This window comes from Gallibacterium melopsittaci (assembly GCF_042433085.1).
Lineage (GTDB): Bacteria > Pseudomonadota > Gammaproteobacteria > Enterobacterales > Pasteurellaceae > Gallibacterium > Gallibacterium melopsittaci.
Genome location: NZ_JBHLWA010000030.1, coordinates 1 through 57,671 on the forward strand (window position 1 = coordinate 1; position 57,671 = coordinate 57,671).

General features: G+C 35.8%; 57 protein-coding genes and 3 pseudogenes (1 of these 60 running past the window's edge). 28 read left to right on the plus strand and 32 right to left on the minus strand.

Features of this window, described 5'->3' with window-relative positions:
- Positions 1 to 313 precede the first annotated feature (313 nt).
- Complete coding sequence (locus ACFFHT_RS06380) at positions 314 to 736, plus strand: DNA polymerase III subunit psi (RefSeq protein ID WP_382374555.1); 423 nt, start codon at positions 314 to 316, stop codon at positions 734 to 736.
- Positions 723 to 1,178 (plus strand): ribosomal protein S18-alanine N-acetyltransferase, encoded by a 456-nt coding sequence (rimI, locus tag ACFFHT_RS06385; RefSeq protein WP_382374557.1) that lies wholly within the window; start codon positions 723 to 725, stop codon positions 1,176 to 1,178. Before ACFFHT_RS06380 ends, rimI begins: the two co-directional genes overlap by 14 nt.
- On the opposite strand, the gene ribD is transcribed toward rimI, so the two are convergent.
- From ribD to hrpA, 5 genes are all read right to left on the minus strand, one after another.
- A complete protein-coding gene (gene ribD / locus ACFFHT_RS06390) occupies positions 1,173 to 2,306 on the minus strand; it encodes a bifunctional diaminohydroxyphosphoribosylaminopyrimidine deaminase/5-amino-6-(5-phosphoribosylamino)uracil reductase RibD (protein ID WP_382374559.1) in 1,134 nt (377 codons plus the stop codon). The two genes, rimI and ribD, sit on opposite strands and share 6 nt — an antisense overlap.
- Before the next feature lie 108 nt (positions 2,307 to 2,414).
- Positions 2,415 to 2,717: a helix-turn-helix domain-containing protein gene (locus ACFFHT_RS06395; RefSeq protein ID WP_382374561.1), complete on the minus strand. Its 303-nt coding sequence runs from the start codon at positions 2,715 to 2,717 to the stop codon at positions 2,415 to 2,417.
- Positions 2,718 to 2,801: 84 nt separating this feature from the next.
- Positions 2,802 to 2,984 carry a type II toxin-antitoxin system RelE/ParE family toxin gene (locus ACFFHT_RS06400; protein WP_382374563.1) on the minus strand — a complete coding sequence of 61 codons (183 nt, stop codon included), beginning with the start codon at positions 2,982 to 2,984 and terminating at the stop codon, positions 2,802 to 2,804.
- A 169-nt stretch (positions 2,985 to 3,153) separates the two neighbouring features.
- A complete protein-coding gene (nrdR, locus tag ACFFHT_RS06405; RefSeq protein WP_382374565.1) occupies positions 3,154 to 3,606 on the minus strand; it encodes a transcriptional regulator NrdR in 453 nt (150 codons plus the stop codon).
- Positions 3,607 to 3,692: 86 nt separating this feature from the next.
- Positions 3,693 to 7,649, minus strand: a complete 3,957-nt coding sequence (gene hrpA / locus ACFFHT_RS06410) for an ATP-dependent RNA helicase HrpA (protein WP_382374567.1) — start codon at positions 7,647 to 7,649, stop codon at positions 3,693 to 3,695.
- A gap of 189 nt (positions 7,650 to 7,838) precedes the next feature.
- Here hrpA and ACFFHT_RS06415 point away from each other — a divergent pair, with 189 nt between their 5' ends.
- Complete coding sequence (locus tag ACFFHT_RS06415; protein WP_382374569.1) at positions 7,839 to 8,840, plus strand: AI-2E family transporter; 1,002 nt, start codon at positions 7,839 to 7,841, stop codon at positions 8,838 to 8,840.
- 85 nt (positions 8,841 to 8,925) lie between these two features.
- Entirely contained in the window at positions 8,926 to 9,231 is a 306-nt protein-coding gene (locus tag ACFFHT_RS06420) for a c-type cytochrome (RefSeq protein WP_382374668.1), read from the plus strand.
- A gap of 72 nt (positions 9,232 to 9,303) precedes the next feature.
- Here ACFFHT_RS06420 and ACFFHT_RS06425 read toward each other — a convergent pair whose 3' ends face one another.
- Positions 9,304 to 10,635 carry a porin gene (locus tag ACFFHT_RS06425; RefSeq protein WP_382374571.1) on the minus strand — a complete coding sequence of 444 codons (1,332 nt, stop codon included), beginning with the start codon at positions 10,633 to 10,635 and terminating at the stop codon, positions 9,304 to 9,306.
- A gap of 229 nt (positions 10,636 to 10,864) precedes the next feature.
- Between ACFFHT_RS06425 and ACFFHT_RS06430 the strand changes: the two genes are divergently transcribed.
- On the plus strand, positions 10,865 to 11,155 hold the full coding sequence (locus ACFFHT_RS06430; protein ID WP_382374573.1) for a YfcZ/YiiS family protein: 291 nt from the start codon (positions 10,865 to 10,867) through the stop codon (positions 11,153 to 11,155).
- A gap of 73 nt (positions 11,156 to 11,228) precedes the next feature.
- Here the strand turns inward: ACFFHT_RS06430 and ACFFHT_RS06435 are convergent, their stop codons facing one another.
- The 7 genes from ACFFHT_RS06435 to ACFFHT_RS06465 form a co-directional block, all read right to left on the minus strand.
- Complete coding sequence (locus tag ACFFHT_RS06435; RefSeq protein ID WP_382374575.1) at positions 11,229 to 11,990, minus strand: ATP-binding cassette domain-containing protein; 762 nt, start codon at positions 11,988 to 11,990, stop codon at positions 11,229 to 11,231.
- Between the two features lie 7 nt (positions 11,991 to 11,997).
- Positions 11,998 to 13,053: a peptide ABC transporter ATP-binding protein gene (locus ACFFHT_RS06440; RefSeq protein ID WP_382374577.1), complete on the minus strand. Its 1,056-nt coding sequence runs from the start codon at positions 13,051 to 13,053 to the stop codon at positions 11,998 to 12,000.
- A 12-nt stretch (positions 13,054 to 13,065) separates the two neighbouring features.
- Entirely contained in the window at positions 13,066 to 13,953 is an 888-nt protein-coding gene (locus ACFFHT_RS06445) for an ABC transporter permease subunit (protein ID WP_382374579.1), read from the minus strand.
- A complete protein-coding gene (locus tag ACFFHT_RS06450; RefSeq protein WP_382374581.1) occupies positions 13,946 to 14,905 on the minus strand; it encodes an ABC transporter permease in 960 nt (319 codons plus the stop codon). Before ACFFHT_RS06450 ends, ACFFHT_RS06445 begins: the two co-directional genes overlap by 8 nt.
- Positions 14,902 to 16,599, minus strand: a complete 1,698-nt coding sequence (locus ACFFHT_RS06455) for an ABC transporter substrate-binding protein (RefSeq protein WP_382374583.1) — start codon at positions 16,597 to 16,599, stop codon at positions 14,902 to 14,904. The genes ACFFHT_RS06450 and ACFFHT_RS06455 overlap by 4 nt, the downstream gene beginning before the upstream one ends.
- A gap of 129 nt (positions 16,600 to 16,728) precedes the next feature.
- Complete coding sequence (gene mpl / locus ACFFHT_RS06460) at positions 16,729 to 18,120, minus strand: UDP-N-acetylmuramate:L-alanyl-gamma-D-glutamyl-meso-diaminopimelate ligase (RefSeq protein ID WP_382374585.1); 1,392 nt, start codon at positions 18,118 to 18,120, stop codon at positions 16,729 to 16,731.
- A 284-nt stretch (positions 18,121 to 18,404) separates the two neighbouring features.
- Positions 18,405 to 19,541, minus strand: coding sequence for an RNA-guided endonuclease InsQ/TnpB family protein (locus ACFFHT_RS06465; RefSeq protein WP_382374587.1), 1,137 nt, complete (start codon positions 19,539 to 19,541; stop codon positions 18,405 to 18,407).
- Positions 19,542 to 19,634: 93 nt separating this feature from the next.
- Here ACFFHT_RS06465 and ACFFHT_RS06470 point away from each other — a divergent pair, with 93 nt between their 5' ends.
- On the plus strand, positions 19,635 to 19,820 hold the full coding sequence (locus ACFFHT_RS06470; protein WP_382374670.1) for a transposase: 186 nt from the start codon (positions 19,635 to 19,637) through the stop codon (positions 19,818 to 19,820).
- A gap of 194 nt (positions 19,821 to 20,014) precedes the next feature.
- On the opposite strand, the gene ACFFHT_RS06475 is transcribed toward ACFFHT_RS06470, so the two are convergent.
- Positions 20,015 to 20,818: an HI_1241 family integral membrane domain gene (locus tag ACFFHT_RS06475; protein ID WP_382374589.1), complete on the minus strand. Its 804-nt coding sequence runs from the start codon at positions 20,816 to 20,818 to the stop codon at positions 20,015 to 20,017.
- 94 nt (positions 20,819 to 20,912) lie between these two features.
- Between ACFFHT_RS06475 and gloA the strand changes: the two genes are divergently transcribed.
- The 8 genes from gloA (at position 20,913) to ACFFHT_RS06515 (ending at position 30,229) form a co-directional block, all read left to right on the plus strand.
- The gene (gene gloA / locus ACFFHT_RS06480) at positions 20,913 to 21,320 is read left to right on the plus strand and encodes a lactoylglutathione lyase (RefSeq protein ID WP_382374591.1); all 408 of its coding nucleotides are present in this window, start codon (positions 20,913 to 20,915) and stop codon (positions 21,318 to 21,320) included.
- 90 nt (positions 21,321 to 21,410) lie between these two features.
- The gene (rnt, locus tag ACFFHT_RS06485) at positions 21,411 to 22,097 is read left to right on the plus strand and encodes a ribonuclease T (protein WP_382374593.1); all 687 of its coding nucleotides are present in this window, start codon (positions 21,411 to 21,413) and stop codon (positions 22,095 to 22,097) included.
- A gap of 56 nt (positions 22,098 to 22,153) precedes the next feature.
- Positions 22,154 to 23,512, plus strand: coding sequence for a Na+/H+ antiporter family protein (locus ACFFHT_RS06490; RefSeq protein WP_382374595.1), 1,359 nt, complete (start codon positions 22,154 to 22,156; stop codon positions 23,510 to 23,512).
- A 709-nt stretch (positions 23,513 to 24,221) separates the two neighbouring features.
- On the plus strand, positions 24,222 to 25,235 hold the full coding sequence (locus ACFFHT_RS06495; RefSeq protein ID WP_382374597.1) for a porin: 1,014 nt from the start codon (positions 24,222 to 24,224) through the stop codon (positions 25,233 to 25,235).
- Between the two features lie 237 nt (positions 25,236 to 25,472).
- On the plus strand, positions 25,473 to 26,561 hold the full coding sequence (locus tag ACFFHT_RS06500) for a porin (protein ID WP_382374599.1): 1,089 nt from the start codon (positions 25,473 to 25,475) through the stop codon (positions 26,559 to 26,561).
- 380 nt (positions 26,562 to 26,941) lie between these two features.
- On the plus strand, positions 26,942 to 27,544 hold the full coding sequence (locus ACFFHT_RS06505; RefSeq protein ID WP_382374601.1) for a YagU family protein: 603 nt from the start codon (positions 26,942 to 26,944) through the stop codon (positions 27,542 to 27,544).
- 208 nt (positions 27,545 to 27,752) lie between these two features.
- Entirely contained in the window at positions 27,753 to 29,162 is a 1,410-nt protein-coding gene (locus ACFFHT_RS06510; protein ID WP_382374603.1) for a YcjX family GTP-binding protein, read from the plus strand.
- Complete coding sequence (locus ACFFHT_RS06515; protein ID WP_382374605.1) at positions 29,162 to 30,229, plus strand: YcjF family protein; 1,068 nt, start codon at positions 29,162 to 29,164, stop codon at positions 30,227 to 30,229. Before ACFFHT_RS06510 ends, ACFFHT_RS06515 begins: the two co-directional genes overlap by 1 nt.
- A gap of 233 nt (positions 30,230 to 30,462) precedes the next feature.
- Here the strand turns inward: ACFFHT_RS06515 and ACFFHT_RS06520 are convergent, their stop codons facing one another.
- A complete protein-coding gene (locus ACFFHT_RS06520) occupies positions 30,463 to 31,644 on the minus strand; it encodes an FAD-dependent monooxygenase (RefSeq protein ID WP_382374607.1) in 1,182 nt (393 codons plus the stop codon).
- 209 nt (positions 31,645 to 31,853) lie between these two features.
- On the opposite strand from ACFFHT_RS06520, the gene miaB reads away from it, so the two are divergent.
- From miaB to ACFFHT_RS06550, 6 genes are all read left to right on the plus strand, one after another.
- Entirely contained in the window at positions 31,854 to 33,281 is a 1,428-nt protein-coding gene (gene miaB / locus ACFFHT_RS06525) for a tRNA (N6-isopentenyl adenosine(37)-C2)-methylthiotransferase MiaB (RefSeq protein ID WP_382371559.1), read from the plus strand.
- A 197-nt stretch (positions 33,282 to 33,478) separates the two neighbouring features.
- Positions 33,479 to 33,817: a preprotein translocase subunit YajC gene (gene yajC / locus ACFFHT_RS06530; protein WP_382371557.1), complete on the plus strand. Its 339-nt coding sequence runs from the start codon at positions 33,479 to 33,481 to the stop codon at positions 33,815 to 33,817.
- 28 nt (positions 33,818 to 33,845) lie between these two features.
- Entirely contained in the window at positions 33,846 to 35,690 is a 1,845-nt protein-coding gene (gene secD, locus ACFFHT_RS06535; RefSeq protein WP_382371555.1) for a protein translocase subunit SecD, read from the plus strand.
- Between the two features lie 17 nt (positions 35,691 to 35,707).
- The gene (gene secF / locus ACFFHT_RS06540; protein WP_382371553.1) at positions 35,708 to 36,688 is read left to right on the plus strand and encodes a protein translocase subunit SecF; all 981 of its coding nucleotides are present in this window, start codon (positions 35,708 to 35,710) and stop codon (positions 36,686 to 36,688) included.
- 92 nt (positions 36,689 to 36,780) lie between these two features.
- Positions 36,781 to 37,263, plus strand: a complete 483-nt coding sequence (gene lrp / locus ACFFHT_RS06545; RefSeq protein ID WP_382374609.1) for a leucine-responsive transcriptional regulator Lrp — start codon at positions 36,781 to 36,783, stop codon at positions 37,261 to 37,263.
- Positions 37,264 to 37,545: 282 nt separating this feature from the next.
- On the plus strand, positions 37,546 to 37,953 hold the full coding sequence (locus tag ACFFHT_RS06550; RefSeq protein ID WP_382374611.1) for a hypothetical protein: 408 nt from the start codon (positions 37,546 to 37,548) through the stop codon (positions 37,951 to 37,953).
- A 40-nt stretch (positions 37,954 to 37,993) separates the two neighbouring features.
- Here ACFFHT_RS06550 and ACFFHT_RS06555 read toward each other — a convergent pair whose 3' ends face one another.
- Complete coding sequence (locus ACFFHT_RS06555) at positions 37,994 to 39,055, minus strand: NADH:flavin oxidoreductase/NADH oxidase (protein ID WP_382374613.1); 1,062 nt, start codon at positions 39,053 to 39,055, stop codon at positions 37,994 to 37,996.
- A gap of 297 nt (positions 39,056 to 39,352) precedes the next feature.
- On the opposite strand from ACFFHT_RS06555, the gene ACFFHT_RS06560 reads away from it, so the two are divergent.
- Positions 39,353 to 40,387: an ABC transporter substrate-binding protein gene (locus tag ACFFHT_RS06560; RefSeq protein ID WP_382374615.1), complete on the plus strand. Its 1,035-nt coding sequence runs from the start codon at positions 39,353 to 39,355 to the stop codon at positions 40,385 to 40,387.
- A gap of 112 nt (positions 40,388 to 40,499) precedes the next feature.
- Positions 40,500 to 40,937: pseudogene (locus ACFFHT_RS06565) on the plus strand (iron ABC transporter permease); the annotation flags it as partial.
- Positions 40,938 to 41,127: 190 nt separating this feature from the next.
- Here ACFFHT_RS06565 and ACFFHT_RS06570 read toward each other — a convergent pair.
- The gene (locus tag ACFFHT_RS06570; protein WP_382374617.1) at positions 41,128 to 41,529 is read right to left on the minus strand and encodes a MerR family transcriptional regulator; all 402 of its coding nucleotides are present in this window, start codon (positions 41,527 to 41,529) and stop codon (positions 41,128 to 41,130) included.
- Between the two features lie 73 nt (positions 41,530 to 41,602).
- Between ACFFHT_RS06570 and ACFFHT_RS06575 the strand changes: the two genes are divergently transcribed.
- Positions 41,603 to 42,214, plus strand: coding sequence for a cation efflux transmembrane domain-containing protein (locus ACFFHT_RS06575; RefSeq protein WP_382374619.1), 612 nt, complete (start codon positions 41,603 to 41,605; stop codon positions 42,212 to 42,214).
- 157 nt (positions 42,215 to 42,371) lie between these two features.
- Here the strand turns inward: ACFFHT_RS06575 and ACFFHT_RS06580 are convergent, their stop codons facing one another.
- The 7 genes from ACFFHT_RS06580 to ACFFHT_RS06610 form a co-directional block, all read right to left on the minus strand.
- Positions 42,372 to 42,557, minus strand: a complete 186-nt coding sequence (locus tag ACFFHT_RS06580) for a hypothetical protein (protein ID WP_382374621.1) — start codon at positions 42,555 to 42,557, stop codon at positions 42,372 to 42,374.
- A 24-nt stretch (positions 42,558 to 42,581) separates the two neighbouring features.
- A complete protein-coding gene (locus tag ACFFHT_RS06585) occupies positions 42,582 to 43,640 on the minus strand; it encodes an IS1595 family transposase (protein WP_382374623.1) in 1,059 nt (352 codons plus the stop codon).
- Positions 43,641 to 44,008: 368 nt separating this feature from the next.
- Positions 44,009 to 44,425 carry a hypothetical protein gene (locus ACFFHT_RS06590; protein ID WP_382374625.1) on the minus strand — a complete coding sequence of 139 codons (417 nt, stop codon included), beginning with the start codon at positions 44,423 to 44,425 and terminating at the stop codon, positions 44,009 to 44,011.
- A gap of 308 nt (positions 44,426 to 44,733) precedes the next feature.
- Positions 44,734 to 45,273 (minus strand): hypothetical protein, encoded by a 540-nt coding sequence (locus tag ACFFHT_RS06595; RefSeq protein WP_382374627.1) that lies wholly within the window; start codon positions 45,271 to 45,273, stop codon positions 44,734 to 44,736.
- 184 nt (positions 45,274 to 45,457) lie between these two features.
- On the minus strand, positions 45,458 to 45,649 hold the full coding sequence (locus ACFFHT_RS06600; RefSeq protein WP_382374629.1) for a hypothetical protein: 192 nt from the start codon (positions 45,647 to 45,649) through the stop codon (positions 45,458 to 45,460).
- A 2-nt stretch (positions 45,650 to 45,651) separates the two neighbouring features.
- Complete coding sequence (locus ACFFHT_RS06605) at positions 45,652 to 46,497, minus strand: DNA methyltransferase (RefSeq protein WP_382374631.1); 846 nt, start codon at positions 46,495 to 46,497, stop codon at positions 45,652 to 45,654.
- On the minus strand, positions 46,487 to 46,840 hold the full coding sequence (locus ACFFHT_RS06610) for a helix-turn-helix domain-containing protein (protein ID WP_382374633.1): 354 nt from the start codon (positions 46,838 to 46,840) through the stop codon (positions 46,487 to 46,489). Before ACFFHT_RS06610 ends, ACFFHT_RS06605 begins: the two co-directional genes overlap by 11 nt.
- A gap of 79 nt (positions 46,841 to 46,919) precedes the next feature.
- Here ACFFHT_RS06610 and ACFFHT_RS06615 point away from each other — a divergent pair, with 79 nt between their 5' ends.
- A complete protein-coding gene (locus ACFFHT_RS06615) occupies positions 46,920 to 47,957 on the plus strand; it encodes an IS1595 family transposase (RefSeq protein ID WP_382374635.1) in 1,038 nt (345 codons plus the stop codon).
- Positions 47,957 to 48,397: a DNA repair protein gene (locus tag ACFFHT_RS06620; protein ID WP_382374636.1), complete on the plus strand. Its 441-nt coding sequence runs from the start codon at positions 47,957 to 47,959 to the stop codon at positions 48,395 to 48,397. Before ACFFHT_RS06615 ends, ACFFHT_RS06620 begins: the two co-directional genes overlap by 1 nt.
- 12 nt (positions 48,398 to 48,409) lie before the next feature.
- Here ACFFHT_RS06620 and ACFFHT_RS06625 read toward each other — a convergent pair whose 3' ends face one another.
- Positions 48,410 to 48,850 carry a transcriptional regulator gene (locus tag ACFFHT_RS06625; RefSeq protein ID WP_382374638.1) on the minus strand — a complete coding sequence of 147 codons (441 nt, stop codon included), beginning with the start codon at positions 48,848 to 48,850 and terminating at the stop codon, positions 48,410 to 48,412.
- Between the two features lie 94 nt (positions 48,851 to 48,944).
- On the opposite strand from ACFFHT_RS06625, the pseudogene ACFFHT_RS06630 reads away from it, so the two are divergent.
- The 3 genes and pseudogenes from ACFFHT_RS06630 to aphA all read left to right on the plus strand — a co-directional run.
- Positions 48,945 to 50,567: pseudogene (locus tag ACFFHT_RS06630) on the plus strand (ABC transporter permease); the annotation flags it as partial.
- A 14-nt stretch (positions 50,568 to 50,581) separates the two neighbouring features.
- Positions 50,582 to 51,638: pseudogene (fbpC, locus tag ACFFHT_RS06635) on the plus strand (ferric ABC transporter ATP-binding protein).
- Positions 51,639 to 51,657: 19 nt separating this feature from the next.
- On the plus strand, positions 51,658 to 52,368 hold the full coding sequence (aphA, locus tag ACFFHT_RS06640; protein ID WP_382374640.1) for an acid phosphatase AphA: 711 nt from the start codon (positions 51,658 to 51,660) through the stop codon (positions 52,366 to 52,368).
- On the opposite strand, the gene ACFFHT_RS06645 is transcribed toward aphA, so the two are convergent.
- From ACFFHT_RS06645 to ACFFHT_RS06675, 7 genes are all read right to left on the minus strand, one after another.
- Positions 52,365 to 52,913, minus strand: a complete 549-nt coding sequence (locus ACFFHT_RS06645; RefSeq protein WP_382374642.1) for a uracil-DNA glycosylase — start codon at positions 52,911 to 52,913, stop codon at positions 52,365 to 52,367. The genes aphA and ACFFHT_RS06645 overlap by 4 nt on opposite strands.
- A gap of 4 nt (positions 52,914 to 52,917) precedes the next feature.
- A complete protein-coding gene (gene hemB, locus ACFFHT_RS06650; RefSeq protein ID WP_382374644.1) occupies positions 52,918 to 53,931 on the minus strand; it encodes a porphobilinogen synthase in 1,014 nt (337 codons plus the stop codon).
- A gap of 98 nt (positions 53,932 to 54,029) precedes the next feature.
- Entirely contained in the window at positions 54,030 to 54,761 is a 732-nt protein-coding gene (gene tatC / locus ACFFHT_RS06655) for a twin-arginine translocase subunit TatC (protein ID WP_382374646.1), read from the minus strand.
- Positions 54,762 to 54,788: 27 nt separating this feature from the next.
- Entirely contained in the window at positions 54,789 to 55,328 is a 540-nt protein-coding gene (gene tatB / locus ACFFHT_RS06660) for a Sec-independent protein translocase protein TatB (protein ID WP_382374648.1), read from the minus strand.
- A gap of 2 nt (positions 55,329 to 55,330) precedes the next feature.
- Positions 55,331 to 55,561, minus strand: coding sequence for a Sec-independent protein translocase subunit TatA (tatA, locus tag ACFFHT_RS06665; RefSeq protein WP_382374650.1), 231 nt, complete (start codon positions 55,559 to 55,561; stop codon positions 55,331 to 55,333).
- A 78-nt stretch (positions 55,562 to 55,639) separates the two neighbouring features.
- Positions 55,640 to 57,280: a ubiquinone biosynthesis regulatory protein kinase UbiB gene (gene ubiB, locus ACFFHT_RS06670; RefSeq protein WP_382374652.1), complete on the minus strand. Its 1,641-nt coding sequence runs from the start codon at positions 57,278 to 57,280 to the stop codon at positions 55,640 to 55,642.
- A protein-coding gene (locus tag ACFFHT_RS06675; protein WP_382374654.1) for a ubiquinone biosynthesis accessory factor UbiJ crosses the window boundary here: on the minus strand, positions 57,277 to 57,671 show its 3' portion. 238 nt of this gene lie beyond the right edge of the window; only the last 395 of its 633 coding nucleotides appear in the window; its start codon lies off the right edge, out of view — the gene reads right to left on this strand; its stop codon occupies positions 57,277 to 57,279. The genes ubiB and ACFFHT_RS06675 overlap by 4 nt, the downstream gene beginning before the upstream one ends.

Below are 57,671 nucleotides of genomic sequence, written 5' to 3' on the forward strand. Positions count from 1 at the left end.
CAAAAAGTAGGCTTAAAGCCTTGTACTATAAGGCTTTAAGCCTACTTTTAGCAACAAATTTGTCTATTACACCAGTAATATAAATATTTGATTAAATTTGAAATGGAAAAATGAGCAGTAAGAAAATGGTCTATAAACTGCTCATACAATATTATTTTAAAATTCAAGTATATTATTCTTTTACTACTCTTGTTCCAGCTTGTCCTAATAATGCCTCTGAAGCTAACCAGTGAATATGCTTCTTATCCAACTAATGCTCCGTTTTTCTAATAAGAAATGCTATGATTAGCAGCGGCAAAAAGGAGCAAAACAGATGAATAGACGTGAATTGTTACTACAAGAAATGAGTATTCCTCTTTGGGAACTAAAACATCCAAAAGCGTTACAAGGTGTAGGTAATATCCAAATACCTCAGCATACTTATACTGTTGTTTTAACCAACGATCCTCAACTAACTCAACATATATTATTACAAGATTTAATCCGAGCTATCACTGGTTCAACAAACAAATTTATCCAACTTACTACTGATAAGTTAGTTCGCTTAGAAAGCCAACATCCATTATTTATTTTCTATACTGAAGATTGTCAAACCGCTTTTATGCATTCACCTTTTGCTCAATTACCACATCAAGCTATTTTATTGCCACAAAACTTACAATTAACCCTTGAACAAAAACGCCATATTTGGCAAAAAATTCAACAATATCTAATAAAACAACATGGCACACTTTAATATTAATATTCAACCTATTAATGAAACAGATTTTGCTCAACTCTTTGTCATTGAAACCGCTGCTCATAGCGTACCTTGGAGCCTAGGAACACTTAAAAACAATCAGGGCGAAAATTACCTAAACCTAAAAGTGATACAACAAGATCAGATTGTTGGCTTTTGTATTTGTCAAATTGTGCTAGATGAAGCGACTTTGTTTAATATTGCAATTCATCCACAATATCAAGGACAAGGGTTGGGTAAAACCTTATTACAATCATTAATGGATCAATTAAGAGAAAAATGGGTCACTACGCTGTGGTTAGAAGTTCGGGAATCTAATCAGAAAGCCCTATCTCTTTATCAAAGATTAGGCTTTAATGAAGTTAGTGTGCGTAAAAACTATTATCCGTTGTCAGAAGGGGGACGTGAACATGCAATCATTATGGCGTGCTATTTATAAACTTGGTCGGCGATAAACTAATTTAATATCTTCACCAATTTGTGTCATTTCAACCAACTGCCATAATGGAGCATCAGCGAGATGATATAAATTCGGCAAATGACATAATCCTCGAGCTTGGTCTCCCAATAATTTTGGTGCCATATAAATAATGAGTTCATCCACTAATTGGGCTTCAATCAATTTTCCTGCTAGTGTCGCTCCCGCTTCTACCCAAACAGAATTAAGCTGTTGTTTGCCTAAAAAAGTAAATAAATCCGTTAAAAAATAAGAGCTTTCTGGTAGAACTTGCTGTTCACAAAACGCAGGATAACCTTGCATATCTCTTGCTTGAGAACTTACTAACCAAATGGGGGATTCGGTTGCAAATAAGCGACCTATTGGTAAAACCTTATGTTGTGAATCTAAGATAATGCGTAACGGTTGACGTAATTTTTCTTCTGGATAGATCGCTTGAATTTGTGGATCTAATTGCGACCAACGCACAGTTAATGCTGCATTATCGATCATCACCGTTTTACTGGTTGATAAAATTGCAGATGCCATAGCACGATATTGCTGTACATCTTGTCTAGCCAATTCCCCAGTAATCCATTGGCTTTCTCCATTTGCCATCGCCGTTCTGCCATCAATGCTCATCGCCATTTTGAGTTGTACATAAGGCAAACCAGTTCGCATTCGCTTTAAAAAACCACGATTTAACTGCTCTGCCTCGTGTTCTAGTAAGCCTATTGAAGTAGCAATTCCTGCATCTGCCAACATTTTTAAACCACGTCCAGCAACCTGTGGATTAGGATCTTGCATCGCCGCCACTACACGCACTACCCCAGCTTCAATCAATCCTTTCGCACAAGCTGGTGTTCGCCCATAGTGTGAACAAGGCTCTAAAGTTACATAGGCAGTTGCTCCTTTTGCATTTTCTCCCGCCTCACGCATTGCCATCACTTCAGCATGCCCCTCACCCGCTTTTGTATGATAACCTTGTCCAACAATTTTCCCATCTTTGGCCAACACACACCCTACCGCAGGATTAGGTGTACAGGTAAAACGTCCTCGTTTAGCCAGTTTAATTGCCAACGCCATAAATTGTCGATCTTCCTGTGAAAAGTCGGTTGAGTCTATTGTCATATTAATCGTTGTCCTTCTCTTTTAAATTCTCTGTTTTATTTTTAAAAATAGAATCTATGTTATAGAAAGATAAATGGGAGAATAAAACTCCTCCTAAATTTGAATATTTTATAAATGGAAAGTGACCGTTTTTCCTGTAGGAAGCTCTATTGATAAATTTAATACTCCACCCATAGCTTCTACATAACGTTTTACTGACGAAAGACGAATATCATTCCCTCTTTTTTCTAAAGCTGCCACAGATGGTTGTTTAATATTTAGCGCTTCTGCCATTTGTTGTTGTGATATTTCTAACTCCTCACGAATACGATGTAACTGTAATTCCATACGCATTTCTTCGGCCATTTGTTTGACTTTAACTTGTTGCTCTTTAGGTAAGTCAGACATTAAATCTTTAAAACTCACACTCATTTTTTGTATTCCTTTTCAAATTGAGAAAGGTATAGATCATAGGTTCGTTCTGCTAGTTCAATCATCTCTTTATAAAAACGTTTTTCATTTTTTCTTTTTTATCGCCACCACATAAAACAATTGCTTGTCGTATAGGATCAAAAATAAACGAAAAACTGATTGTTTAGACTGTACTCTTAACTCCTTTAAATTGACATACTTAGATCCTTGCAATGTATCAACATAAGGTCTTCCTAATTGAGGTCTTTCCAAAGATAGTAATCCCAAAGCGGCATAAATTTTTAGTAAATCATCTTGTGATAATATTTTTATCCAGTCTAATACTGGCGTTTCTAATAAAACATCCCACTCTTACTTCACCTAACACCCCTCTAATTATAGACTATAATCTATAATAACGTACAAATTTCTTTAGCACCATCAGTTTTTATATGGTTTATTCTGTGCTTAATTTATCGATCTCATCACTAAACTGTTTAATATCATCAAAACTAAGATAAACAGAGGCAAAGCGGATATAAGCAACCTTATCCATTTTCTTTAGTTCACTCATCACTAAATTTCCCACCAATTTACTTGGTACTTCTCGTTCACCCGTTGCTTGTAATGCATGTTCAATCCGCATTATTGCTTCTTCAATTTGTACATCACTAACAGGACGTTTTTCTAACGCATGATAAATACCTGCTCGCAATTTTTCTTCATTAAATGGCTCACGATTGCCATTATTCTTAATAATACGCGGAATAATTAATTCTGCAGATTCGAACGTAGTAAAACGTTCCTTACATTGTAAACATTCACGGCGGCGTCTAACCTGATAGCCATCGGCTACCAATCGACTATCAATCACCTTAGTATCTGGTGCAGCACAAAACGGACAATGCATTTTGCCTCCTATTTTTTTAGTTAGGTTATAAGTAAGTAATTAATTTATTACTCACCTTGCTTAGTTAATCTAGCCCAATATTCCCATTATTGACCTGTAAATGAAGCGGCATTCTGAATAACATTCAAAATACGTTTATCCGAAATCGGATAGGCTGTCCCTAATTGTTGAGCGAATAAACTGACTCGTAGCTCCTCAATCATATACCGAATTTCCAGAATATCATCTGGGATTGGTTTAGATTTTGGTAATTTATTTAATAATTGCTGATATTCTTGTTGAACTTTCTCAATTCGTAACATTGCAGCCCTGTCACGATTAACATCTTGTGCGACTTTATCTAATCGTTTATCAATGGCTTGTAAGTAACGATATAAATCTGTTAGACGCTGATAACCTGTCTTTTCCACAAAGCCAGGATAAATCAATTCACTAATTTGAACTTTAATATCTGAAAGTGCAAAGGCTAGGTTAAAATCTAAGCGTCCTTTCATACGCTTGTTAATTTCAAATGCTAACGTTAAAATTTGTTCTACCTTTTGGGCAATCTCTACAGTGATTTCATTTAAATTTTCTCGCACAAAATCTCGTAATTGATCAAACTTTTCTTCTTCCCAAACAAATCCACCAAAATCAACAATTAATTTATCGACTGCACACGCAATACAATCATCAATTAATTGTAAAACCGTACCAAATGGCGTGAAATATAAACCTAACTTCGCTTTATTTGGTAATTTTTCGTGCAAATACTTAATCGGTGAAGGCACATTTAATAATAATAAACGGCGTAATCCTTGCTGCATTGCACGTTGTTGCTCAAATTCAGTTTCAAACAGTTTGATACCCACAGACTCTTTTTCATCCACTATCGCTGGATAAGCTCTAATACAAAAACCTTGTTTTCTTTGCTCATAAAATTGCGGTAATTTATCAAAATTCCAAATATGAATTCCTGTTTGTTCAATCCCATCATCTGCCACTTCCGCAATACTCTGTTGAATCCGCTCTTTTAATACTATTTTTAAACTATCAAGATCACTGCTTTCTGCAATTTTACGTCCTTTTCCATCAACAACTCTAAATGTCATCTTTAAATGTGTTGGAACTTGCTCCCAATTCCACTCATCTGGCTCAACCCAAACACCAGTCATTTTACGGAATTGTTCACTCAACGTTTCAACTAATGATTTTTCAAAAGGTTTTGCTCTCCCTAAAAAAGCCTCGGCATAATTTGGTGCAGGCACAAAATTTCGTCGTTGTGCTTTTGGTAAAGATTTAATCAAGGCAATCACTAATTCTTTGCGCAATCCAGGAATTTGCCAATCAAAACCATGTAAATCGACTTGATTCAATAATGGTAACGGAATATGTACCGTCACCCCATCTGCATCACTGCCAGGTTCAAATTGATAGGTTAATTTCAATTTTAAATTCCCTTGATGCCAGAAGTTCGGGAAATCTAACGCACTAATATTCGTTTCTTCATTCACTAAGAAGGCTTTCTCAAAATTAAGTAACTCAGGATCTCTGTTTTGTGCCTGTTTCCACCATTTATCAAAGTGACGTTGAGAAATCACTTCTGTCGGGATACGTTGATCATAAAATTCAAATAATGTCTGTTCACTGACCAAAATATCACGGCGACGAGTTTTATGCTCCAACTCCTCAACTTCTTTAATTAATTTCTGATTTTCAAAGAAGAATTTATGTTTTGTGTACCAATCTCCTTCCACCAATGCCGAACGAATAAAAATTTCTCGACAAGTCAAAGGATCAATCGAACCATAATGCACTGTTCGAGCTTGTACAATCGGCACGCCATATAAAGTTACTTTTTCACTCGCTAATACTGCCCCTTGTTTTTTCGACCAGCGAGGCTCATGGTAGCTTCGTTTAACTAAATGTTGTGCTAACGGCTCAATCCATTCCGCCTCAATACTTGCAACCATTCTTCCCCATAATTTACTGGTTTCTACCAGTTCTGCTGCCATACACCATTTCGGTTGTTTTTTAAACAATGCAGAAGCAGGAAAGATAGAAAAATGCGCATTCCTAGCCCCTAAATATTGCTGTTTTTCAACCTCTTTCGTTCCAATATGAGAAAGTAACCCTGTTAATAATGCGGTATGAACGGCCACATATTCCGCTGGTTCGGTATTAATTGCCAACCCCATTTCGCGTACGGTTAAACGTAACTGATGATAAATATCTTGCCACTCACGAATACGCAAATAGTTGAGATAATCTTTTTGGCATAAACGGCGAAATTGGTTACGAGAAAGTGCTTTCTGTTGCGTTTGTACATACTGCCATAAATTCACAAAGGCTAAAAAGTCAGAATTTTTATCTGCAAAACGGCGATGTTTCTCATCAGAGGCCTGCTGTTTTTCTTGCGGCCGCTCACGCGGATCTTGAATTGATAATGCAGCCACAATCACCATCACTTCACGCAAGCTCCCCATTTGTGCCGCACTCAACACCATTTTTCCTAAACGAGGGTCAATCGGTAAATTAGCTAACTGCCGACCACTTTCGGTTAATACTCGTTTTTTTCCTGTCCGAGTATCAATCCATTTTAATGCTTGTAACTCTTCTAACAGGCGTAACCCGTCTTGGATTTGGCGGCGATCAGGGGAATCTACAAAAGGAAAGGCCTCAATATCGTCCAAACCCAATGCAGTCATCTGTAAAATCACCGAAGCCAAATTGGTACGCAGAATTTCTGGATCAGTAAATTCAGGACGATTATTAAAATCGTCTTCTGAATACAACCGAATACAGATCCCTTCACTTACCCGCCCACAGCGTCCTTTCCGTTGATTAGCGGAGGCTTGCGAAATAGGTTCAATCGGCAAACGTTGTACTTTAGTCCGATAACTATAGCGTGAAATTCTTGCTGTCCCAGGATCAATCACATATTTAATCCCGGGTACAGTTAGCGAGGTTTCGGCAACATTGGTTGCTAAAATAATGCGGTTTAACCCACTTGGGTGAAAAATACGATTTTGTTCTTGAGCGGATAAGCGTGCATATAGTGGTAAAATTTCGGTATGACGTAATTCTCGTTTTTCTAGGGCTTCCGCAGTATCCCGAATTTCTCGCTCACCATTCATAAAAATAAGAATATCGCCTCGTCCTTCTGCTTGTAATTCATCTACTGCATCAAAAATTGCTTGCAACTGATCTTGATCTTCACTTTCAGCGACTGGTCGATAGCGTACTTCTACTGGATAAGTACGTCCTGATACTTCAATAATCGGTGCATGATCAAAATGGTTAGCAAAACGTTCTACATCAATCGTTGCTGAGGTAATAATCACTTTCAGATCTGGACGGCGTGGTAATAACTGTTTTAGATACCCTAAAATAAAGTCATTATTTAAACTACGCTCATGTGCCTCATCAATAATTAATACATCATATTGATTTAAGTAACGATCTGATTGGATCTCGGCTAACAAAATCCCATCTGTCATTAATTTTACTTGGGTAGCCTCACTGACTTGATCGTTAAACCGCACCTTGTAACCAACCAAATCACCTAATTCTGTTTGCAACTCTTCGGCAATTCGTGTCGCAACAGAACGGGCTGCAATACGGCGAGGTTGCGTATGCCCAATAAAACCTTTTTTACCTAGCCCCAACTCCAAACACATTTTCGGTAACTGTGTCGTTTTACCTGACCCAGTTTCCCCTGCTATCACCACCACTTGATGATTGGCAATCGCCGTTAAAATTTCTTCTCGCCGTTGGCTAACAGGTAACTCTTCGGGATAAGTAATAGTAATCGGTCGTTGTTGACGCTGTTGATATTTCTGTTTAGCCAACGCTACCGCTTCAATTAGTGTTTGCTGTAATGTCTCTTTCGCTTGATATGGCGCACGACTAATCCGTGCTTTTAGCGCATACTTATCAACTAGCATAACGTGATCTAATTGAGATAAGAGTTCACGTTGCCAAACATTTAATACATTAGATTTATTACTTTTTGCTGAATGGATAGTTTTCTTTTTAGTTTGAAATTTTTGTTGTTGAGTCATAATTTTTTATTAAAACGAATCACTGCCGTCTATTATACTGGTGTGATTAGTACCGACAAGTAAGTTCTACGCTGCTTCATTGGAAATTCCCCATAAATCATTTCCAATATTTTTTATTGCTACTACAATAAACTTTTCTTTGTGCTATCAGTCTAATCGAGCGCATTTTGTTTTGCAGTATTCATTATCATGGAACAATTACCACTAACTTTCAGAAATTTTCTGCTTGCTATCAGTAGTGTATTAATTTTATGGCTACCTGTATTTGAATTACACCTTGTCTTGATATTATTCACTGCATTAACGGCATATGCAGCCACTGAAGCTTTCTCACGTTACTTACAGAAATATTCTAAACATGCCATTGGTTTAGCTGTTTTTATTGTGATCACCTTATTTCTATTATTAATTTTGTTATTTGCCAGCTGGATTGAGAATCGTGCCGATGCCTTTAGTGCAAGTAAATTAATGAGCAGCGTTGCTGATATTTTGGATGAATTGCACGCAAAACTCCCTGATTCTATTGCAACTCATATTCCTGACGGTGTAAGTACTTTACAAGCACATCTATCTCAATGGTTAAAATCGAATGCTCAAGAACTACAAACTGCAGGCTTATATACTTTACGAGGTTTAGGTCATTTTATTGTCGGTACAGTATTAGGTGTCATTGCAGCTTTGCAAACCCTACCACTAACCACAAAACAGAAAGCACTACCAGCATTACTCCAACAGCATTTCCAACATCTATTACGAGGTTTCACCAATGTCTTTTTTGCTCAAGTACGTATTTCTTTAATTAATACTTTTTTAGCAGCACTCTATCTGTTAGTCATCCTACCTGCTATTGGAGAACCACTACCTTTAGCAAAAACAATGGTTCTTATTACTTTCTTTGCTGGACTCATTCCGGTCGTCGGTAACCTTATTTCAAATACGTTTATTGTCATAATGAGTTTAGGAAATAGTATTGGCATTGCGATTACTTCACTAACATTTCTGGTTGTCATTCACAAATTAGAATACTTCCTCAATGCCGAGATTATTGGACATCGCATTAATGCTAAAACATGGGAATTATTAATTGCGATGGTTTTAATGGAAGCCGCTTTTGGTATCCCTGGATTAGTTAGTGCGCCTGTTATTTATGCACAACTTAAACAATCATTAGTTTATCGACAATGGATCTAACCCATTGTTGATATTGATCTTATTACAAAATTTCTTTATAACTTCTGCACATTTACCCATTAATAATTTAATGTTAGGAGCAATGATGAAACACATTTATTTTCTGCTTTCTACAGCCTTTTTTACAATCACAGCACAAGCAAATGCCAATACTGAAAAAGGAGAACAGCTTTTTCAACAAAACTGTACCTTATGCCATGGTGAACAAGGCGAAAAATCTGCCTTAAACCAATCTGCTATTATTAATACCTTGAGCAAAGAAGAAATTATTACCGCTTTAACTAAACGTAAAAATGGGGAAATTGTTGGTGCTGGAAATCCTGTAAAATCACGTTTAAGCAGTGAAGATATGCAAGCCATTGCGGAATATTTGCAAATATTGAAGAAATAATGATTTCTTACTTAACAAAAAACAAAGGCTGAATTTTTTCGTTCAGCCTTATTGTTTAACTATTTTCTAAAATTAGAAACGATAATTTAATCCTAAACCATATAAGGTCGCAGTTGATTTAGAGTCGAATTTACTACTAATCGCACCTTGTTTTTCCTCAAATGCCAATCTTTTCCCTTTAATAAAGGCAAAACCTGCATCCATAGAAAGATTTGGTGTAAAACGATAAGTCGCCCCTAAAGTGTACCAAGTACGATCTGTATCTGGGATTGAGATTGAGTTATAACCTTTAGATACTGCACTTTCATCATGTGCAACCCCAGCACGTAAAGTTAATTTATCATCTACATCATAGATAAAACCAAGCGCAATACGAGTGGTATCACTAAAGTTTTCATCTTTTTGGAATAACTCTGATCCATTACGATGTGCATATAATTCTTTAAAACGGCTCCACTCAGTGCGTTTTACACTATAAGTGACAGCAAATTTTGGTAATAAGCGGTGATAACCTGCCACTTCCCAATACGCTGGTAGAGGTAATTTTAATGAACCTGAACCATTACCATCTTTAACGTTTAGGACACGCCATAAAGTTTGAGGAATTTCAGTTGTATAATTGCCATCAAAATCTAAGCTAACATGTGAATGATATGAGATACCGATACGGTTATTTTCGTTGAATTCATAAGTCGCACCAACATTCCAACCAAAGCCCCAAACATCACCCTCTAATTTATGGAATAAAGTAGATTTATCTAATGATGCTGCTTGACTAGCTAAAGCTCCATATACTCCAGCCATAGCAGGATTTAAAGCCACCGCTCCACTAAGCTGATAAGCTGCACCAGCACCAGCCATGCCTAAACGACGTTCAACTGTTGCATCTGCATAAACTGCATTTAAGCCAGCCCCCACACTTAATTTATCAGTTACACGATAAGCACCACTTAAATTGAAATTTAAGGTTGTTAAATCGGTTTTACCTGCGAATGGACCTGCACTGTAATCATCATTAAATTCAGTTGCTAGCCCATAATTTACGTTTACTCCACCACCTACAGCAAAACGATCATTGATTGGATAAACTGTATAGAGATAAGGAATTGTTTCTTTAGTTGCAATATCATCATGTGCTGCATCTGCACCTAGAAAATTTCCTGTTAAATCAATATTTGGACGGACATAAATTCCACCAACAGAAATTTCTGGACGTTTAAATTGTGTCATTAACGCTGGGTTTGATGAAATCACAGAAGCATCTTCTGCAATCGCTGCATCCCCTGCATAAGCACGACCTAAACCTGAAGTTGAAGTCTCATGTAATTGGAATGCAGAAGCAAACGCACCTGATGAAGCAGCTGCAACTAAAGTAGCAAGTAGAGTTTTGGAAAGTAAACGCATTTGTTATTCCTTGTAGTTATTAAAAATATTTACAATTTGAAGGCTCGCATATTAGGCAAATTTATAACTGAACTCAATATCATTTATGGTGTTTTATACAGTGATTAGACCAGTTACGTAAATTTACTTTTGATATAGATCAAATGCTTTTCACTCTACGAGGTTTTCTCTTTCTCTCGTGTTAAAATAAATTTGTTTTTTTATATCTTTTTTTGAAATGGAGTTATTTATGAGCCAAATGAAATGCAAGGCTGAAGAAGCAAAAGTATGCTGCTGTGTTGATGTTGGAACAGTAATTGATAATGAAGATTGCAGTGTTAACTTTAGTCAAGTTTATGCTAGCGAAGAATTAGCGAAAGAAGCCCTAGCTTATTTAACTGAAAAAGCACGCGCTGCAGAAAGCGACCCTTGTGAAATTACCAGTGAAATTACTGCGGTGAATGATGGTTATCAACTAGATGCGAGCTTTACCTTCTGTTGCCAAGCAGAAACTATGATTTTCCAACTTTCCACTCGTTAATCATCTTAAAATATGGTTTCGCCTTAAAGGGCGAAACCAGACTTCTAACCAATCTTAAAGGAAAACTCAATATTTATTGTTGCAATAAACGCTTAGTTTGCTCAGTTTGCGGATCAGCAATCACATCTAAAGTATCGCCATACTCTAAAATTTGACCTTCATGTAATACTAATAATTGATCAGAAATATGTTTAATAATGCCTATGTTCTGTCCGATATAAATATAAGCAATTCCAAGTTGTTCTTGTAATTTTAGTAATAGATTAATTAATTGAGCACGCACTAAAGAATCTAATGAATTCAAGGCATCATCTACAATGATAACTTCTGGCTCAAGAATTAATGTTCGAGCTAATGCAATACGTTGTTTTTGACTAATCGTTAAATCACTAAAACGAATATTGGCATGAATAGGCGACAATCCAACTAAACGTAGCGTTTGAAAAATTTTCTGATTACGTTCTTCTTCTGATAAAGGGGTGGCTAAACGTAAGGGTAAATCTAATGTTTGCCCTACATTTAAATGCGTATTAAACGTTGCATTTGGATCTTGAAATAACATCCGAATATGTTTAGAGCGAAAGGAATAATCACCAAATTTTAACGCACGATCTTTAAAAAAGATTTCTCCTCGACTAGGTTCTGTAATTCCAACAATCATTTTCGCTAATGTCGATTTACCTGAACTATTTTCACCAATAATCGCTAGCGTTTTACGTTGTTCAATCTGAAAAGAGATATCTTTTACTGCATCAAACGCACGATTAAATAAACCATTTCCACTCGCTGGAAAAGTTTTTGTTAAATTCTCAACACGCAAAACAACTTCACTCATTGGTTTTTTACTCTTCTTTCTCTGTTTCATTAGCTTGAATGGTAATAGGTTCTATCTTTTCAGCGGTCATTGAATGAACTCGCATATTTAATGGATAGTAACAAGCATATTCATGCTGTTTCACTCGTCGAGTTGGTGGCTTAGTAACACACTTACGTTGTGAAAATGGACAGCGTGGGCCTAAACGGCAACCAATCGGTAAATTCGTCAATAAGGGCACCATACCAGGTAAGGCATTCAGCTGCGTTTTCGGACCTAATGGCACGTTATAGTCAGGGTTTGAATTCATTAACGCTTTGGTATAAGGATGATAAGGAGATTCCATAATCATCTCTTTAGGGCCAGATTCTACGGATTGCCCACAATAAAGGATGTTTAAAGTATTACACCATTCACTAACAGAAACCAAATCACTACTTAAAAATAAAATTGTTGTACCGTGATTTTGATTCATTGCCGACAACAAGCGATAAATTTGCCTTTGTGTATTAGCACCTAATGTATTAATTGCCTCATCTGCGATTAATAAACGTGGTTGATTGGCAATAGCCATTGCAATCATCACTTTTTGCCCTTCACCTTCAGTAATTTCATCTGGATAACTCCGCATAATATCAAGGTGATCTCGAATCCCAACTCGGTGTAATAACTCAATAACTCGCCGTTTTTTCCAACCAAACCAACGCCACCACTTACCTTTAAATGTCCAACTTGGAACACTTTGTCTTAATTGCGAACCAATTGTCTTACTCGGATCAAGATAAGTTAACGGATCTTGATAAATCATTGAAATTTGCCGTCCCACCAGTTTTCGCCGCTTAGATGTTGATAATTTTAAGAGTTCAACATCATTAAAACGAAAGCGATCTGCACTGATAATCCAATCTTCTTTAACAGCATTACAAATCACTTTTGCAATTAAACTTTTCCCTGATCCTGACTCGCCAACCAACCCATACATATCTTCTTCATTCAAGGTTAAGTTAACATTATCAACAATACGCACCTTGCCTGTTACCGTTTTAATATCAATACATAAATTACGAATATCTAATAAAGCCATAAGATCTCCTGATTATGAATGATATTTGTTAAATGCTTGCAATAAGCTATTGCTTAAAACGATAATGACTAACACCGATACCATAATAGCAGTTCCTGGCAATACCACTGCCCAAGGTGCAATATAAAGCAAGTCAAGTGCATCACGAATCATTGCCCCCCATTCGGGTACTGTAGAGGCTGCTCCTAATGAAATAAAACTCAATGCACTAATATCCATAATCGCTAAAATAAAAATACGAGAAATTTCACGTACAAATACAGGAAAAATGTTTGGTACAATGGTTTCTTTCAACAAAAGATATTTAGAAATTCCCTCAAGACGAAGCAACACCACATAATCTTTCTGTAATTCTTGTTGTACAGCACTATCAATTTGATGAATAAAGTGTGGCAATAAAGCGAGAAAAATTGCTAACATCGCATTTTGCAGACCGCTATCCATCAATGCTGCAATAATAATCGCAACTAATAAAATAGGAATAGAAAGGAAAACATCACCAAGATATTTTAATGTTCTTGATTTCACACCTTGATTAATACCAACGAATAATCCTAATCCACCACCAATCAATAAAATTGCCAAAACAATGATGAATGCAGAACCGAACGTATAATGCACTCCCCATAAAATACGACTGAACAGATCTCTACCGATATCATCTGTCCCCAAGAAAAAATTTAAATCCCCAGCTTTATCCCAAAATGGGGGCATTAACTCTTTACCAATAAACTGTTGTTCAGGTGAATAAGGCGATAAAAACGGGACTAAAATTCCCGTTGCTACCAATACCGAAAAACAGAATAAACTAAACAAAGCAATTTTATTCTGTCTAAAGATAGACCAAATATCTCTGATAGTATTGGTAATACGAAAGTCTTCTGCTCGTTGCTCAATCATACCAAGCCTTTTTCTTATATGGATCTAATAAAAACTCACTGAGATCGGCGACTAAATTAATCAATAATACAATCAAACCAATTACCATCACTCCAATAGCCACTGCATTATAATCTTGTTCAGATAAAGCTGCGATCAACCATTGTCCAATCCCTGACCAATTAAAGATATTTTCAATCAACATACAAGCTGCTAGAGTTAAGGTAAAAGTTCGGATAAGTTGTGGCAAAATTGGACCTAAAGTATTGCGTAATAAATAAATGCGTAATACCCGCATTTTAGACCAACCACGAATTAAAGCACTTTTCGTGTAATTGGCAGAAACAACTTGTTCAGCACGATATTGTGTTAAGCGAATGACTTCCATCATTGGCGTGATCATTAAAACTAATGTAGGTAAGGCAAGATGCTGTAATACACTTTGTATAATTTTAATACGATAAGTCTCTCCCACAAACCAGACATCAATTATCGCAAATCCTGTAATCGGCTTAATTTCATAAAGTACATTGTATTGACCAACGGAAGAGATTTCCCAATGATAAATTGCAGCTAAATACAATAAAATTAAACCGATCCAATACACTGGTATCGACAAACCTACTGATGAAATGCTACGAATTACACTACCTACCGTACCACGGTTTAACGCGCCAATAAATCCTAATGGAATCCCGAAAAGTAATGCTAAAAAGAGTGCTACAATACATAATTCCAACGTAGACGGCAGTACAGCCAAAATTTGATCACGCAATAATTCTCCACCCACATAAGTAATCCCAAAATCACCAATTAATAATTGATTAATATAGATGAAATATCCTTTAATGAAAGAACTTTCAAATAAAACTTGGTTTAATGGATCTTTTAACATAATCCAATAGGACATCACGCTTAAAACCACTAATGAAATAAAAATTAATAATAAGCGACGTATCAAGGCAATAATCATTTTTGTACCTCATTTAGTGACAATCCACGAAAATGGATATTGCCAAATGGTGTCATCGTAATTCCTGCCACACGATTATTGGCTACCAATACATTATTTACCGTTGCAATTGGAATAATCGGAACTTGGCGAATAATCAGTTGTTGTGCCATATCATAATCAAGCGAACGTAGTAACTGCACATCTGTTTGTAAGGCTTTAATTAATAAAGCATCTAATGGTGGATGACACCAACTGCTCAAATTAGAAATAGTGCTTTGTGATGGACAACTTAAAATTGGACGTAAAAAACTATCAGGATCAAGGTTATTCGTTACCCAACCAGTCAAAATCATATCGTAGTTATCTGTACCCTCTTGTACACGCTTTTTCAAGAAATTATAAGATACCACTTTAATATTCACTTTTACGCCCACTTTTTCTAAATCATATTTGATCATTTCTGCCATCTTAATAGGATTAGGGTCGTAAACTTGTTCCTCGTCAATCACCCAAAATGACAAAACCAAATTTTTATTTGCCAATAACGAACGAGCTTTTTCAGGATCATAGTCATAATCAAATGATGTCGCATTAAAACGAGAAGCCCACGATATTTGCGGAATAATCGTTTGTGCTACTTTCGCTGTTCCATAATAAATATGTTGAATAATACGATGGCGATTAATGGCTAATGCTAACGCACGTCTAGTATCTACATTCTGCATAACTTGACGTTTCATATTCAACGCAACAAATGCCAAATTCATACTATCAGAAACGCTAATTCGCACACTTGGCAAACGTTCATTTAACAATTTCAATTGACTAGCATCTGGGAATGCCACAATATCACATTCCCCATTTAAAAATTTAGCCAACCTACCTGTTTTTGTAGTGGAAACATCAATCACAACATTTTTAATCTTAGCTTTCTCTCCCCAGTATTCATCATTACGAACTAAACGAACATTCCGATCACGAAAATAACTTTTTAGTTGATAAGGACCTGTACCGACTGGCAATGTATCTAACTGTGCCAAATTGTCATCTGCATTTAACTGTAAGGCATATTCATATGACAAAATTACCGCATTTGAGCCAGAAAGATGCGATAATACGGATGCATCTGGTGAAACTAAATGAATTTGAACTTGATAGGGATTAATCGCAGTAACAGATTCAATCTTATTCCGTAAACGAATGCTTTCAAAATAAGGGAAATGTCTATTTTTTGCCTTTTCATTAAAAAGTGTATTTTGTGAAATTTTAGTACTACTATTTTCAATCTCATCTTCAAGAGGAAAAATCCCATCATTTTTACCGATAATACGATTAAGCGAAAAAACAACATCTTCAGCATTAAATTCACGCGTTGGCGTAAACCACCCCGTTTTATGAAACTTAACCCCTCTACGTAAATTGATTGTAATGGTTTTGCCATCCGTTGAAATATAGTAAGAGGTCGCTAATGAGGGCACAAGGTGGTTATCATTGCCACTTAATTCAAACAATTTATTATAAATTTGATCCGCTACGATATTAGTATTACTACCAATATCGGCAGTTTGTGGATTTAAAGACACAGGCAAAGAGTGCGTACAATAAACTAACCCATTATCAAATACTTGTTTAGGGACGCTTGGTGCTGCCATCGAGATATTTGCTACACACGAACCAAACAACATCACCACAATATATTTTGAAAAATTCATAATAAAACCAGTATATTTATTAATTTTCTATTTCAGCGTTAATCACTCAATATTACCCCAATACATACGCCCAATCTTCTGTAAAAAGATCTACTATGCAAGATGCATTCATTATGAAAAATTGAACTGTTATCTTAAAGGATCTGCAGATTTTGCTTTTAGTTTGGTTAAAATCTTCTGATGAATACCACCAAAGCTGCCATTACTCATCACTAAAATATGATCTGTTGGTTTAGCTTCTTCGACAATTTTATCTACTAATAAATCAATATCGGCTGACCAAGTTGCTGGCTGGATACATTGCTTTGCAATTTCTACAACCTCCCATGGTAAATTGTCTGGTTGTAATAAAAAAACATAATCTGATCGGACTAATGCAGGTGCTAATTCTTTAGTATGCACCCCCATTTTCATAGTATTGGAACGTGGTTCAAGCACTGCTAAAATACGAACGCCACCACCAACTTTGTCACGCAATGCCGCTAAAGTCACTGCAATCTCTACTGGATGATGTGCAAAGTCATCATAGAGCGTAATACCATTCACCTCACCTTTCACTTCCAATCGACGGCTAGCATTAACAAATGTTGCCAAAGCCTGACACGAAGTTTCAATACTTACACCCGCATGATGAGCTGCTGCAATTGCCATTAATGCATTGAACATATTATGTTGTCCAACGATATTCCACTTCACTTCACCGACTTTCTTCTGGTGATGAAACACCTCAAATTCGGTACAGTCATTACGTAAACGTTGTGCATACCACTCTTTATCTTTACCAATAAACTGTTGTTCACTCCAACATCCCATTGCCAATGTTTCTTTTACACTGGTTTCATCTGCAAAAGAAAGAATCCTTCCTTTTGATGGGATAGTTCTAATCATATGATGGAATTGGCGTTGAATAGCGGTGAGATCATCGAAAATATCCGCATGATCAAATCCAATATTATTGATAATTAACGTTTTTGGAGTGTAATGGATAAATTTTGAACGTTTATCAAAAAATGCTGTGTCATACTCATCAGCTTCAATAACAAAAAACGGAGAACGACCAAGTCGAGCAGAAATACCAAAATTGCCTGAAATACCACCGATAAGAAAACCAGGTTCCAATCCAGCTTGATCGAGAATCCACGTTAACATCCCAGTCGTTGTTGTCTTACCATGTGTTCCTGATACAGCTAACACCCAACGATCACGTAATAGATGATCGTGTAACCATTGTGGTCCAGACATATAAGGTAAATTGTTATCTAATACATATTCTACACAAGGGTTTCCTCGTTTCATTGCATTGCCAATAATGACAAGATCTGGCACAGGTTGTAACTGTTCAACATCATAATTAGAAATAATATCAATTCCACTTTTTTGTAGAAATACACTCATTGGTGGATAAACATTAACATCAGAACCAGTGACTTTATAACCTAATTCTCGTGCAAGAATAGCTAATCCCCCCATAAAAGTACCACAGATACCTAAAATATGAATATGTTTTTGAGTTGTTTCCATTATGTTCTCACTTTACTTACACTTATTAATATTAAATTAATCTTTTCAATAATTTATATAATGATGCCATATCATATAACTTTTATTACTATAATACCGCCCTGCTTGCTTAAATCATAAGCATCATTCACCTCAATATCTTGACATCCTCCCCACCCTAAAGAACGGAGATTCCTACTAGTGCCAATTGCAAGCAATGGACTACTCTCGGTGGGTTCTTGTTGCTGACTTCTAATGAAGTTCACTTCACAAGCTCTACGGACATGTCCTGCCCTGACATTTTATTACGCGTGGACGATAGCTCGCCCACGCCCCAATACGTTTAACGCTCCAACCACATCAGCATTTTCTGTGTAGCCACATTCTACACACTCAAAATTAGCCTGTGTTTGGCGATTTTCTTTTGCTACATGACCACAACAAGGGCAAGTTCGACTGGTATTTTGCGCTGGCACTGCCACTAAAAATCCGCCTTGCCATTGCGTTTTGTAGTCCAACTGACGGCGAAACTCAAACCAAGATTGATCTAATATCGCTTGGTTCAACCCTGATTTTGCAGCAACATTTTTGCCTGGTGCTTCCAACGTGCCTTTAGCTGATTTTGACATATTTGACACCTGCAAATCTTCAATATAGATCATGGCGTGGTTTTTGCTGATTTTGCTTGAAGTCTGATGCAAGAAGTCTTTGCGACAATTGGCAATTTTATGGTGCAGTTTGGCAATTTTCGCCTTTAATTTCTGCCAGTTTTGACTAAATTTAACCTTATTTTTGAGTTGGCGTTGGCGTTTTGCCAATTTGCCTTTGTAGGTTTTAAAGGCGTTTAATGGCTCAAAAAATTCACCGTTTGAAAGCGTGGCAAAACGTGCAACGCCCATATCAATACCGATTTCACCGCCTTTATGTGTCGAGATTTCGTACTCAAATTCAGTTTGAATACTGACAAAATAGCGACCGCACTTTTGGCTGACGGTCACATTTTTGATTTCACCAACGATATCTCGGCTGTTGCGATAGCAAACCCAGCCAATCTTTGGCAGATACAAGCGGTGATTTTGTTGCTCTAATTTGCAACCTTGCGGAAAGCGAAAACGCTCTTTTAACCCTTTTTTCTTAAATTTTGGGAAGTCTGCTCGCTGTTGAAAGAAATTTTTAAACGCACTTTCTAGGTCTTTTAAAGACTGTTGAAGCACTTGAGAATGGCATTCTTTTAGCCAAACGAATTCTTTTTTCCATTGTGGAAGCAAGTTGGCGATTTTAGTGTAACTGAACTTAAAGCGGTTATCTTGCTCGTATTGTTCATTTTGCCAAGCCAACGCCCGATTGAACACAAAACGAGCACAACCACAGAACTGTTTAATTCTGCGGATTTGGCTACCATTTGGCATTATCTCGAACTTAAAGGCTTTGCGTAGTTGCATTGACAAGGTTTAGAATGTAAGTTTTCAACATTTTACACTTGGTCTATGCAAAAAGAAACAGAAATTAGACATGGTAGGCATTGCGTTTTTAATATGCATGTTCACTTAGTCTTTGTAACAAAATATCGCCGTGATGTTTTTACGAAAGCCATTTTAGACGAACTCAAATTGATTTTTGAAAGCGTCTGCAATGATTTTAAAGCAAAATTAGATAAATCCATTCAACAACTCGCTTGGTATGCAGTTTACATTTTTAATAATCGCACTATTGATAACTGATTTATTCAGTTAAAATTTAATCATTTCAATCTTTTACAACCTACACAAAACTATTACTTATCAGCTATTTTACCTGAGGAAGAAATGACAGTAGTAAGTAAAAATCTTGTCACTAATCATACACAAGAAATATCCATAAGCCCCATCATCAAATTTATTCAATTTGCAGATGAAAGCTCACTCTCAAAATAAGCTTAAAACAATAAAATTGGTGTGATACCTGATAACAAAAAGTTAACCATTAATAACCAATAATTTGGTTTTGTTTTTTTCAAAATTGGATAACTCCAAATCGCTAATAACAATAGATGGATAATAAAATAACAGGAAAGATGAAATGGTTTCCATACCATCATTTGTTGATCTAAATAAAGGATTAAAATTGTCACGAAAGCAAAAACATCACTTGCAACTAAGATAATTAACACAAAATAGGGTAATAAAGCCATCAAACCATGTAATCGATTACGAGAAACGAGCAAGCCCCAATAAGCTAACCCAATACCAAACACAATCTGTAATAATGGATTGAATGTTAAACTTTGTGTGATAGGTAATAAAAATAAAGGAATCAATGCTAATAATAATCCAATACCACCTGCAATAGAACCTAACCATAAAACACCTTGTCTTAATTGTTCTTCTTTCGGTTGCCGCCATGTAGTTAATGTTAATACCACACCACAAATATAAGCCAAGCGAACAGGTAAATAGACCTTTACTTGAAAACAAGTCAATAATAACCAACCAAGCCAAAAAATTAGAAAATAAAGATTCCAACGACTCAAACGGCTACGCTGCCCATTACAAATTTCGCCACGCAAAAAGATAAGCTGACAAATTAATTGGGCAGACAATACAGCAATCATTAAGTGTGAAATAATGACTTCGCCAAAAGGTTTCACCAATAAAAAAGCATAATCGGCAATAAAAAGGAATAAAATAGGAGCAAGCGAGAGTGCAACCACTTCTACTTTTGATTGTTGATGATCTGACATACTAATAACCTTGATAAAAATTGTGATTTATGTCACGCATTATGGCATAATCACTCGATTTTTTCTTTAAATTTCATTTTTCGTTGGAGGAAATATGCGTTTATTACATACAATGTTACGTGTCGGTGATCTTGAACGTTCTATTAAATTCTATACAGAAATCTTAGGTATGCGTGTTTTACGTCGCAGCGAAAATCCTGAATACAAATATTCATTGGCATTTGTTGGTTATGACGATGAAGACAAAACCGCTGTTATTGAGCTTACTTATAACTGGGGTGTGTCTGAATATGATTTAGGATCTGCATTTGGACATATTGCTATTGGTGTAGATGATATTTATGCAACTTGTGATGCCGTGAAAGCTGCTGGTGGTAAAGTGACTCGTGAACCAGGCCCTGTAAAAGGCGGTACAACAGTGATTGCATTTATTGAAGATCCTGATGGTTATAAAATTGAGTTCATTGAAAATAAAAGTGCAAAAGAAGGTTTAGGTCAATAAATCTTAACTTTTATGTTTAAATTCACTCCTCACCAATCTCCTATCTGGTGAGGAGTGATTGTTTTAACTTTCTATATTCTGGTATTCAATGTGACTCAAACAACTGAACAATCATCTGAACCTATTAATTATAATCTCCTTAAACACCGCTTCCGTGGTTATTTTCCCGTTATTATCGATGTAGAAACATCTGGCTTAAATCATCAAACTGATGGCTTATTAGAACTTGCTGCTGTGACTGTAAAAATGGATGAGCAAGGCATACTAATTCCTGATGAAAAATGCCACTTTAATATCCGCCTCTTTGAAGGTGCAAATATCGATCCTAATTCCTTAAAGATAAATGGCATTAATCCCAATGATCCTGAACGTCAAGCAGTTGATGAACATACTGCTCTCACCGAATTTTTCCAAATGGTTCGACGTGGGCAAAAAGCAGCCGAATGTAAACGTTCTATTTTAGTTGCTCATAATGCAATGTTTGATTACAACTTTCTGATGGCAGCGATTAATCGTACTGAAATCAAAAGAAATCCATTTCATCCTTTTGCAACTTTCGATACCGCAACCTTGGCTGGATTTATGTTTGGACAAACTGTATTACGTACGGCATGTGATACAGCAGGCATTCCATTTGAACCAAGTAAGGCACATTCTGCGTTATATGACACAGAAAAAACCGCTGAATTATTCTGCTTAATGGTAAATAAACTAAAACAAGCAAACCTTTTCCCACCTATACTATTAGATGAGAAAAATTGCTCGACAAATCTCTAATTTTTATAGATTATTGCGTTTCTCGCATCACAACATTCATTTAAGGAACTTTAATTATGTTATTTAGCAACGAAGTTGTTATCTCAATTCTCGTGTTGCTTGCGTTAAGTTTAATGCGCATCAACGTGGTGATTGCGCTAATTATTTCGGCACTTACGGCTGGATTAGTTGGTGGATTAGATCTCAATAAAACGGTCTCAGTATTCACTGATGGACTTGGTGGCGGTTCATCCGTTGCGATGAACTATGCTGTTTTAGGGGCATTTGCTGTCGCCATTTCTAAATCTGGTGTAACGGATTTATTAGCTTACAAAGTGATTATGCGTTTAGGACACACACCTAGCCACCGTACACTATTTTGGTTTAAGTATTTATTGCTAGCTATTTTATTAGCTTTCTCAATCTCTTCCCAAAACTTATTACCAGTCCATATTGCCTTTATTCCTATCGTTGTACCGCCACTGCTAGGTATTTTAAATAAATTAAAAGTGGATCGTCGTGCTGTCGCTTGTGTACTGACTTTTGGTTTAACTGCTACTTATATGTTATTGCCTGTTGGTTTCGGTAAAATCTTTATTGAAAATGTTTTAGTAAAAAATATTAACGAAGCTGGTGCTCAATTCGGTTTACAAACTTCTACTGCTCAAGTTTCACTTGCTATGGTGATTCCTGTTATTGGGATGGTAATTGGTTTATTAACTGCTGTATTCATCAGCTATCGTAAACCAAGAGAATACGTTGTTCATTCAAGTGAACCAACATCTGATGATTTACAACAACGCATTGCTAAAATTAAACCTTTCCATATTTGGATTAGTATTTTTGCAATTATCGCTGCGTTTACCCTACAACTTTTCACAGATTCAACTATTGTTGGTGGGTTAGTTGGCTTAATTATTTTTGCGGCAGGCGGCATCTTTAAACTTAAAGAAAGTAATGATATTTTCCAACAAGGTTTACGCTTAATGGCAATGATTGGCTTTGTGATGATTGCCGCCTCAGGCTTTGCTAAGGTTATCAATGAAACAGGTGGTGTTACTGAACTTGTGCAGTCTTTTAGTAATACCATTGGTCCAGATAATAAAGGATTAGCCGTCTTTTTGATGTTATTAATTGGTTTATTTATCACAATGGGTATTGGTTCTTCGTTCTCAACAGTGCCAATTATTACCTCTATTTATGTACCAATTTGTATTAGTTTTGGTTTTTCACCATTAGCAACAGCTTCCATTATTGGGGTTTCTGCAGCGTTAGGCGATGCGGGCTCACCTGCTTCTGATTCCACATTAGGCCCAACATCTGGTTTAAATATGGATGGAAAACACGATCATATTTGGGACTCTGTTGTACCAACCTTTATCCACTACAACATTCCGCTATTAATCTTTGGTTGGATTGCAGCGATGGTACTTTAATATAAACGAGAAAAAATGGGCTATAAACTAGCCCATTTTTCTTAACATTTGTGTTTAAATCTTCCCCACTCTCTTTATTTAATAAAATTAACTTACAATTTTCATTTTTACAAAAACCACTCCATTAGGAGAGCTTCCTTACAAGATCTATTTTGTTTAATAACCACACAATAATCGATTAACATTTAGCAAATAAAATTTAGTCAATTTTTCTCTACAAAAATTAGGATAAATAAAAAAAGTGAGGTAGATCACAAATTTGCAAAAACTAAAAAGTTTCATAAAAGAATAAAAAAATTAGGCTAACGCTTAAAAAATAAGCTAATTAATTTTCTATAACGTGATCTTCCTCACAAATTTAAAAATTAACAAAAAAAGTTTTGAACTTTTAATCTGACAAATGAAAATTCATTTTAATTATAAAAAAATCATATTTTTCATATAGATAAATTATTTAATTTCAAATGTTACAATTTTTGATTTTATTATTCAAGATATAAAAAATATTGGAGTTTTATTCAAATAATTGATTTTTAATATATTTTTAAATAGTTCCCTAAAACTACAAAAAAATTGACAGATTTTGGAAACTCTGTACTATTCATCCCGAAATGAGTAATCGCTGAGTAATCACACAGTTACTTAGCATAATCCCAGTTATTTAATGATTTGCTATTAAATAACATCACTTAAACACAGAGGTGTAATTATGAAAAAAACATTAGTCGCATTAGCAGTAGCAGCATTAGCAGCAACTTCTGCCAACGCAGCAGTGGTTTATAACCAAGATGGTACTAAAGTAGATGTTGGCGGTTCTTTCCGTTTACTTTTATCCAAATGGGAAGGTGAAAGAACAGATCTTAAAAATGTAGGTTCCCGTGTATGGGTTAATGCTACTCAAGATTTAGGTGATGGTTATAGTGCATTAGCTTATTTAGAAATGCGTTTCCAAGATAAAAATAGTTTTGATAGCATTTCAGCAAAACGTGTTTATGCTGGATTTGCTAAAGAAGGTGTTGGTACTTTAACTTTTGGTAGCCAATTAACTAACCTTGATGATGTTACAGTATCTGACTATACCTATGATTTAGGTGGTATTAAACAAACTGCAACTGAAACTACTAGAGGTGTTAAATTCCGTAGTGCTAATTTTGGTGGCTTTAGCTTTGGTTTAGATTATATTTTTGGTAAGAAAGATAAAAAAGACTACAATTTAGATTCTGGTTTTGGTGTATCTGCATTCTATACTGCAGCATTAGCAGCTGATACTAAATTAACTTTAGAAGCTGGTTTCTCACAATTGAAAAAAGGTTCTTTAACAAAAGATGTTAAAGAAAATGCATTCTTAGTAGGTACTGAGTTAGTATCTGGTCCATTCTCTTTAGGTATTGACTATTCACAAAAGAAACGTAGTGATGACAACTATGGTATTGCAGATACAGATTATGGTGTAACAGCTGCAAACAAAGTACGTGAATTAGAAGTTGGTTTAAAATATAAATACTTAGAAAATGCTTCTATCTATGGTGAATATATTAATGGTAAAGCAAGTCTTGCTGCAGATGATCATGTAAAACGTAATACTTTCATTTTAGGTACAGATTATTGGTTTACTAAATCAGTTGTAGCATACTTAGAAGGCGGCACAACTCAATTGAAAGATAAAGCTGGTGACAAAGATAGAGATAATAAAGTTGGCGTAGGTTTCCGCGTTTACTTCTAATCTAGTAAATATACCTTTTATCCAAGCCTTAGGCAGTTGCCTAAGGCTTTTTTATTTGTCTAAAAAATAGACATCTATTGAATCTTTTGTTTATTTTTCAAACAAAAAGTTTAAATAAAGATTGATCCACTAAAAAAGTTGGCGTAGGATTTTTGCTCGAAATGGAGGCGCCTTAGACTTCTGTTTCTGCAAAAAGTTCACTGAACTTAACTTAAAAATTTTTAAGAGGTATTTATTATGAAAAAAACATTAGTCGCAGTAGCAGTAGCCGCATTAGCAGCAACTTCTGCCAACGCAGCAGTGGTTTATAACCAAGATGGTACTAAAGTAGAACTTGGCGGACAATTCCGTGTTCTTTTAACTAAACATAAAGGTGAACGTGCAGATCTTAAAAACCCAGGTTCACGTGTAGAAATTAAAGCAGCTCAAGATTTAGGTAATGGTTATAGCGCATTAGCTGCAACTCAACTTCGTTTTGATGCAAATGATGAAGATAGTTTCAGTGATATCGAAGCTCATGAAGTTTATGCAGGATTTTCTCAAGAACAAATTGGTACATTAACTTTCGGTCGCCAAGCTACTAACTTGGATGATTTAGGTATTTCTGACTATACTTATGATCTTGGTGATGTTAAACAAGTTCATACTTCAGATAAAAAAGCAGCTAAATTCCGTAGTGCAGAATGGAACGGCTTTAGCTTCGGTTTAGATTATTTCTTCGGTAATGCTAAGAAAAATGTTAATGAAGAACAAAATGGTAAAGGTTGGGGCGGTGCATTATTCTATACTGCTGAAATTGCTAACGACACCACTTTAACTTTAAACGGTGGTTTCTCTAAAGTTAAGAGTTTCCATAAAGATGGTTTAGATGCAGATGGTAACGCTGTTTCTGCACCAGATTACAATGAAAATGCCTTTGTAGTTGGTACTGAATTAGCAACTGGTCCATTTGCATTAGCAGTTGACTACTCAGAACTTAAAGCATCTGGCGATAGAAAGGCGACTTTAGATTTATCTGATTTAAAAACTGATAAAGTAGCATTAGAAGGTTTTTATAAATTACGTGCTTTAGAAGTGGGTGCTAAATATAACTATTTAGATAATGCGAAAGTTTATGCAGAATACAAATACTATAAAGCAACTGCACGTACTGGTGATGATAAAGGAACTATCAATGGCTTTATTCTTGGTACTGACTACTGGTTAACAAAACAAGTTGTAACCTATGTAGAAGGCGGCACATTTAAATATAGCCTAGATAAAGCAAACGTGAATACTAAAGATAGAGATAACAAAATCGGTGTAGGTTTCCGTGTTTATTTCTAATTTAATCAATTAATCATCTCCATACCCCAGCTTAGTCTGGGGTATTTTTTTGTTGATATTTTTATCTTGATTAATCTATTGATAAACCTCTTACTTCTACCAAATACCCGCTTACTCAAGAATTAAATAACGGTAAAGTTACTAGCTAAGATCAAAAATATCTTTTTCACTTCATTTGTCACCACAAAAAAATACTTTTTACAAGCTAAAACGGTTTAGTTTTTATTATTTTTGTTCATCAATTATTCAATTAACTCTTTTTGATTATTTTTTTGTTGTATAAAAAAATAATTGTTTTATGATCGCGCACATTATCATTTTGCCCTGAAATGATAACCAATATAAACCTATTTTTAACCATATTAATATAAGGAATTTATATGATTAATCTATTTGAACAAACTAACCCAAGCCGTCGTCGCTATGGCGTTGCTGCATTTGTTGGTATCTTTGCAGGTCTTCTTTCTGCCTTTGTAAAATGGGGTGCTGAACATCCATTTCCACCACGCAGCCCATTAGATCTATTCGCTGCAGCTTGTAAAGATCCATCACAAGCATTAGAAGTTTGTTCTCGTGCATTCCTCAACCCACCACACGTTTTCTTAAGAGATTATTTAGGTATTGATCCAACTGCACCAGCATTTACCTTTGCTGACCAAGCATTCAACTGGATTGGTGTTACTCACATCATTTTCTCTTTAGTTTTTGCGATTGCTTACTGTGTTGTTGCAGAACGTTTCCCGAAAGTGAAACTATGGCAAGGTGTATTAGCAGGGATCATTTGTGATATTTGTGTTCACTATATTACTTTCCCACTTTTAGGTTTAACTCCACCAGTAGCAGAATGGCCATTCTATGAACACGTTTCTGAATTTGTTGGTCACATTTTCTGGTTCTGGACAATCGAGTTAGTACGCCGTGACTTACGTAATCGTATCACTCACGAACCAGATGCAGAAATTCCATTGAGCGAAACTCGCTAATTAAATCGTAGTAGAAACCATAACTTAAACAGATATATTTTGCTTAGACGTAAAATATATCTGTTTCTTTTTGCAAAAAAAATTTTCCTCTTTTCTTCTCGCCATTTATCGCTTGAATTCTCTTCCTATAACATCATATTAGTTGCGTTTTTTCCTTTTATGCTCAAATGAGCTACACTATAAAAAATGATTTATTGGACAAAAAGTTATGTTAAAAACCTTACAAAATGAAATAGATAGCCTAATTGAACGAGGATTAGATCAAACTTTACGTCTTGCAGTAACAGGATTAAGTCAAAGCGGTAAAACAACTTTTATTACAGGTTTAATCAATCAATTATTATCACTTAATACGACTGATAAACCACAGCTGCCGCTATTTAATGCTGCACGTAATCAACAAATTCTTGGCGTCAAACGGCTTACCCAAAAAGACTGGACATTGCCACGTTTTGAATATGAAGAAAATCTACTTTGTTTAGAAAAAACACCACCTCAATGGCCACAATCTACTCGTGGTTTAAGTGAAACACGTTTAGAAATTCATTATCAACATCGCCAAAGTTTCTTACGTCATATTAAGGAACAAGGTGTACTTTATTTAGATATTTTTGATTATCCTGGTGAATGGTTATTGGATTTACCGTTGTTATCGCAAAGTTATCAACAATGGTCATTAACCATACAGCAATCACAACAAGGAAAACGCCAAGCACTTGCCGTAAATTGGTTGCAACAAATCAAAAAACTGGATTTACACGCTACCGCAGATGAGCATATCTTGGCACAACTTGCTAAAGCTTACACAGAGTATTTACATCAATGCAAAGCACAAGGTTTCTATTTTATTCAACCAGGACGCTTTATTTTGCCTGGGGACGCTGAAGGCTCAATTGCACTACAATTTTTCCCTTTACCTCATCTTTCTGCTGAACAATGGCTAGCATTAAAAAAATCGGCAACTAAGCAAAGTTATTTTCGTGTATTACAACAACGCTATGATTTTTATCGTAACCATATTGTGAAACAGTTTTATCAACAACACTTCTCTCATTTCGATCGGCAAATTATTTTAGCGGATTGTTTAACTGCACTAAATCATAGTCGAGAAGCATTTATTGATATGCAGTTCGCCTTGCGGGCTTTATTTCAGAGTTTTCATTATGGGCAGCGCAACTTTTTTAATCGTTTATTTTCGCCAAAAATTGATAAATTACTCTTTGCAGCGACTAAAGCAGATCATATTACTACTGAGCAAATCCCTAATTTAATTAGTCTATTAAGGCAATTAGTCCAAGCTGACGGTGAACATCTACATTTCTCTAATATTGATATTGATTTTACTGCTTTAGCTGCTATTCGAGCGACCCAACAAGTCATTGTCGAAGAAAACGGACAACAATTTAAAGCCTTACAAGGCATACGCAGTCAAGATAAAAAACGTATTACCCTCTTTCCTGGTAGTGTGCCACAACGTTTACCAACTGCTGACTTTTGGCAAACTAATCGCTTTGAATTTGATCAATTTGATCCGCAACTGGCAATCAATGGCGAACCATTGCCTCATTTACGCCTTGATGCGGTATTAGAATATTTACTAGGAGATAAATTAAGATAATGCAACAGAAGAAAATTTTTCATCCAGAAGATGCAACTCAAACTGATAACGAAACATTACACAATAAACGTGAGTTTCATTCACAAACAGTGGTCGTAGATGAGCAGGCTTATCACACTGATTCTGAAGTCGAAAACGATTTACACTCTGCCTTACAACGCCCTCTTTCTTGGTGGCAAAAAGGTTTGCTTGGTACAACACTCCTCTTTTCCGTTGCAGTTGTTGCTCAAGCGATCCAATGGTTGATTGATACTTGGCAACAGCATCAGTGGATCAACTTTGCTTTTGCCTTAGTATTTAGTGGCATTGTGGCATTAGGTTTAAGTGCAATCATCAATGAATTTCGCCATTTACGCCAATTAAAACGTCTTGAACAGTTACAACAACGTAATAAAGGCTTACAACTTACACCACAAACACCAACATTATCTGCTAAAGAAGGAACAGAACTTACTCAACAACTGATTGAATATATGCGAATTTCTCCACATGATCCGCAGTATCAACAATGGCAACATTATGCCAATCAAGGTTATACTGCCTCAGAGTTATTACAACTGTTTAGTCAAGAATTTCTCTCTCCACTTGATAAACAAGCACAAAAAATGATTAATAAACAAGCAATTGAAGCCTCACTGCTAGTAGCCATTAGTCCATTAGCATTAGTAGATATGGCTTTTATTGCTTGGCGTCATTTACGCTTAATTAATAAGTTAGCCAATTTATATGGCGTAAAATTAGGCTATTTCAGTCGGATTCGTTTAATCAAAATGGTGTTATTTAATATTGCCTTTGCTGGTGCAAGTGAAGTTATTCGTGAAATCGGTATGGATTGGTTATCACAAGATATTACTGCAAAACTATCTGCACGAGTTGCACAAGGTGTGGGCGTTGGATTGCTTACTGCACGTTTAGGTATTAAAACCTTAGAACTTTGTCGCCCGATCCCTTTTACTAGTCAAGAACGCCCAAAACTCCATACTATTCATAAATTGTTATTAGAAGAAGTTAAAACGGTAGTGAAAGACAATTTATTTCGTAGTAAACAAAATGAGTTTGAGAAATAAAGAGTAAAATGAGGTTTTTGCGTTGAAAGTAAAAGGTTTAATTTGTTGACAAAGTCATTTTAGTTAATTTTTTAGCTTGTTTTTCACGTAAATTAGTATTTAGATTTCGCCCTAAAGGGCGCCCTACTTTTTTTGCTTGTACAAAAAAAGTAGGCAAAAAAAGTACACCCTAGCTCCTTGCTAATCCTCATTTCGTCAAGATTTTGCGTTGAAAACAAAATCCTTAATTCCCCTTACAACCCCAACGCATATTTTAACGCTTGACGTTTTACTACCCCCGCTCGATCTGCTGCAATTAAACCAAGATTACGAACAATTTTCACAGGCAGTAATGGGGAACGGAAAGCCTTATAAAAAAGATCCATTGTCGATTGCATTAATAAATTATCGTAATAACGCTGACGTTGATATTTCGCTAAAAAGTGATCTTCATTGAGTTGCTGTTCTTGTTTTAAAGCTGACGCTACATTTTCTAATAAGCATTTCACATCTTTAAAACCCAAATTAACACCCTGCCCCGCTAAAGGATGAATGGTGTGAGCAGCATCGCCAATCAAAATAACGCCATTTTTATAATATTGCTGAGCATGACGGCGAGTTAAGGCAAAACCGCCACATTTTCGTGCCGTAATTTGTCCAACGCATTTCGGAAATTCCATCATAATGGCTTGAGTTAATTTATCCATCGATAACTGTTTTAATTGTGCAATCTTTGCTGGCGTATCATACCAAACTAAACAGGCTTGTTTCCCCTGTAATGGTAATAATGCTCTTGGCCCTGTTGGATAAAATTGTTGCCATGTCATCTGCTGTTGTGCTGCTTCAGTATCGACTAATATCAATAAACAATCTTGCTGATAACGCCAACCTGTCACACCAATGCCAGCAAATTCACGCCATTGTGAATTTGCTCCGTCTGCTGCAATCACTCGAGGGCTACTAATCACTTCACCACTACTTAACGTTAATTGCCATTGCTGCTCTATTCGCTCTGCCTGTGTAATTTGTACTTCTGCACAAGCATTAATCGTTGAAAAGGCAGAAAAACAGTGCCATAACCCTTCCTGAATAAGCTGATTTTCTACCATATAACCCAATTCGCTTAAGCCTAACTCTTCGGCAGAAAACGTGGTCGCAAAGCCCTCAATTTCCCAAGTACTTAGTTGACGATAAGGGCAAACACGTCGTGCAGCAATATAATCCCAAGCACCTAACGATTGTAATAATTTCACTGAACCTGAGCTAATTGCCGAAATCCGTAAATCATAATCTTGTTCTGCTGAAAAAACAGATAATGGTGCTTGCTCTACGACAAAAATTTTTAGCCCTAATTGTGCCAGACCAACCGCACAGGCAGCCCCCACCATACCACCACCTACAATAATAAAATCATAATGTTTAGACTGCTCGTTCATCTTGTTACCCTATTTTTTGTAATGACATTATTCTACTCCAAAACATCCATAGCCCCTAAAACTTACTGAAAATAAATCCTGAATATACCTCAATGAAGTGCTAGAGATTATTGTGATAAATCGGTAGAATAGCGTCCGATTTTCAGAACGGTGCTATTTTCAATAGCATAAATTTCATTATTTCAATCAGTTAACTTTCAATAACCGCAATGACACAAAAATTACATATTAAAACTTGGGGTTGCCAAATGAATGAATACGATTCGGCAAAAATGGCAGACCTATTAAATAGTACACATGGTTTAGAACTTACCGAAAATGCTGAAGAAGCAGATATTCTATTACTCAATACTTGCTCCATTCGAGAAAAAGCACAAGAAAAAGTATTCCATCAATTAGGTCGTTGGAAAGATTTAAAAAAACAAAATCCTGATTTAATTATTGGTGTTGGTGGTTGTGTTGCTTCACAAGAAGGCGAACACATTCGTGAACGTGCACCTTATGTTGATATTATTTTTGGACCACAAACCTTACATCGCTTACCAGAAATGGTAAATCAAATTCGTGGAGGGAAAAGTTCTGTGGTTGATATTAGCTTCCCTGAAATTGAAAAATTTGACCGCTTACCAGAACCAAAAGCAGAAGGCCCAACCGCTTTCGTTTCAATTATGGAAGGATGCAATAAATATTGTTCATTCTGTGTTGTCCCTTATACACGTGGCGAAGAAGTAAGTCGTCCAGTAGATGATGTTTTATTTGAGATTGCCCAACTTGCAGAACAGGGCGTGCGTGAAGTTAATCTGCTTGGACAAAATGTCAATGCGTATCGTGGTCCAACACATGACGGCGGTATTTGTTCGTTTGCAGAATTATTACGTCTTGTTGCAGCGATTGACGGTATTGATCGTTTACGTTTTACCACTTCACACCCAATCGAGTTTACTGACGATATTATTGATGTTTATCGTGATACACCCGAATTAGTTAGCTTCTTGCATCTACCTGTGCAAAGTGGTTCAGATCGTGTATTAACAATGATGAAACGTAACCATACCGCATTAGAATATAAAGCCATTATCCGTAAATTGCGTGAAGCTCGTCCAGATATTCAAATTAGCTCTGATTTTATTGTTGGTTTCCCAGGAGAAACAGCCCAAGATTTTGAGCAAACAATGAATCTCATTGCACAAGTCAACTTTGATATGAGCTTTAGCTTTATTTATTCTCCTCGACCTGGTACACCAGCAGCAGATATGCCAGATGATGTCAGTGAAGAAGAGAAAAAACAACGTCTATACCTACTACAAGAACGTATCAATCAACAGGCTGCACAATTTAGTCGCCGTATGTTAGGGACTGAACAACGTATTCTAGTAGAAGGACCATCGAAAAAAGACATTATGGAATTAACGGGACGCACTGAAAACAATCGAATTGTGAATTTCGTTGGTTCTCCAGACATGATTGGTAAGTTTGTTGATGTTAAAATTACTGATGTTTATACCAACTCTTTACGAGGTGAAGTCGTACGCACTGAAGATGAAATGAGCTTGCGTATTCAACAATCGCCACAAGCTGTTATGCACCGTACACGTAAAGAAGATGAACTTGGCGTTGGACATTACCAAGTAAACTAATCACAAATTTCTCTACTTAACTAAGTAGAGAAATTATTTGCTGAAAAAAAGTACAACTTCCCAGTACAACAGGGAAAGAACATTTTCACAAGATTGTGTTTTTGTGCTATTTTTAGCTTTCTCTTTTTGTACTATGCAAAGTTAAAGTACAAAGTGAGTTATTTTTTACTTAATTAGTTATTTATAAGGAAAACAACATGGGTCTTATCTCTACAGCATATGCTGCTGATGCTGCAGCTGCTCAAGGCGGTGGTATGCAAATGATCTTCTTATTGGTCATTTTCGGTTTAATTTTCTATTTTATGATTTTCCGTCCTCAATCTAAACGCAATAAAGAACATCGTAAATTAATGGATTCTTTAGCGAAAGGTGAAGAGGTTTTATTAAGTAGTGGGCTATTAGGTAAAATTACCAAAATCCCTACTGACAATGAAAACCAATATATTGTTGTTGCATTAAATGCAACTACTGAAGTCACTATTAAAAGAGATTTCATTGCAGCTGTTTTACCAAAAGGCTCTATTAAAACATTTTAATTTTTCATTTTCATAAAGGCATTTAATTGTGTTAAATCGTTACCCTTTATGGAAGAATCTGATGGTGATCTTTGTGGTCGCCATCGGCATTTTATATGCCCTTCCAAATCTTTATGGTGAAGATCCTGCTGTCCAAATTTCTGGTACTCGCGGACAAGTCGCCACTGAACAAACATTAACTGACGTTCGTCAAGTTCTCGAACAAAATAAACTTCCGATTAAATCTATTGCATTAGAGAATGGATCTATTCTGGCGAAATTTAGCAGTACAGACGAACAATTACTCGCAAAAGATAAAATTCTAGAAAAACTAGGCAATAATTACTCTGTTGCACTAAATCTTGCGCCAGCAACACCAAATTGGCTCACTAATATTGGGGCTAGTCCATTGAAGCTAGGGCTCGATTTGCGTGGTGGAGTGCGTTTCTTAATGGAAGTAGATCTCAAGTCAGTTTTAGCGAAACAACAAGAACAACTACAAGACAATCTTCGCACCGAGTTACGTAAAGAAAAATTTGTCTATAAAGCATTACAATCAGGTGATAATTATTCCACTGTAATCACATTAGCCGATCAAATCTCACCTGAAAATGTCGTTCGTGTTTTAAAACGTAAACATCCAAATTGGGATGTTATCAGTAATGGTCAAAACGTTACTTTAACCCTTTCTGAAACTGAACTTACTCGTTTGAAAACCAGTGCGGTAGAACAAAACATCACTATTTTGCGTAAACGGGTAAATGAATTAGGGGTAGCAGAACCTGTCGTTCAACAACAAGGTGCAGAACGTATTGTCGTTGAATTACCAGGTGTGCAAGACACTGCACGAGCTAAAGAAATTTTAGGTGCAACTGCAACTTTAGAATTCCGTATGGTAAACCAAACTGCAAACGTTGCTGCAGCAGAGAATGGTATGGTGCCATCTGACTCTGAATTACAACATGACCGCAATGGTAGACCTGTTGTGGTTTATCGTAAAACTATTTTAGGGGGTGAACATATTACGGATGCAAATTCTGGTAATGATGAATACGGTCGCCCACAAGTAAACATCTCATTGGATAGCGAAGGCGGAAATATTATGTCTGAAGCGACTAAAACCGCAATTGGTAAACCAATGGCAACTGTTTATAGTGAATACAAAGATAGCGGTCAAAAAGATGCTAACGGTAAAGCAATCTTAATCAAACACGAAGAAGTTATTAACGTTGCTACAATCCAATCTCGCCTTGGTAATACATTCCGTATTACAGGTATTGATTCACCAGCAGAAGCTCAAAACCTCTCTGTATTATTACGTTCTGGTGCTCTCATTGCTCCAATTCAAATCGTAGAAGAACGCACTATCGGTCCATCATTAGGAACACAAAACATTGAACAAGGATTAAAAGCGAGCTTCTGGGGATTAGCCATTGTTGTATTATTTATGGTGCTTTACTATCGTAAATTTGGCTTGATCGCAAATATCGCCTTAATTGCCAATATTATTATTCTTGTTGGTGTAATGTCGTTAATTCCAGGTGCAACCTTATCAATGCCAGGTATTGCTGGGATTGTGTTATCCGTAGGGATGTCGGTCGATGCTAATGTCCTGATCTTTGAACGGATAAAAGAAGAGTTACGCAATGGTCGCTCAATTCAACAGGCAATTAACGAAGGATATAATGGTGCATTTTCAAGTATCTTCGATGCAAACTTAACTACTATTCTAACTGCTATCATTCTTTATGCAGCAGGAACAGGTCCCGTAAAAGGTTTCGCAATTACGTTGTCTCTTGGTGTTGCCATTTCAATGTTTACTGCAATTACTGGTACTCGTGCTATCGTGAACTTCCTCTATGGTGGTAAACGACTCAGTAAGTTATCGATTTAGGGATGGAATCAATTAGCATGAAAAATTCAACAAATGTAGATAATCAAACTGAATGTCTTAATGATATCAAGTTCCCATACAAGCTATTCCACTTTATGCGTTATCGTGTAGTGGCATATAGCTTCTCTATTTTAGTCATAGCAATTTCATTATTCTTCATTATTACAAAAGGCTTTAACTGGGGGCTAGACTTTACTGGCGGTACTGTTATTGATACCACGTTCTCACAACCAGCAGATTTACCAAAAGTACGTGAAGTTCTAACTGAAAATGGATTACACAGTGCAGTTGTACAAGCCTCTGGTGGTGTGCGTGATGTTATGGTTCGTGTACCAGCATCTTTTAATGATCCAAATTTAGGTACACATATTAAATCTATTCTAAGTGGTATTGATAAAGACGTTAATATTCGCAGTATTGAATTCGTCGGACCAAATGTTGGTGAAGAACTTACTGTTTCTGCGATTTATGCCACTTTAATTACCTTAGCAATGCTATTAATTTATGTAGGATTCCGTTTTGAATGGCGTCTTGCATTAGGGGCAATTCTCTCCTTAGCACATGACGTTATTGTAACAGTCGGCGTGTTCTCTGCATTACAAGTAGAAATTGACCTAACTTTCGTTGCTGCTATTTTATCGATAATTGGTTATTCATTGAACGATAGTATTGTAGTATTCGATCGTGTACGGGAAAACTTCCGTAAGATTCGCCGAGCTTCAACAGTAGAAATTATCAATATTTCGTTAAGTCAAACCTTATCAAGAACCTTGATGACATCAATTACTACATTGATTGTAGTCATTGCTTTATTGCTATTTGGTGGACCAACAATCCACAGTTTCTCATTAGCACTATTAATCGGGATTGGTTTTGGTACTTATTCATCGATCTATATCGCGATTGCATTAGCATTGAATTTTGGTTTAAAACGTGAACATATGTTGCCACCAAAAGTCGATAAAGAAGGTGCAGATCAAGAAGCATTATTACCATAACAACATCAGCCGTACAAAGTACGGCTGATGTCTTTTAATCTGAAATCTACTATAATAAAAAATACGTTATCCACCTCAAAAGGATTAAAAACATGCGTCAAAAAAAAATGGCTAAATCACTTGATGCCATCGATATCAAAATTCTTAATGAACTCCAGCACAACGGAAAAATTTCTAATATCGAATTATCAAAACGCGTTGGTTTATCACCTACTCCTTGTTTAGAACGTGTCAAACGTTTAGAAAAACAAGGTGTAATTATGGGGTATCGCGCATTGCTCAATCCTGAATTACTCGATTCACCACTATTAGTCATTGTTGAAATTACGCTAGTACGCGGCAAGCCTGATGTCTTTGAAGAATTTAATCGTGCTGTGCAAGATCTAGACGAAATTCAAGAATGTCATCTTGTTTCTGGTGATTTCGATTATTTATTAAAAACACGTGTAGCCGATATGGCAGCTTATCGTAAATTACTAGGTACTACATTATTACGTTTACCTGGGGTGAATGACACACGTACTTATGTGGTGATGGAAGAAGTTAAGCAGACTAATTATCTGTTGTTAAAATAGTCAAAACGAATAGCAGCCCTCGCTTACTACAATCAAAATATAAATTCTTGCAACTCATCCTAGCCTTCTTCAATCCTGAAGGAGAGGGCTGGGAGAAAAAAGGTTGATCACAAAAGATATTCTCGTACATTTAGTCATTATTAGTTAATATTTGACTTTGAATTTAGGTTTGTCATCCGTTTAAATGAGCTATAAAACAGCCCATTTTTCCAATAACTCTATATAGCTTCACTCATTATGAAATATTGTAAAATCGTACTATATCTATTTACATTTATCCTGATGACATTTCTTACGATATATACTGGCTCTCGTTATTTACGTTTCTATATTGAACCAAGTGCAAAAAACCTAGCTTATGCCAATAAAATTAATGTTGAACACTGTGGTAAGGGAAGAAAGTATACTTGTTATTCTGCTTTTTTAATATATCAAGTTAATGGACAAGTATTTACTTCAGAAAAGACAGATTTAACATATCAACAAGCAGACATATTAAGACAACAACAAGGTATTAAAGTAACCTACCTTATCAATCAACCCTCTATCATTATTCATGAAGGATATTCTGATAAGCAATTTTTTTGGTTCTTTCTTAGTATAATATTGTTATGTCTATTTACACCGATTGTATATTTCTATCGCAAATGGAAAAAACCACCATCCAATATCACAGATACTTCAACTTAAAAAAATGTCGGATACAACTGTATCCGACTTATACATACAACTACATAAAGCCACGTTGATATTGGCGAGGAATATCATTAATTGGTGAACTGTCACTGGCATTTTGCTCATATTGTGCATTTAACACCCAATATGGATCTCGCAATAAACCTCTACCAATAGCAACTAAATCCGCATCACCACTACCAATTACGAAATCTGCTAAGGCAGGATCATCTAACATTCCAACAGCAATCACAGGTAAATTCGTTGCTTGTTTTACTTTACGAGCTAAATAAACTTGATAACCTGCAGCAAATTGTGGATGCTTACCTTCAACTAATGCACCATTACCACCACCGCTCACATGAATCATATCTACCCCAGCAGCTGCGAAGCGTTTCGCCACCTCAACTCCGTAATCACTATCAAATCCATTCGCTGAGTATTCTTGTGCAGAAATACGGATAACTAATGGCATATCTTCTGGCATTACTGCCTTAACAGCTTTAATGACTTGCTCACCAAATAACATTTTATCTTGTCCATATTCATCTTGGCGTTGATTAGATTTTGGCGAATAGAATTGATGAATTAAATAACCATGAGCACCATGTAATTCAATTAAATCAAAACCTGCTTCCACTGCTCTTTTTACTGAATCTTGGAATGCTTGGATAATCTCTTGAATTTCTACTTTACTTAATCCCCGTGGTGTTTTTAAGTTTTGTCCAGGATAATCTAAATCTCCATAATGAATCGCTGAAGGTGCAACGACATCATCACAATCTTGTGCTTTACGTCCAGCATGACCAATTTGAATCCCTATTTTGGCACCTTGTGCATGCACTGCATCAACAATACGCTTAAATGCATCACGTTGCTGATCATTCCATAAACCTAAGCAATGAGGTGTAATACGTCCATTAGGTGCAACATTAGTCATTTCCACAATAATTAATCCTACACCCCCAATAGCTCGTGATGTATAGTGTACAAAATGCCAATCATTAGGTACACCATCGACCGCACTATATTGGCACATAGGCGGCATCACAATCCGATTACGTAATGTTAAATTTTTAATTGCAAACGGCTGCGTAAAATAACGAAACTTTGCCATAAAAAACTCCTTATAAGTAATTAATAAAGTAATAACGTCCGTTATTATACGATAAGAAATTACCTATTCATTAATCCATTTCTCTTATCAATATAATTGTTATTTTATTTAAAATGATTCTTATCGAATGCAAATTTGATTGATAAAGAAAATAAAAGAGTTTTTTGTCTATTTTTTTAGCCAATTATTCATTTACATTACATTATTTTTTATTTTTGTGAATTTATTCACAGTTCTATCTATAAACCTTACTTATAATTAAATAGTATTTTTACCTATATTAAGGAGTAATAACTTATGCGTTTATCCACTTCTCTTAAACTTTCTGCAATTGCAGTTAGTACTATATTATTAGCTTCAACTGCACAAGCAGCAGGTCGCCTTGTTGTTTACTGTAGTGCCACTAATGAATTATGTGAAACTGAAACTCAAGAATTTTCTAAAAAATATGATGTAAAAACGTCTTTTATCCGTAATGGTTCTGGTAGTACTTTTGCTAAAGTAGAAGCTGAAAAAAATAATCCTCAAGCCGATGTTTGGTACGGTGGTACATTTGATCCACAATCTCAAGCAGGGGAACTTGGTCTACTCCAACCTTATCAATCACCAAATCTTTCCCAAATTGTCGAAAAATTCCGTGACCCTGGTAAAGTAAAAGGTAATTTATCTTCTGCTATTTATATGGGTATTTTAGGTTTCGGGGTAAATACTGAACGTTTAGCAAAACTTGGCATTAAAGATGTGCCTAAATGTTGGAGCGATTTATTAGATCCTCGCTTAAAAGGGGAAATCCAAATTGCTGATCCACAAAGTTCTGGTACTGCTTATACTGCGATTGCAACATTTGTTCAATTATGGGGCGAACCAAAAGCATTTGATTACTTCAAATCTTTAGATAAAAACATCTCTCAATATACCAAATCAGGTATTACCCCATCTCGTAATGCAGCTCGTGGAGAAGCGACTATTGGTATTGGTTTCTTACACGACTACGCATTAGAAAAAGAGAAAGGTGCACCATTAGCGTTAATCGTACCTTGTGAAGGTACTGGTTATGAACTCGGTGGAGTAAGTATCTTAAAAGGTGCAAGAAACTTAGATAATGCGAAATTGTTCGTGGATTGGGTATTATCTAAAGAAGGTCAAGAGTTGGCTTGGAAAAAAGGTCAATCCTTACAAACTTTAACCAATACAACAGCAGAACAATCTCCAAACGCATTTGATCCAACAAAACTTAATCTTATCAACTATGATTTTGAAAAATATGGGTCAAGTGATGAAAGAAAACGTCTCATTGATAAGTGGGTTAATGACGTTAAATTAAATAAATAATAAGTAAGATAAATAGCTATGGTTCACTTACCATAGCTATTCCCCATTTACCTATTTTCCTAATTTGATAGGGAATTATTATATATTCCCTATTTCTATTTTGAGAGGTTGTATGAACTCAACAAAATTTTCATTAAATACCACCACAACCTGGATCTTATTGAGTTTAATCGCTTTCGCGATTTTACCTACTTTTGCATTAGACTATGGTCTATTAGAATCGACCTCAGATGAATTTCTTGCTGCAATGGGTTGGCATTCATTTAATCTAAGCTGGTTTTGGTTCTGTTCATTAATTATTTTTTGGATCTTACCTCGCCTAGGTTTATCGATCGAAACAGAAGCTAAAACAACACTATTCGCAATCTGTGTAATTAGCTTATTTACCTTTTTCTCTGCCAATATTTATCATCTAAGTCTAGGTTATTCCATTATTGTCTTAGTAATTACCTTAACCGCAATCGCAACTAATGGTTTAGCAGCATTAAAAATTATGCAAGGCGATAAATTTATTATTGCCTCATTGCTCAGCATTATTTTATTAATCTTTTCGGTATTATGTAGCAGTTGCACAAAGAAACCAAAAACTGAATAATCAACCGTAAAAAAGCCTTGAGTGTAGTGATAAGCTCAAGGCTTTTTAATTTAGGTGATAATCTACTTCAGCCTCTAAAAATAATATTTTTGCAACTTATTGAATGGTTAGTTAAAGAGATTATATTTGTATCATGGGTAATCTTTTATTTTATCTCTCTAATTGCTTTAATTACCTGACAATGTGCTACATCATGTTCTTTACAACCAACAAATTGTTCTAAAAATTGTTTTACTTGTTGTAATTGTTCAATTTGGTATAGAACCTGTTGTAAGTGTTTTTCTGCTAAGTCATCTGCAATTTGGCACTGATTATTTGGATCCTCTTGTAATAGACAAAGTTGTTTGATTTCTTCTAAACTAAAGCCAATTGAGCGACAAGTCTTAATAAAGCGGAGTTGTATCAGTTGTTTTTCATTAAAAATACGGTAGCCATTTTTTTGCCGTTGAGCCGCAGTTATCAGTCCTAATTTTTCATAGTAGCGAATAGTCTCTAAATTGATCCCACTTGCTTTACTTAATTCATTAATTTTAAAAAATTTATTCATTACCTATTGACCCTGTAATGATTACGGAGTTTATAGTTTATTAAATTTTAAATGAAAACTCACGGAGATAATCATGTCATGTTCAAATCATTGTCATTCAAATTCTGCTCATTTCTCTTCGCAATACCGTTATACGTTATGGCTTGCGTTTTGGCTAAATTTCATCATGTTTATTGTTGAAATTGTGACGGGAATAAAATCAGGTTCCACTTCCTTGTTATCAGATAGCCTTGATTTTTTTGGAGATAGTGCAAATTATTTAATAAGTCTGTATGTTTTGCCTATGGCATTAATCTATCGAGCTAAAGCCTCTCTTATTAAAGGTGCAACAATGGGAGGATTTGGATTATTTATTCTTTTCACCACATTGTACCGTTGGTTTTATGGGGATATACCTAATTATAGCCAAATGAGTTTTGTTGGTTCTCTCGCGTTATTGATTAATCTTACAGCAGCATGGGTACTTTATCGTTTTCGAGACGGCGATAGTAATATGCGTGGTGTCTGGCTTTGTACTCGAAATGATGCTATCGGTAATATTGTGATTGTCTTAGCTGGCGCTGTCGTTTATTTTACTCAATCAAAATATCCTGACTTGATTGTTGCTTTTATATTAGCATTTCTTGCGATTCAAGCAGCACGTGAGATTATTTCTCAAGCTTGGAAAGAATTGAAGCAATCATAGCACTTTAAGATAAGGTTAATAATATTTACTATAATCAGTATAGCGGTCAAATATTGGAAGAATTTGACCGTACTTTGCTTACTAGAATTTCAATATATCGCCTTCTTTTGGTACATTGACATTTTCTAATTTATTGTCTTTTACAAATTGTCACATCTCACCAGAGGTAACTGTAACGTGGTTTATCAGATTCTTCTTGTTGCTCCATAACATCATCCCAAGGCAACCCCTCTTCATTTTCCAATGCTAACCAAATTGTATCATCTTGTACGGAATCGTGAGTATTATCCATTTCATAATCAAAATGAATATCTTGTATATCAATAACAATGATAGATTTCATAGTAAATATACCTCCCTTTTTCTATTAAGCTGCTATATGGTATTGTTGATTATCACTTAGACTTGATACCCCAAAGGAAACGGGCGGTCTTTTATTACCTTGCCAATAGCCGACGAAATGGCGTGATGGCGGACAACTTAAGCATTTATTGAGTAGTTCATTGAATTTCTCTTGAATACTTTTACGGCGTTCATCTTCTCGCCAAGCGATTTCATTTGCATAGTGAATAAGATAGCGGTTACTCATTCGGTGGTGTATTCCTGTAATCATTCTTCGTAACCGAGCAAAAAACGATTCGGCAAGGTTGTTGGTAATACCGTCTATTGAGCAGTATTCTTGTGAGTGATTTACTCGTTCTAGTTGATAATGCAAAGTAAGGCTATCGTAAGCTGGATTTTCATCAGCACAAATTGTGCTATTTGGTTTCACCAATGTATGCGTTAGGGCTAGGATGTCTTGGGTATTTTCTTCCTTAATAAGCGCTACAATACTTCTATCCGCACCTTGAATCCTATTCTGATTAGCTGCACGTTGGCGGAATACCATTACACAAGACTTGTCTTTGCGTTGATTGCGTTTTGCTCGTCTATCAATACGTTTATGTTTGAAGTTCTTCGGGCGAAGATAGTAATTCACATAACAACCATCTATATGAACTTCGCCCGAAAGTGCGGTTAAATCTTTAGTGAGATTAAGCGATTCTCTGAATTTATGCAGAAGAACCCAAGCTGTTTTATATTGCACATTGAGCTTATGTGAAAGCGCAACGGCAGACAATCCTTTACTCTCGGTAGTAAATAGATATAGGGCAATAAGAATTTGCCTTAGTGATAATTTATGGGATTGGAAAATGGTACCTGTCGTAATTGAAAAGCGAGTGTGACAATGCTTACATTGCCATTGTTGGCGGGTTTTAATGAAGTAGGCAAAATGACGAATACCGCAACGAGGGCAAACTTGCTCTTCTTCTGTTCCCCATCGGGCCTTTTTGAGTAGAGCCATTATTTCTGTATCAGCAAGCCCAGCCACTTGTATCAGTGACAAGCGGCGAGCTTTTGCAGATAACAGGAAATGCTGTGCCATAAAAACAAAAGTCCCTTTATTACAACTTTCGATTTTCCAAGCCTTTTTAGGCTTAAAAACAATCAAAAACTGTAATAAAGGGACTATTATCCGTGCCGAAAATGGTAGTTGTAAGGGAGGGCTATGTCAAGCGAAATTTTTAAACAGAAATCAGAATGTCTGTCAAGTTATTTTTAATAAATATTGCAAAATAATTTTAAGTTTTTGATAAAGAAAGATTATTTTTTAGGAATAATGAGTTATATTTATGATATTTACCTAGTTCGTTTGCTTTATTTTTAATCAGTTTTAATTTAATAAGCTGGATAAATAATGAGCAATTTTAATATTAAGCCACCCCAAAGGGTGGCAACAAAGAAAAATTAGCATTAAGGACAGCGATAATATCTTTTACTATCAACAATGATGGTATTCTTATCCACTAATTTGGCGCTAAGATTTTCTATTTTATCTTCTGCTTCTTCGTTTATTTCTCCCATATCTATTGTTTTCGCTTTGACTTGTGCGCTAAAAGCATCTTGAGTTAGCGAATAGAATTTAGCAACTTTATGTAAACTAAACCCTATAAATTCTAATACATTATGCTCTGGAGTGATATTTAGAATAGCGTATTCAGAAAAATCAGTTTGAGGATAGCAATAATTATAAGATGGATTCTTTTTATTTACCCATCTCCCTGCAAAAGCAACGGGAATTGTTTGTTCTATATACCCGCTATCACTTGGATATAATATCTTATTTATGTCGAAATTAGAGCATGCAAACAATATGTTTCCAACCAACAATATTATATTCCATTCACGATCGTTTTATCTGAGATGGTGGGTGTAAATTCTAAATTTCCATTTTCATCGAGAGAAAATTGTTCAGGATATGTAATACCGTCTTTTACAACTTGCTTTCCATCATTAGGTCTTTTCTTAACTCGAATTACTTGATTCCCATTGGGATAACGACTTGATTATAACGAAGAGCGAACCCATGAAAGCCTTGGTAATTTACCATCATCAGCTTACAGGGAAAAACTGGAAAACTCTAATTTAGCATTGTGCCATAAATAGGGAAGTTGACAGTAAGTTTTTTCTGGTATTCATTATATATATGAAAGCATATTTTCTATTGATTTAACTAAATTAATAAAAAATTCTCTAGCTATATAGTTATTATTTGATGGAATAAAAGATATTACTTTTCCCATTTGTTTTGTTTCTATATTTTCACACATTATACTGATAATATTTTTAGTGTTAAATATTGTTATTCTAATATTGCTTTTTGAATTTAAAAGTCTATGTATAACTTCTTTTACCCAATTATTATAATTTTCTCCGATACTATCATTTTCTAGAATATCACTATTATCAACATTATGAAATATTTTATTGGCTTCAATTTGATATATACCAGTTGTCCGAGCTTGTTTTATTTCATCTAAGAAGCTAGGTATATTTCTGAATTTACTATACGGTAATCTTTTACAAGGTTTTGGCATAGGTCTGCCACTTGGTGTTACTGCATTTGGTTCTTGAATTAAATTTATTAAATCAGATTTATTACTCCAACCATGTATGATTACTTTATTATTATGCTTTTCATTATATTCCACCCAAAATGTATAGTCTGCAATATGCACTGGTTTTAATTTTTCATTAGGTATTACACCGCCATATCTGGGGAGATCGTACCTGTCAGATTTTATATCTATGGTTTTACCATTAAATAAAATAAAATCAGCTAGAGGTGGTAGTATTGATTTATTTGAGTTAGAGTGAGCATATGTAATTGCAAAGCAAGTTCCTGAAAATGATATTTTATTATCATAAAAAAAATTTTAATAATGCGACTTCCGCAACTTGACCTATAAAATTGTTATCAGATCTTCTCTCTTTATATGTTGTATATGATAAAGATGGATCATCTTCTTGTAGATTGGTTCTCATTTCGCTAATAATCTTACAGAAGTTTATTTCTTCCTCTGTTAGAAATATATTAGTAGTATCTGTTTTCATTTTTAATTCTCTTTTCTAAATATTAAGCAAGTATGATGGGTAAAGTTAGGGACAAAACTATATGGATAACCATAAGGCATTAAAGCCTTATTGTCTTGGCACCATATTTTTTCCCCTTTTAGTACTAGCTTACATTTTTTTTGAAGTTCTCCAGCAAAATCATAAGGAATTGGATAAAAACGCCCCTTTCTATTTGTGCAAGATAAAACAACAACGCAGAACTTCTTATCTTTTAATTTAATACTAATTTTAGAGAAAAAATCACTTAATACTTTTATAAATTCATCATAATCATCAATATTCCCCAAATCTGATTCATCATCTGAATAGACTACATCAAGCCCCATTTTTTCTCTTTTTTTATTAATATGCCCACTATCCTTATGCAATACATTCCAGTATGGCGGACTGGTGATAATAAAATCTAAATCAGGAATTTCATCTATATTAAGATCAAAGCAATTCTTGTTATATACGGTTTGTTCTGTTCTATCACTAGCTATTTTAGCATATTCAGGATTTAATTCCGTACCAAATCCTTTTCTATTACTACCTAGAACAGATTTGTTTAAATTATCTACGGCAACTAACGAACTTCCAGTACCAAGAAAAGGATCAAATATTACCCCATCATTTTGAGTAAAGAATAATAAAAATTTTTCGACTAATGATTCAGGGTATTTTGCTGGGTGTAATATAACACCTTTTGCTCTTGGTGATGGACTTTCTATAAACCAAGATTTAGTAAATTCAACCCATTCTTTACTATTTAAGTGGTTAAGAGTATTTTTCTCTGAAATAGAGGGTTGTTTTACATTTTTTTTATATGAAAGGGAATCATTTTTCATTTTTTAGCTCTTTTGAAATTAATGATGCGTGAGATAAAATTATTTTTTTTCCTATACCATTTGCTTTTCTATATTCTGAAATTAAATGAATTTCAGAATCTATAAAAGATTGTTGTTTGCTTTCTTCGGGATCAATAAACATAACCCCTTTACCTGTTAATAGCCAATTTATATTGATATTCAATTTTTCAACTAAAATTGTCATTCCGTCGGAATTAGGTTCTCGATCTCCGCTAATATAGCCTTGAGCTGTTCTATACGGCAATCCTGTTAATTCTGCAAAGTCTTTGATTCGCCAACCTTGCTGACTGCAAAGCAGTTTTAATCTTTCTGATATACGCATTTGTGAAATTCCCCTTGAAAAAATTCACATTTCGTCGTAAAATTCAACACAATTTCACATTATGACATATTTTAAGGTTATGGCACAACACTTCCTCCTCAACGCTAAAGCACGCACGCTTTCTCCCATTAAGATAGCCCGTCTATCTGATGACGAAGCGTTCGATTTACTTTGCCAGTTGCGTTGGGGAAGTAAAGAAAATGTTGCCTGTCCTGAATGCGGTATAGCTCACAAAGCCTATTTCATCTCTACTCGAAAGCAATGGCGATGCAAATATTGCAATCATACGTTTAGCATAACCTCTGGCTCAATTTTCGCTAATCGCAAAAAGTCATTACAAACTTACCTTTATATTATAGCTAAGTTTGTAAATGCCGCTAAAGGCATTTCATCACTACAACTTTCTCGTGATGCTGATGTAAATTATCGAACTGCATTCGTATTATCTCATAAAATTCGTAAAGCTTTATTAGAAACACGAGATTTACAACCTTTATCAGGGGAAGTTGATATGGATGGTACTTACGTTCATCCAGCACCACGCAAAGCAAATAAGAAAAGCAACCGCTTGGATTACCGTTTAGCTGAAAATCAAAATCCTGATAAGCGTTGTATTATTGTGGCTAGAGAACATTATACAATCAATGAGAAGCAAGAAAATATACTGCATTGTGGCGCTAAACGGTCATTAGTCATGGTAGCAAAAACAGAATCTCAACCCATTATTGATGCTTTTGCCACACGTTTTGTTAAAGCCAATAGTCGTATTAATACTGATGAAAGTCATGCTTATGAAGTGTTATTACCACACTACAATTTACAAACAGTGAATCATAAAGAAATGTATCGCAGTGATTTAGGCGTAACCAATAATCAAGCAGAAAGTTTCTTTAGCCGTTTCAAACGAATGTATTACGGCCAAACGCATAAAATGAGTAATACCTATTTACTCAATTATGCGAATGAAATAGCTTACCGTGAAGATAACCGACGAAAGTCAAATGGTTGGCAGTTTAATGACATCTTGGGTAAATGTTTGCATACGACGAATAAAAATAATGAATGGTGTGGGTACTGGCAACGAAAAATTATTCATCAAGAGGTCGTCTGGCAATAATGGCAAAATTAGTCTGTATTAATCAAATAGAAAACAAAATTCGCTTATTACAGCGTGAGCGAGAGCAAGTAGTAAAACATTTAGCCCTTGTGGATGATAAATTACAAAAACTTGAGCATGCCCTTGAGGTATTACAGCATCGCCATTCTGTTAATGAATACAATACAGCTAATTTTACCTATAAGCTCTATAAACGCCTCTTCAAAGGCAAATTGCGAAAAATGGTGCTTGAAGTATTGAAGCAAGAGCCAAACCGTAGCTTTACCGTAAATGAACTGATTACTTTAGTGTTAATCAAAGACGGACAAGCAGATAAACCGATAACCGCTCAACATACTGCATCAATGCGTGGGGCATTACGCCACTGGTTAAATAAAGGCATTGTTGAGCGGATTGAATATAATATAGTCAATATTCGTTGGCGATTGAAACAACAATAGTCATATTCTGTACTATTTGACCTTTAATCGCCAATAACATTTTTTATCCTTCCAGCATTTTTCAACTAACGCTTTCTTCATCAAATACTGCAAAACCGTGTAGATTGTCTGTATTTGCGCTGTCGGTAAGGTATGCCCTACCTTTTGTCCGTCTAATACCATTGCTTGACGGGTAATTTCATTTGTACTTAACCACTTATCCGAGTGTTTTTTCAAGATACTGGCAATTAATTGTTGAGGAGAGGAAAGAAAACGGGCATTTCTTGCTTTTTTACTGGTTGAAAAGTGAGTGTTTTTTGAATGGTTTAGTGCGGTACGATAGTCCGCCATTTTTTGATATATATCTTTCAACTGTCGTTGAAGGGTAGTAATTTGTTTTTCAATTGCTTCACCGTCTTTTTCACATTCTGCAATAGCTTCTGTTAACGCTTTTTCTAATACTGTTCGTCCCATAGGTTTTTCTTACCCTTAATTAAGTTATAATAGGTAAGAAAAATGTAGCAAAAACAGAAAATTAAATCTTTGTGCATTTGCTACATAATACCGAATCTTTTTCTTTATCGTTTATCCAACATTCGCGATCTTTATCTCGATGTTTTACGATGGCGAACAGTTTAAGCCGAGTCAAATCATTGATATTGTTGGACAATCTTATATTGTTCGGGTAATTGCAAACTCAGTATGGTTATCTGCTTTTGTTGGTTTTATTTCAACCGTTTTTGGTTTAGCCTTTGCACTTTACACCACAAGAATTGCAAGACGTACTGCATTCATTGGTAAGATTTTCTCTATTTTGCCAATCGTAACACCGCCTTTTGTGGTCGGTTTAGGCGTAACCTTAATGCTCGGACGTTCTGGCTATCTAACAGAATTCTTAGTTGAACATTTTGGTTTTACCAATACTAACTGGTTATATGGTTTTAATGGTATTGCGATTGCTCAAATTTTAGCCTTTACCCCATTGGCTTTTATGATTTTGGAAGGTTCATTAAAATCAGTTCATCCTTCTATTGAAGAAGCCTCTTATACATTAAGAGCTAATCGCTATCAAACTTTCTTCCAAGTTATATTCCCGTTACTTAAACCTGCTTTAGCAAATGCTTTCTTATTAGTATTCATTCAATCACTTGCAGACTTCAGTAACCCATTAGTACTTGGCGGTAGTTTTGACGTCATTGCGACCCAAATTTATTTCTATATTGCTGGTTCTCAATTAAATTACGCGTCAGCCAGTACCTTAGGAACAATTTTATTATTGTTCTCATTGGGTATTTTTATTGTGCAATATATTTGGATTGGTAATCGTTCTTACGTTACCGTATCCGGTAAATCTTATCGTGGTGATGTACAAGATTTACCAGCTGGTTTAAAAAATGCCATTATTGCTCTGCTCGCCATCTGGGTGATTTTTAACGCAACACTTTATGGCAGTATCTTCTATGGTAGCTTTACGGTGAACTGGGGTGTCGATTACACCTTAACCTTAGAAAACTACGCTTCTCTTTTTGGACAAGGATTTAGTGACGGTGCATGGCCATCATTAATCAATACGATTATCTATGCAGGTATTGCCGCACCAGTAACCGCATTATTTGGTCTATTAATCGCTTATATTGTGGTACGCAAAGATTTTGCAGGTAAGAAAACACTTGAATTCTTAACCATGCTCTGCTTTGCTGTTCCAGGTACTGTTGCAGGGGTATCTTATATCCTTGCTTTTAATGACGCTCCTTTCTATATCACAGGTACTGGTATCATCATTATTATTTCGATGGTTATGCGTGATCTGCCAATCGGAATGCGGGCAGCAATTGCTGGATTAGGTCAATTAGATAAATCATTAGATGAAGCCTCACTTTCTTTAAAAGGTAGTTCTTGGAAAACATTGCTGTATGTCACTTTACCTTTATTAAAACCAGCATTGCTTTCTGCATTAATTACCAGTTTTGTGCGTGCTATGACAACAGTAAGTGCAATTGTCTTCTTAGTTACTGCTGATACTCGTGTGGCAACAGCTTATATCTTAAACCGTGTAGAAGACGGTGAATATGGTATTGCCATTGCCTATGGTTCATTACTGATTGTTGTGATGATGGCGATTATTCTTTTCTTTGACTGGTTAGTGGGCGATACTCGTATCTCTCGTTCAAAAGCCAAACAGATGATTTAAATTGAGGTTGTTTTATGAATAACGATAATAACTTTCTTGTATTAAAAAATGTCACTAAACGTTTTGGTAAATCTGTTGTGATCGATGATCTCAGTTTAACCATCAAACGAGGAACTATGACAACATTATTAGGGCCTTCTGGTTGTGGTAAAACCACCATTTTACGTCTTGTTTCAGGTTTAGAACGCCCGACCACTGGACAAATTTTTATCGATGGTGAAGATGTAACCAAGTCTTCTATTCAAAGCCGTGATATTTGTATTGTGTTCCAGTCCTATGCGTTATTCCCGCATATGTCGATTGCCGACAATGTTGGTTATGGTTTAAAGATGTTAGGTGTGAGTCCAGAAGAACGTAAACAACGTATTGAAGAGGCATTGGAGTTAGTTGATCTTGCTGGTTTTGGTGATCGTTATGTCGATCAAATTTCTGGTGGACAACAACAACGTGTTGCTCTCGCTCGAGCATTAGTCTTAAAACCAAAAGTATTGCTCTTTGATGAACCATTAAGTAACTTAGATGCCAATTTACGCCGTAGTATGCGAGAAAAAATTCGTGAACTACAACAAAAATTCAATATCACCTCGCTCTATGTTACTCACGATCAAAGTGAAGCCTTTGCCGTTTCCGATGAAGTTATCGTTATGAACAAAGGTAAAATTATGCAGAAAGCCCCTGCTAAAGTGCTTTATCAACGCCCAAATTCGCTTTTCTTAGCAAAATTTATGGGTGAAGCAAGTATCTTAAAATGGGTATCTACAAAACAATCAAGTGACGATAAACGGCTATACGTTAACACTTGAACAAGCAACAGATTTTAATGTGCCAAACGGAGAATGTTTGGTAGGAATTCGCCCTGAAGCAATTATGTTAGTCCAACAAGGTAATCCTGAAACACGCTGTACTATCAAATCAGCTGTTTATATGGGAAACCATTGGGAAATCATTGTGATTTGGGGGAATGATGAGTTACTTGTGAATCTTGCACCTGAACATTTCCATCCACAAACTAAGGAAGCCTATCTTCAATTTGCAAGCACAGGTATATTCTTATTAAATAAACAACAATAATGATTAAGGAGTTGTAATTATGTCTATAACATGGAAGAAACTTTCACTTGCTGTTTTACTTGCATCAACAGCAATGACTGTTTCTGCGGCAAAAGTGGAACCTTATACTCAACCTGGCACTAATGCACAAGAAATGCTGCAACAAGCACCAATTCATTGGGTGTCAATTGAGCAGATTAAACAAAGTCTGGCTGGTAAAGGCCCAATTAATGTCAGTTTTGATATTGATGATACCGTGTTATTTTCTAGCCCTTGTTTCTATTATGGCCAACAAAAATATTCACCAAATAGTTTTGACTATTTGAAAAATCAGGCATTCTGGGATGAAGTAAATGGTGGTTGTGATAAATATTCGATTCCAAAAGAAGCCGCTAAAGCATTAATTAAAATGCACCAAGAACGTGGTGATAGTGTTTACTTCATTACTGGTAGAACGGCAGGAAAAGTTGATGGTGTCACCCCAATTCTAGAAAAAGCATTAGGGGTAAAAAATATGCACCCTGTTGATTTTATGGGGGATCGTCCACGTACCACTAAATACAATAAAACCCCAGCAATCATTGAGCATAAAATCTCTATCCATTATGGAGATAGTGATGATGATATCTTAGCAGCAAAAGAGGCTGGTATTCGTGGTATTCGGATTATGCGAGCACAAAATTCTACCTATCTACCAATGCCAACGCTTGGTGGCTACGGCGAAGAAGTATTAATTAACTCAAGTTATTAATCCAATTCATTCCACACCTCGCCCAATGTGAGAAAATCTTGTTTCAACATTGGGCGAATTTTTCCATTATGCATCGCTGCCGCTGGATGATACATTGGCAATAATAAAAATGAATTATCCCCTCTGGTTAAAGAAAATACTTGCCCGTGTACTTCACTAATCTTGAGATCAGGTAAAAACACAGATAATGCAATTCGCCCAAAAGGTACAATAATTCTAGGTTTAACTAATGCAATTTCCGCCTGCAATAACTCAGTAAATGCCGTAATTTCACGTTTATTAGGATCACGGTTTTCAGGACGAAATTTGACCACATTAGTTAAATAGATATTTTCTCTCTCTAGACCAATCGAGTTCAGCATTTGATCAAAGAACTTGCCACTTGTTCCTACAAACGGCCCTTTTTCTAGCTCATCTTTACCTGGTGCATCACCAATAAACATAATTTCTGCTTGTTGATTGCCCCAACCAGAAGTTAGTTGCTGTTGTGGAAATTGTTGCTGCAACGCTGTTTGTAACGCTTGAATACTGAACTCGACTGTCATTATCTTACTTTTCTTCTGCTAACCATTGTGCAACTTGTTTCGCAAAGTAAGTCAAAATACCATCTGCACCAGCACGTTTAAAGCATAGTAAGCCTTCCATAATGCTCTCTTTTTCTTTCAACCAACCATTTTGAATTGCAGCCATTTGCATCGCATATTCACCCGATACTTGATAAGCAAATGTTGGTACACCGAAATGTTGTTTCACACGCCATACCATATCTAAATACGGCATACCTGGTTTTACCATTACCATATCCGCCCCTTCTTGCAAATCTAAACCTACTTCTTGTAAGCCTTCATCACTATTTGCAGGATCAAGCTGATAAGTAAATTTATTTCCCCCTTTGAGATTTACAGAAGAACCAACTGCATCACGGAAAGGACCATAAAAACAAGACGCATATTTTGCCGAATATGCCATAATTAATGTGTTAATAAGGCCATTGGCTTCGAGTTCACGACGAATTGCACCAATACGTCCATCCATCATATCACTTGGTGCAACCACATCTGCTCCAGCTTGTGCATGAGAAAGTGCTTGTTTTACTAATACTTCAGTCGTAATGTCGTTTAAAACATAACCCGTTTCATCAATAATTCCATCTTGACCGTGAGTCGTAAAAGGATCTAATGCAACATCTGTCATTACCCCTAATTCTGGATAAGCCTGTTTTAATGCGCGTACTGCTCGTTGTGCCAAACCATGTGGATTATAGGCTTCTTCTGCCATTAATGATTTTTTCTCTTGTGGCACCACTGGAAATAAGGCAATCATTGGTACACCATACTTCACCAACTCTCCCGCCTCAATCAATAACTGATCAATGGTTAAGCGTTCTACACCTGGCATAGATGGCACAGGTTCACGCTGATTTTCTCCCTCAATCACAAATACAGGGTAAATTAAATCATCCACACTCAGTTTATTTTCTGCCATTAAACGACGACTAAAATCTTGTTTACGCATTCTACGCATTCTGCGTACAGGAAATTCTGAAAAAATTTGTTGAGTCATAATTATCTTCCTTGTTTTTTACTTTCGTTATTTTCTTATAATGTAGAAACCGCCAAGATATGGCGGTTTCCTCCTAAAATGATTGAAAAATAATGAATTTACTCTTCTTCTTTTGGTTGATAGAAGCGAGCAAAAAACACGCCGACTTCAAATAAAAGATACATTGGTACAGCGAGCAATGTTTGAGAAAAGACATCTGGTGGGGTTAATAGCATACCGATCACAAATGCCCCGACTAAAATGTAAGGACGTTTCTCTTTTAAACCAGAAACGCTCACCACCCCACTCCAACATAATAAAATAATGGCAACAGGTACTTCAAAACAGATACCAAACGCTAAAAATAGCGTTAATACAAAATCCAAATAACTACTAATATCTGTTGCGATTGCCACACTTTCTGGGGCAGTTTTGGTTAAAAATGAGAACACAAGCGGAAAAACTACATAATAGGCAAATGCCACGCCCACATAAAATAATAATGTACTCGAAATGAGTAACGGATAAATCAAACGTTTTTCATGTTTATATAACGCTGGTGCGATAAATGCCCAGACTTGATACAAAATATAAGGAACTGATAAAAAAATTGCCGTAATTGCTGTTAATTTTATTGGCGTAAAAAATGGTGCAACAATATTCGTTGCAATCATTGTCGAGTTATTCGGTAATTCCTTAATTAATGGTTCTGAAACGATATGATAAATATCATTTGCAAAATAAACTAATGCGATAAACACAATCAGCACACATACAAAACTTTTTAAAATGCGATTGCGTAACTCAACTAAATGGGTAATTAGCGGTTGAGATTCATCAACACTCGGCATAACCTTCCCTCATTGATAACAACACAATTAAGATTCTTTTTTCTCTGGATGATTGATGATAGTTGCTTGCTGTTCATTTGGCATTGGATCATAAGTTGCTAGATCATCACTATGCTGTTCTAGAATTAATTTTTCCTCATCAATTTCTGCCAATTCAGCCTGTTCATCAGGTAAAACGTCTGTATGAGTAGCTGTGGCAACAGATGATTCTGCAGAAGGTGTATTAACTGATGACTTTAATTGATCAACTGCTTGATGTGCCACTTGAGTTTGCTGATCGAGCTGCTGCTGCATTTTTGCTGCCGAAGCCTTTAACTCTTCGACTGTTTTACTCAACTCTGGCGAAAGTGCTGATAAATTCAAATGTTCAGCTTTTTTAATACTTTCTTGCAGCTCTTGTAACTTTAATTCTTGTGCTAGTTCTGTTTGTACATTATTTGCAAGATTACGTAATGTACGAATCCAACTAACTACGGTACGAATAGCCACAGGCAAACGCTGTGGCCCTAATACAACTAAACCGATGACAAAAATCAGAACAAGTTCTGAAAAACCTATATCAAACACGGTTATGCCTGCTCTTTATCTTTGCTTTTTGCTGTTTCGCTAGTAGAACTGGTTTGTGATTCAATAGATTTCTTAAATTCAGCATCTTTTTCACTGTCTTCGCTCATTGCTTTTTTAAAGCCTTTTACTGATTCACCAAGATCTGAACCTAAGGTTTTTAATTTCTTTGTTCCGAAAAGCAATACAACAATTAAGACAATAATCAGTAATTGCCAAATACTAATTCCACCCATAATAATACCTCTATAAGTAAAAAAATTTCGTAGATTATACCGCTACTCTTAGTCATAAGACTAGTCGTAATCCATGTATTATTTCTTTAACGCACTTCTCACTAGCATTACACTGGCAAGAAGTAATAATCCTACACTTAGCCAACTTGGTAAAAAATGATAGCCAAATAACGCGCCAAAGAATAGCAAACTCGCCACAATAACGCTATACACCCGTTGGGTATTTTTTCGTTGCTGTAATTTAAATTCTCGCCGCATCAACACAAGTTCACGTTTAATCTCTTTCTGTTCCAATAATGCTTGATGCAACGTTTGTGGGAAAGAAGCAAAATGTTCACGCAAATAAGGAATATGCGATTGAAAATCACGATACATTTTCTTCATGCTAATTTGTTCATTCATCCAATTTTGTAAGAATGGTTTAGCCGTTTGCCATAAATCAAGTTGCGGATATAACTGACGGCCTAGCCCCTCAATATATAACAATGTTTTTTGCAATAGCACTAATTGCGGTTGTACCTGCATTTGAAAGCGGCGTGCTGTATTAAACAAATTCAATAGCACATGGCCAAAAGAGATTTCCGCTAATGGTTTAGAAAAGATCGGTTCACAAACCACTCGAAACGCCTGCTCAAATTCATCTAAGTCAGTATCTTCTGGTACCCATCCTGAATCAATATGCAACTGTGCTACTCGCCGATAATCTCGATTAAAGAACGCTAAAAAGTTTTCTGCCAAATAACGTTTATCCTCACTATTTAATGTTCCTACAATCCCACAATCGATACCAATATACTGTGGCGATTCTGGATGTTCATAGCTAACAAAGATATTGCCTGGGTGCATATCTGCATGAAAGAAACTATCTCGAAATACCTGGGTAAAAAATACTTGTACACCTCGTTCTGCCAACATTTTCATATCTGTACCATTGGCTTCTAACGCAGCGATATCTGAAATAGGAATCCCGTAAATACGTTCCATCACAATCACATTTTTGTGACAAAAATCAGGATACATTTCAGGAATATATAACATAGGACTATCAGCAAAGTTTTGTCGTAACTGTATCGCATTTGACATTTCTTGTCGCAGATCTAATTCTGCCAATAACGTTTTTTCATACTCTTGTACGACTTCTACAGGACGCAAACGATAGCCCTCTCGTGTCAAACGTGGGATCCATTTTGCAATGCGATACATTAACGCAATATCCAACGCAATCACAGGTTGAATATCTGGGCGTATGACTTTAAAAACGACTTCTTTCCCAGCTAAAGGCTGGTCAGCATTAAAACGTCCTGTATGCACTTGTGCAATCGATGCAGAAGCTAGCGCATTTTCATCAAATTGATCAAACCACTGTTCAATTTTGCCCCCCAATGCTTTCTCAATTTCCGCTCGTGCTAGTTCGCCAGAAAATGGTGTCACTTTATCTTGTAATAAGGCTAACTCATCCGCAATCTCTGGTGGGAAGAGATCTCGTCGAGTTGACAGCATTTGCCCAAATTTAATCCAAACTGGACCTAATGTTTGAAAAGCCAAACGTAAACGCATTCCTAATGATTTTTCAGAATGCTCATTTTTAATCCAGAAAAGTAATTTACTCGCACAACGAAGTGGACGGGTGAGTGCTATTTCAGGCAATGCTTCATCTAATCCATATTGCAACATAACCTTAGCGATTTGATAGAAACGACAATAGTGTTTTAACTTCATACTTTTCCTGTCAACCGATTGATCTTGTCCTCAAGTCGTTGTACATCTTCGCCTAAACTCTCAACTTGATCATAAAAATCTAACAAAGCCAATGAAGGAGCAATTACTTGCCACTCTTCTGTTAAACGTTCGCCCCAATGACGTTCTGTCGTTTGAAATTGACGTTTAAGGCGTTGTTGTAATTGTTGCGTACCACGACTCAAAGTATGTGCCATAACATCGCCTAAATATGGCGCTAATAGTTCTGCTGGATCTTTTTCTAACTTTTCAACCAATGCCACTGTATCTTGCAACACTTGCAAATCGCCTTGAAAAACAATTTTCTGGCGATTAATAAACTCTGCTAATTGGCTTTTTTGAGGACGTTGCCACAATATATTTGCATCTGCAC

Excerpts from the sequence above, each read along its gene's own strand:
- ACFFHT_RS06380 (WP_382374555.1), top strand. The coding sequence starts at position 314 with ATGAATAGACGTGAATTGTTACTACAAGAAATGAGTATTCCTCTTTGG.
- rimI (WP_382374557.1), top strand. The coding sequence starts at position 723 with ATGGCACACTTTAATATTAATATTCAACCTATTAATGAAACAGATTTT.
- ribD (WP_382374559.1), bottom strand. The coding sequence starts at position 2,306 with ATGACAATAGACTCAACCGACTTTTCACAGGAAGATCGACAATTTATG.
- ACFFHT_RS06395 (WP_382374561.1), bottom strand. The coding sequence starts at position 2,717 with ATGAGTGTGAGTTTTAAAGATTTAATGTCTGACTTACCTAAAGAGCAA.
- nrdR (WP_382374565.1), bottom strand. The coding sequence starts at position 3,606 with ATGCATTGTCCGTTTTGTGCTGCACCAGATACTAAGGTGATTGATAGT.
- hrpA (WP_382374567.1), bottom strand. The coding sequence starts at position 7,649 with ATGACTCAACAACAAAAATTTCAAACTAAAAAGAAAACTATCCATTCA.
- ACFFHT_RS06415 (WP_382374569.1), top strand. The coding sequence starts at position 7,839 with ATGGAACAATTACCACTAACTTTCAGAAATTTTCTGCTTGCTATCAGT.
- ACFFHT_RS06420 (WP_382374668.1), top strand. The coding sequence starts at position 8,926 with ATGAAACACATTTATTTTCTGCTTTCTACAGCCTTTTTTACAATCACA.
- ACFFHT_RS06425 (WP_382374571.1), bottom strand. The coding sequence starts at position 10,635 with ATGCGTTTACTTTCCAAAACTCTACTTGCTACTTTAGTTGCAGCTGCT.
- ACFFHT_RS06430 (WP_382374573.1), top strand. The coding sequence starts at position 10,865 with ATGAGCCAAATGAAATGCAAGGCTGAAGAAGCAAAAGTATGCTGCTGT.
- ACFFHT_RS06435 (WP_382374575.1), bottom strand. The coding sequence starts at position 11,990 with ATGAGTGAAGTTGTTTTGCGTGTTGAGAATTTAACAAAAACTTTTCCA.
- ACFFHT_RS06440 (WP_382374577.1), bottom strand. The coding sequence starts at position 13,053 with ATGGCTTTATTAGATATTCGTAATTTATGTATTGATATTAAAACGGTA.
- ACFFHT_RS06445 (WP_382374579.1), bottom strand. The coding sequence starts at position 13,953 with ATGATTGAGCAACGAGCAGAAGACTTTCGTATTACCAATACTATCAGA.
- ACFFHT_RS06450 (WP_382374581.1), bottom strand. The coding sequence starts at position 14,905 with ATGATTATTGCCTTGATACGTCGCTTATTATTAATTTTTATTTCATTA.
- ACFFHT_RS06455 (WP_382374583.1), bottom strand. The coding sequence starts at position 16,599 with ATGAATTTTTCAAAATATATTGTGGTGATGTTGTTTGGTTCGTGTGTA.
- mpl (WP_382374585.1), bottom strand. The coding sequence starts at position 18,120 with ATGGAAACAACTCAAAAACATATTCATATTTTAGGTATCTGTGGTACT.
- ACFFHT_RS06465 (WP_382374587.1), bottom strand. The coding sequence starts at position 19,541 with ATGCAACTACGCAAAGCCTTTAAGTTCGAGATAATGCCAAATGGTAGC.
- ACFFHT_RS06470 (WP_382374670.1), top strand. The coding sequence starts at position 19,635 with ATGCATGTTCACTTAGTCTTTGTAACAAAATATCGCCGTGATGTTTTT.
- ACFFHT_RS06475 (WP_382374589.1), bottom strand. The coding sequence starts at position 20,818 with ATGTCAGATCATCAACAATCAAAAGTAGAAGTGGTTGCACTCTCGCTT.
- gloA (WP_382374591.1), top strand. The coding sequence starts at position 20,913 with ATGCGTTTATTACATACAATGTTACGTGTCGGTGATCTTGAACGTTCT.
- ACFFHT_RS06490 (WP_382374595.1), top strand. The coding sequence starts at position 22,154 with ATGTTATTTAGCAACGAAGTTGTTATCTCAATTCTCGTGTTGCTTGCG.
- ACFFHT_RS06495 (WP_382374597.1), top strand. The coding sequence starts at position 24,222 with ATGAAAAAAACATTAGTCGCATTAGCAGTAGCAGCATTAGCAGCAACT.
- ACFFHT_RS06500 (WP_382374599.1), top strand. The coding sequence starts at position 25,473 with ATGAAAAAAACATTAGTCGCAGTAGCAGTAGCCGCATTAGCAGCAACT.
- ACFFHT_RS06505 (WP_382374601.1), top strand. The coding sequence starts at position 26,942 with ATGATTAATCTATTTGAACAAACTAACCCAAGCCGTCGTCGCTATGGC.
- ACFFHT_RS06510 (WP_382374603.1), top strand. The coding sequence starts at position 27,753 with ATGTTAAAAACCTTACAAAATGAAATAGATAGCCTAATTGAACGAGGA.
- ACFFHT_RS06515 (WP_382374605.1), top strand. The coding sequence starts at position 29,162 with ATGCAACAGAAGAAAATTTTTCATCCAGAAGATGCAACTCAAACTGAT.
- ACFFHT_RS06520 (WP_382374607.1), bottom strand. The coding sequence starts at position 31,644 with ATGAACGAGCAGTCTAAACATTATGATTTTATTATTGTAGGTGGTGGT.
- miaB (WP_382371559.1), top strand. The coding sequence starts at position 31,854 with ATGACACAAAAATTACATATTAAAACTTGGGGTTGCCAAATGAATGAA.
- yajC (WP_382371557.1), top strand. The coding sequence starts at position 33,479 with ATGGGTCTTATCTCTACAGCATATGCTGCTGATGCTGCAGCTGCTCAA.
- secF (WP_382371553.1), top strand. The coding sequence starts at position 35,708 with ATGAAAAATTCAACAAATGTAGATAATCAAACTGAATGTCTTAATGAT.
- lrp (WP_382374609.1), top strand. The coding sequence starts at position 36,781 with ATGCGTCAAAAAAAAATGGCTAAATCACTTGATGCCATCGATATCAAA.
- ACFFHT_RS06550 (WP_382374611.1), top strand. The coding sequence starts at position 37,546 with ATGACATTTCTTACGATATATACTGGCTCTCGTTATTTACGTTTCTAT.
- ACFFHT_RS06555 (WP_382374613.1), bottom strand. The coding sequence starts at position 39,055 with ATGGCAAAGTTTCGTTATTTTACGCAGCCGTTTGCAATTAAAAATTTA.
- ACFFHT_RS06560 (WP_382374615.1), top strand. The coding sequence starts at position 39,353 with ATGCGTTTATCCACTTCTCTTAAACTTTCTGCAATTGCAGTTAGTACT.
- ACFFHT_RS06570 (WP_382374617.1), bottom strand. The coding sequence starts at position 41,529 with ATGAATAAATTTTTTAAAATTAATGAATTAAGTAAAGCAAGTGGGATC.
- ACFFHT_RS06575 (WP_382374619.1), top strand. The coding sequence starts at position 41,603 with ATGTCATGTTCAAATCATTGTCATTCAAATTCTGCTCATTTCTCTTCG.
- ACFFHT_RS06580 (WP_382374621.1), bottom strand. The coding sequence starts at position 42,557 with ATGAAATCTATCATTGTTATTGATATACAAGATATTCATTTTGATTAT.
- ACFFHT_RS06585 (WP_382374623.1), bottom strand. The coding sequence starts at position 43,640 with ATGGCACAGCATTTCCTGTTATCTGCAAAAGCTCGCCGCTTGTCACTG.
- ACFFHT_RS06600 (WP_382374629.1), bottom strand. The coding sequence starts at position 45,649 with ATGAAAACAGATACTACTAATATATTTCTAACAGAGGAAGAAATAAAC.
- ACFFHT_RS06605 (WP_382374631.1), bottom strand. The coding sequence starts at position 46,497 with ATGAAAAATGATTCCCTTTCATATAAAAAAAATGTAAAACAACCCTCT.
- ACFFHT_RS06610 (WP_382374633.1), bottom strand. The coding sequence starts at position 46,840 with ATGCGTATATCAGAAAGATTAAAACTGCTTTGCAGTCAGCAAGGTTGG.
- ACFFHT_RS06615 (WP_382374635.1), top strand. The coding sequence starts at position 46,920 with ATGGCACAACACTTCCTCCTCAACGCTAAAGCACGCACGCTTTCTCCC.
- ACFFHT_RS06620 (WP_382374636.1), top strand. The coding sequence starts at position 47,957 with ATGGCAAAATTAGTCTGTATTAATCAAATAGAAAACAAAATTCGCTTA.
- ACFFHT_RS06625 (WP_382374638.1), bottom strand. The coding sequence starts at position 48,850 with ATGGGACGAACAGTATTAGAAAAAGCGTTAACAGAAGCTATTGCAGAA.
- aphA (WP_382374640.1), top strand. The coding sequence starts at position 51,658 with ATGTCTATAACATGGAAGAAACTTTCACTTGCTGTTTTACTTGCATCA.
- ACFFHT_RS06645 (WP_382374642.1), bottom strand. The coding sequence starts at position 52,913 with ATGACAGTCGAGTTCAGTATTCAAGCGTTACAAACAGCGTTGCAGCAA.
- hemB (WP_382374644.1), bottom strand. The coding sequence starts at position 53,931 with ATGACTCAACAAATTTTTTCAGAATTTCCTGTACGCAGAATGCGTAGA.
- tatC (WP_382374646.1), bottom strand. The coding sequence starts at position 54,761 with ATGCCGAGTGTTGATGAATCTCAACCGCTAATTACCCATTTAGTTGAG.
- tatA (WP_382374650.1), bottom strand. The coding sequence starts at position 55,561 with ATGGGTGGAATTAGTATTTGGCAATTACTGATTATTGTCTTAATTGTT.
- ubiB (WP_382374652.1), bottom strand. The coding sequence starts at position 57,280 with ATGAAGTTAAAACACTATTGTCGTTTCTATCAAATCGCTAAGGTTATG.